The sequence below is a fragment of the Pandoraea pneumonica genome, from assembly GCF_902459645.1.
GTDB classification, from domain to species: Bacteria; Pseudomonadota; Gammaproteobacteria; order Burkholderiales; family Burkholderiaceae; genus Pandoraea; species Pandoraea pneumonica.
The window spans coordinates 170,173-226,355 of record NZ_CABPSK010000007.1 but is presented as its reverse complement, the minus strand read 5'-3'; the positions used below and the strand labels follow the sequence as shown (position 1 = coordinate 226,355).

Here is a 56,183-nt window from a genome sequence, read left to right as displayed (position 1 = left end):
GTGAAGACGTTCAGCGTGGTCAAGTTCTGGCCAAGCCGGCTTCGATCAAGCCGCACACGGACTTCACGGGTGAGGTGTACATCTTGTCGAAGGACGAAGGCGGTCGTCACACGCCGTTCTTCAACAACTACCGTCCGCAGTTCTACTTCCGTACGACGGACGTGACCGGTTCGATCAGCCTGCCGGAAGGTAAGGAAATGGTCATGCCGGGCGACAACGTGTCGATCACCGTTAAGCTGATCGCCCCGATCGCCATGACCGAAGGTCTGCGCTTCGCAATTCGCGAAGGCGGCCGTACCGTCGGCGCCGGCGTGGTCGCTACGATCATTGCCTAATAGCGGATTTTGAGGTGGCAAGTGCCGGCAGGTCCGGCGCCTGCCACCGAACGTCTGTTTGCTCTTTGTGAAGTACCCGGCACCCGAACGAGGGCTGCCACGCTCTTTGGAGAATTTCCATGCAGAACCAAAAAATCCGTATCCGCCTGAAGGCTTTCGACTACCGCCTGATCGATCAATCGGCAGCCGAAATCGTTGAAACCGCCAAGCGTACCGGCGCAATCGTCAAGGGCCCGGTGCCCCTGCCGACGCGCATCGAGCGTTTCGACATCCTGCGCTCGCCGCACGTCAACAAGACGTCGCGCGACCAGCTCGAAATCCGCACGCACCAACGCCTGATGGACATCGTCGATCCGACGGACAAGACGGTTGACGCGCTGATGAAGCTCGATCTGCCGGCTGGTGTCGACGTCGAGATCAAGCTGCAGTAAGGCTTACGGGCGACTTTGCTCTTGAAAGCCCCGCCAATGCTGGATCCGGCGGGGCTTTTGTTATGCGATTTAGCAACACTTGTCAAGCGATAAAAGCTCGTCTATAATGGCGGGCTCAAGTGTAGTTTTGAAAAGATGGCCCACATCCGTGGACCATCCTTTTGTCATTTAGCCCCGGCCAATCGCAGTCGGGAATGGAGAAAATCATGAGCCTTGGCCTTGTCGGTCGCAAGGTTGGCATGACGCGTATTTTCACGGACGACGGCGATTCGATTCCCGTTACCGTGCTCGACGTGTCTAACAACCGTGTGACGCAAATCAAGACGGATGAAACGGACGGCTACACCGCCGTTCAAGTCACTTTCGGTAAGCGCCGCGCCACGCGCGTGGTCAAAGCCGCCGCCGGTCACTTCGCGAAAGCGGGTGTCGAAGCCGGTGAAATCCTCAAGGAATTCCGCGTCGATGCTGCTAAAGCTGCTGAATTGCAGCCGGGCGCAGTCGTTGGCGTTGATCTGTTCCAAGTAGGCCAGAAGGTCGACGTGCAAGGCGTGTCGATCGGTAAGGGCTACGCCGGTACGATCAAGCGTTACAACTTCGCTTCGGGCCGTGCCTCGCACGGTAACTCGCGTTCGCACAACGTTCCGGGTTCGATCGGTATGGCGCAGGATCCGGGTCGTGTTTTCCCGGGTAAGCGCATGACGGGTCACCTGGGTGACGTCACGACGACGGTGCAGAATCTCGAAATCGCGCGCATTGACGCTGAGCGTAACCTGATCTTCGTGAAGGGTGCTGTTCCTGGCGCCAACGAAGGCAAGGTTTTCGTGACCTCGGCAGTCAAGGCCAAACTCGCGAAGGGAGCGTAACAATGGAACTGAAGCTCCTGAATGAGCAAGGTCAGGAAGGCGCTGCGGTCAACGCGTCGGACGTCGTGTTCGGTCGTGACTACAACGAAGCGCTGATCCACCAAGTGGTTGTGGCTTATCAAGCCAACGCCCGCAGCGGCAATCGTGCGCAAAAAGACCGTGAACAGGTCAAGCACACGACCAAGAAGCCGTGGCGTCAGAAGGGTACGGGCCGCGCTCGTGCCGGTATGTCGTCGAGCCCGTTGTGGCGCGGCGGTGGCCGTATCTTCCCGAATTCGCCGGAAGAGAACTTCACCCACAAAGTTAACAAGAAGATGTACCGCGCCGGTGTGTGCTCGATTCTGTCGCAGCTCGCCCGTGAAGGTCGTCTGTTGGTGGTCGAAGACATCAAGCTCGATGCTCCGAAGACCAAACTGCTCGCTGAAAAGATCAAGGCCATGGGTCTTGAGTCGGTGCTGCTGATCACGGATACCGTGGACGAGAACCTGTTCTTGGCCTCGCGCAATCTGGCTCACGTTGCCGTCACCGAGCCGCGTTTCGCCGACCCGCTGTCGCTCATCTACTTCAAGAAGGTGCTGCTGACGAAGGGCGCGATCGCCAAGATTGAGGAGATGCTGTCATGAGCGACGTGCGTAAAAACGACCATCGTCTGATGCAGGTCCTGCTCGCCCCGGTGATCTCCGAAAAGGCGACGCTGGTGGCCGACAAGAACGAGCAAGTGGTGTTCCAAGTTGCACGTGACGCGAACAAGCAAGAAGTGAAGGCTGCTGTTGAGCTTCTCTTCAAAGTGGAAGTCGAGTCGGTGCAAATCCTGAACCGCAAGGGCAAGCAAAAGCGCTTTGGCCGCTTCATGGGTCGTCGCGACCACGAGAAGAAGGCCTACGTTAGCCTGAAGCCGGGTCAGGAAATCAATTTTGAAGCGGAGGCCAAGTAATCATGGCACTCGTCAAAACGAAACCGACATCGCCGGGCCGTCGTGCCCTGGTTAAGGTCGTCAACAAGGATCTGCATAAGGGCAAGCCGTTTGCCCCGCTGCTGGATACCAAGAGCAAGACCGCTGGCCGTAACAACAACGGTCACATCACCACCCGTCACATGGGTGGCGGTCATAAGCAACATTACCGTATCGTCGATTTCCGTCGTAACAAGGACGGCATTCCGGCGAAGGTTGAGCGTCTGGAATATGACCCGAACCGCAGCGCGAACATCGCACTGCTGTGCTACGCCGACGGCGAGCGTCGTTACATCATTGCTCCGCGCGGTCTGACCGTCGGCCAGCAAGTGGTGAGCGGCTCGGAAGCGCCGATCAAGGCTGGCAACACGCTGCCGATCCGCAACATTCCGGTCGGTACCACGATCCACGGCATCGAAATTCTGCCGGGCAAGGGCGCGCAAATCGCTCGTGCTGCTGGTACTTCGGCAATGCTGCTGGCACGTGAAGGTGTCTACGCTCAGGTGCGTCTGCGTTCGGGTGAAATCCGTCGCATCCACATCGAGTGCCGTGCCACCATCGGTGAAGTCGGTAACGAAGAGCACAGCCTGCGCCAATTGGGCAAGGCCGGTGCGAAGCGTTGGCGCGGTATTCGCCCGACCGTTCGCGGTGTGGCGATGAACCCGGTGGATCACCCGCACGGTGGTGGTGAAGGTCGTACGGCTGCTGGTCGTCATCCGGTCAGCCCGTGGGGTCAGCATACCAAGGGTAAGCGTACCCGCTCGACCAAGCGCACCGACAGCATGATTGTTCAGCGTCGCAAGAAGCGTTAAGGAGCTAGCAAATGACTCGTTCTGTTAAAAAAGGTCCGTTTTGCGACGCTCATCTGCTGAAGAAAGTGGAAGCGGCTGCTGCATCGCGTGACAAGAAGCCGATCAAGACCTGGTCGCGTCGTTCGACCGTTCTGCCCGATTTCATCGGTTTGACGATCGCCGTGCACAACGGCCGTCAACACGTGCCTGTGTACGTGACGGAAAACATGGTCGGCCACAAGCTGGGTGAGTTCGCACTTACCCGTACCTTCAAGGGCCATGCGGCCGACAAGAAGGCGAAGAAATAAGGGGCCGATCATGGAAGTGAAAGCAATTCATAAAGGTGCTCGTATCTCGGCGCAGAAGACGCGTCTGGTCGCTGACCAGATTCGTGGCCTGCCGCTCGAGCGTGCACTGAATGTTCTGACCTTCTCGCCGAAGAAGGCCGCGGTCATCATCAAGAAGGTGCTCGAGTCGGCAATCGCCAACGCCGAGCACAATGAAGGTGCTGACATTGACGAACTGCGCGTTAAGGGCATCTTCGTTGACAAGGCGACCTCGCTCAAGCGTTTCACCGCGCGCGCTAAGGGCCGTGGTAATCGCATCGAGAAGCAAACCTGTCACATCACTGTGACGCTGGGCAACTAAGGGGTCACGATGGGACAGAAAATTCATCCGACTGGCTTCCGCTTGGCTGTCAGCCGTAACTGGGCTTCGCGTTGGTACGCCAACAATCAGAATTTCGCACAGATGTTGCAAGAAGACATCGGCGTTCGCGATTATCTGAAGAAGAAGCTGAAGAACGCTTCGGTTGGCCGCGTGGTCATCGAGCGTCCGGCACGTAACGCCCGCATCACGATTTTTAGCTCGCGTCCGGGTGTTGTGATCGGTAAGAAGGGCGAGGACATCGAAATCCTCAAGGCCGAGCTGCAAAAGCGCATGGGCGTGCCCGTGCACGTGAACATCGAGGAAATTCGCAAGCCGGAAACGGATGCGCAGCTTATCGCTGACTCGATCGCTCAACAGCTCGAGCGCCGTATCATGTTCCGTCGCGCAATGAAGCGCGCGATGCAGAACGCGATGCGTCTGGGTGCCCAAGGCATCAAGATCATGAGCGCTGGCCGCCTGAACGGTATCGAAATCGCCCGTACCGAGTGGTACCGCGAAGGCCGTGTGCCCCTGCACACGCTGCGCGCTGACATCGACTACGCAACCTCGGAAGCGAAGACGACGTACGGCATCATCGGTATCAAGGTGTGGGTGTACAAGGGTGACACGCTGGGCCGCAACGACGCTCCGGTGGCTGAAGAGCCGGCCGAAGAAAAGCGTCCGCGCCGCAACGCGCGTCCGGGCGACCGTCGCCCCCGTCGTGACGATGCTGGCGATAAGGCCGGCGCGAAGCGCGGTGGTGCACGCCGTCCGGCTGGCAAGCCTGAAGGCGACGCCAAGACTGGAGAATAATCATGCTGCAACCGAAACGCAGAAAGTATCGCAAAGAGCAGAAAGGCCGTAACACTGGCGTCGCCACCCGTGGCAACGAAGTGTCGTTCGGCGAATTCGGCCTGAAGGCGGTCGGTCGTGGTCGCCTGACGGCTCGTCAAATCGAAGCTGCTCGTCGTGCCATGACCCGCCACATCAAGCGCGGCGGCCGTATCTGGATTCGTATTTTCCCGGATAAGCCGATCTCGCAAAAGCCGGCCGAAGTGCGTATGGGTAACGGTAAGGGTAACCCTGAGTACTACGTCGCCGAGATTCAACCGGGCAAGATGCTGTACGAGATGGACGGTGTTGATGAAGCGCTGGCTCGCGAGGCGTTCCGCCTGGCCGCCGCTAAGCTGCCGATTCAGACGACGTTCTTCGTCCGTCGCCTTGGCGCTTGATTGGAGAGATTGAAATGAAAGCATCCGAACTTCGTGCCAAGGATGTCGACGGTTTGAACAAAGAACTGTCGGATCTGCTGAAGGCCCAATTCGGTCTTCGCATGCAAGCGGGCACCCAACAGCTGAGCAACACCAGCCAGCTGAAGAAGGTGCGCAAGGACATCGCGCGCGTGCGTACCGTGTTGACTGAGAAGGCGAGCCAGAAATGAACGATACCGCTAAGACCTCGCTGAAGCGTACCCTCGTGGGTAAAGTTGTCAGCGACAAGATGGACAAGACGGTTACCGTGCTGGTCGAGCGTCAAATGAAGCACCCGCTCTACGGCAAGTACATCGTGCGTTCGAAGAAGTACCACGCGCACGATGAAACCAACCAGATCAAGGAAGGCGATACGGTCGAGATTCAAGAAACTCGTCCGCTGTCGAAGACCAAGGCCTGGACGGTTTCCCGTCTCGTGGAAGCCGCCCGCATCATCTAAGGCGCGCCGAAGCGAAGGCTGACTTGCAAGTCCGGAATTATCGATGTATAATTCCGGACTTTCCGCTTCTTTCGCCAAAACCGGTCTTTGGTTTCGCAAGGGAGTGGATGGCTTCCGAGACTGATTCGTATCCTCTACGGGTCGTGTTGAGGTAGCAAGGTTGTCCACTTTTGAACGACTCAACCCAAACGGCACCCTTTGGTGCTGACGGGGACCAAGACTGACCGACGCGTATGTGTCGGATTAAGTTGGGAAGATAACACCATGATTCAAACTGAAACCCGGCTCGAAGTAGCCGACAACACCGGTGCGCGTGAAGTGATGTGCATCAAGGTGCTGGGCGGCTCCAAGCGTCGCTACGCCGGCATTGGCGACATCATCAAGGTCAGCGTGAAAGATGCTGCCCCGCGTGGTCGCGTCAAGAAGGGCGAAATCTACAACGCAGTGGTCGTGCGCACCGCCAAGGGCGTGCGTCGCCAGGACGGCTCGCTGGTCAAATTCGACGGCAACGCCGCCGTGCTGCTTAACACCAAGCTCGAGCCGATCGGCACCCGTATCTTCGGACCGGTTACGCGTGAACTGCGTACCGAACGTTTCATGAAGATCGTGTCGCTGGCCCCGGAAGTGCTGTAAGGAGCCGACACATGAACAAGATTCGCAAGGGTGACCAGGTCATCGTGCTGACGGGTAAGGACAAGGCCAAGCGTGGCACGGTCCTGGCCGTTGATGGCGACAAGTTGGTCGTCGAGGGCGTGAACGTTGCTAAGAAGCACGTCAAGCCGAACCCGATGAAGGGCACGCAAGGTGGCGTGGTCGACAAGACGATGCCGATCCACGTTTCGAACGTGGCGCTGGTGGATGCCAATGGCAAGCCGTCGCGCGTGGGCATCAAGGTCGAAGACGGCAAGAAGGTCCGCTTCCTCAAGACGACCGGTGCTACGGTCGTCGGTGCCTAAGTCGCAGGGAGTATAGAAAATGGCCCGTTTGCAAGAGTTCTACAAAGACAAAGTTGTTGCCGCGCTGACGACTCAGTTCGGTTACAAGTCTGTCATGGAAGTGCCGCGTATCACCAAGATCACCCTGAACATGGGTCTTGGCCAAGCGGTTGCTGACAAGAAGATCATTGAACACGCCGTTGGCGACCTGACGAAGATCGCCGGCCAAAAGCCGGTGGTGACGAAGGCTCGCAAGGCTATCGCCGGTTTCAAGATCCGCGAAGGTTACCCGATCGGTACGATGGTGACGCTGCGCGGCGAGCGTATGTTCGAATTCCTGGATCGTTTCATCACCGTGGCTCTGCCGCGCGTGCGTGACTTCCGCGGGATTTCGGGTCGTGCGTTCGACGGTCGTGGCAACTACAACATCGGTGTGAAGGAACAGATCATCTTCCCCGAAATCGAGTACGACAAAATCGACGCGCTGCGTGGGCTGAACATCAGCATCACCACCACCGCGAAGACTGACGAAGAAGCCAAGGCTCTTCTGTCGGCGTTCAAATTCCCGTTCCGTAACTGAGGTAATCGTGGCTAAACTGGCACTTATCGAACGCGAAAAGAAGCGCGCCCGTCTGGCGGCGAAGTACGCTACCAAGCGTGCTGACCTCAAAGCGATCATCGAAGACACCAGCAAGTCGGAAGACGAGCGTTATGAAGCACGTCTGGCGCTGCAACAGCTGCCGCGTAACGCCAACCCGACGCGTCAACGCAATCGTTGCGAACTGACTGGCCGTCCGCGCGGTACCTTCCGCAAATTCGGCCTGGCCCGTAACAAGATCCGTGAAATCGCCTTCCGTGGCGAAATCCCGGGCGTGACCAAAGCAAGCTGGTAATAGGAGAAGCACCATGAGCATGAGCGATCCTATCGCCGATATGCTGACCCGCATCCGCAACGCTCAGATGGTTGAGAAGGCATCCGTGAAGATGCCCTCGTCCAAGCTGAAGGTCTCGATCGCCAAAGTCCTGAAGGACGAAGGCTACATCGAAGACTTCGCGGTTGAGGCAGAAGAAACCAAGCCGGTGCTGAACATTGCACTGAAGTACTACGCTGGCCGTCCTGTGATTGAGCGCCTCGAGCGCGTGTCGCGTCCGGGTCTGCGTGTGTACAAGAGCCGCAACGACATCCCGCAGGTCATGAATGGCCTGGGCGTTGCAATCGTCTCGACCCCGAAGGGCGTGATGACCGATCGCAAAGCACGCGCCACTGGCGTGGGCGGCGAAGTCATCTGCTACGTCGCCTAACCGAGGAGAGTTGAAATGTCTCGTGTAGGTAAGAGTCCTATTGCACTGCCGAAGGGCGTTGAAGCAACGCTGGCCGGTAATGTGCTGACGGTCAAGGGCGCCCTGGGTTCGTTGACCCGCGGCATCAATTCCCTCGTGAACGTCAAGATTGAAGACGGCACCATCACCTTCGCCCCGGCCGACGAAAGCCGCGAAGCGAACGCGCTGTATGGTACGGAACGTGCACTGGTCAACAATATGGTTGCTGGTGTGAGCAAGGGTTTCGAAAAGAAGCTGCAACTCGTTGGCGTGGGTTACCGTGCCAAGGCTGAAGGTAACAACCTGAAGCTCGAGCTGGGTTTCTCGCACGATGTTGTGCACCCCATGCCGGAAGGCGTGAAGGCCGAAACCCCGACGCAAACGGAGATCATCATCAAAGGCGTTGATAAACAACGCATCGGACAAGTGGCTGCGGAAGTTCGCGGTTACCGTCCGCCCGAGCCCTACAAGGGTAAGGGTGTCCGCTATGCGGACGAAGTGGTGATCCTCAAGGAAACCAAGAAGAAGTAAGGGTGCGAAACATGGACAAGAAACAATCACGTGTGCGCCGCGCTCGCCAGACTCGTATCAAGCTGGCAGCTCAAAAGGTGCATCGCCTTTCCGTGCATCGCACCAACGTGCACATTTACGCGCAAGTTTTCTCGGAAGACGGCACGCAAGTGCTGGCCAGCGCTTCGACGCTGGAAGCCGAAGTGCGCAAGGAACTGGGCGACAAGGAAGGCAAGGGCGGCAACGCTGCTGCAGCTGCGCTGATCGGCCGTCGTATCGCCGAAAAGGCGAAGGCTGCCGGCATCGAAAGCGTCTCTTTCGACCGCTCGGGCTTCCGCTATCACGGTCGCGTCAAGGCTTTGGCCGACGCTGCCCGTGAAGCCGGCCTCAAGTTCTAAGGTAAGGATCCGTCATGGCAAAGATGCAAGCGAAAGTTCAGGCTGACGAACGCGACGACGGCCTTCGCGAGAAGATGATTGCGGTCAACCGCGTCACGAAAGTGGTGAAGGGTGGTCGTATTCTCGGTTTTGCCGCGTTGACCGTGGTTGGTGACGGCGATGGCCGCATCGGCATGGGCAAGGGCAAGGCGAAGGAAGTGCCGGTTGCTGTTCAAAAAGCAATGGAACAAGCCCGCCGCAATATGTTCAAGGTCGCCCTGAAGAACGGCACCCTGCAACATAACGTTCTCGGCCAGCATGGCGCCTCGCGCGTCCTGATGTCGCCGGCGAAGGACGGTACTGGCGTTATCGCCGGTGGCCCGATGCGCGCGGTGTTCGAGGTGATGGGCGTGACCAACGTGGTGACGAAGAGCCTTGGCTCGACGAACCCGTACAACCTGGTCCGCGCCACGCTCGACGGCCTGAAGAAACAATCGACTCCTGCTGACATCGCCGCTAAGCGTGGCAAGTCGGTGGAAGAGATCCTCGGCTAAGGGTGATCAATATGTCGCAGCAACAAACTGTGAAAGTCAAGCTGGTCAAGAGCCTGATCGGCACGCGTGAAGAACATCGCGCGACCGTGAAGGGCCTGGGCCTGCGTCGCCTCAATTCGGTCAGCGAGTTGCAGGATACGCCCGCTGTGCGGGGCATGATCAACAAGGTCTCGTACCTTGTGAAGATCGTCGACTGAGCGAGGGCAAAATGGAATTGAATTCGATTAAGCCGGCAGAAGGCGCTAAGCACGCCAAGCGCCGCGTTGGCCGTGGCATCGGTTCGGGTCTGGGTAAAACCGCCGGCCGTGGTCACAAGGGTCAGAAGTCGCGTTCGGGCGGCTTCCACAAGGTGGGCTTCGAAGGCGGTCAAATGCCGCTGCAACGTCGTCTGCCGAAGCGTGGTTTCAAGTCGCTGACGCGTCGTTTCGTGGGCGAAGTTCGCCTGTCGGACCTGAACAACCTGCCGGTCGACGAGATCGATCTGTTGGTTCTGAAGCAGGCCGGTCTGGTGAGCGAGCTGTCGCTGTCGGCCAAGATCATCGCCGCTGGCGAGATCACCCGCAAGGTCGTTGTGAAGGGTCTGGGCGTCACCAAGGGTGCGCTCACGGCAATTCAGGCGGCTGGCGGTTCGGTCGCAGAGTAAGTTAGGACACCCCGGAGCCATCATTGGCCAAGTCTCCTAATCTCGCTAAGCCTGGTACGCAGGGCCCGAAGTATGCGGATCTGCGCCGGCGGCTGGTTTTCCTGCTGCTGGCGTTGATCGTCTACCGTATTGGTGCGCATATCCCGGTGCCGGGCATCGACCCCGATCAGCTGGCGCAGCTGTTCCAGCGCCAGTCGGGCGGGATCCTGGGCATGTTCAACATGTTCTCGGGCGGTGCGTTGTCGCGTTTCACGATCTTCGCACTGGGGATCATGCCGTATATCTCGGCATCGATCATCATGCAGTTGCTGGCGATGGTTTCGCCACAATTGGAAGCCTTGCGTAAGGAAGGCCAAGCCGGCCAACGCAAGATTACGCAGTACACCCGGTATTTCACGGTGGTGCTTGCGCTCTTCCAGGCAGCTGCAATTGCGGTGACGTTGGAGAGCGAGCCGGGGCTCGTCGTCGATCCGGGCATGATGTTCCGCCTGACGACGGTGATCACGCTCGTAACCGGCACGATGTTCCTGATGTGGCTCGGTGAGCAAATCACTGAACGCGGTCTCGGTAACGGTATTTCGATCATCATCTTTGGTGGTATCGCAGCCGGTTTGCCGAATGCTGTGGGTGGCTTGTTCGAGCTTGTCAGCACCGGTTCGATCGGTCCGTTCTCGGCGATCGTGATCTGTGCGCTCGTGGTGCTCGTGACGTTCTTCGTCGTTTTCGTGGAACGGGGTCAACGCAAGATCCTCGTGAACTACGCCAAACGCCAGGTCGGCAACAAGGTGTACGGTGGTCAGGCTTCGCACCTGCCGCTCAAGCTGAACATGGCAGGCGTGATTCCGCCGATCTTTGCGTCGTCGATCATCCTGTTCCCGGCAACGATCGCGAACTGGTTCGGTGCTGGTGACAATACGCGGTGGCTCAAGGACATCGCGGCTAAGTTGTCGCCGGGTCAGCCGATCTACGTGATGCTCTACGCTTTGGCGATCGTGTTTTTCTGCTTCTTCTACACCGCACTGGTGTTTAACAGCAAAGAAACGGCCGAGAACCTGAAGAAGAGCGGTGCGTTTGTACCGGGTATCCGTCCGGGCGACCAGACGGCGCGGTACATCGACAAGATCTTGACGCGTCTGACGCTGGCTGGTGCAGCTTATGTCACCCTCGTGTGTCTGCTGCCCGAGTTCCTGGTGTTGCGCTGGAACGTCCCGTTCTACTTTGGCGGAACGTCCCTGCTGATCATTGTCGTGGTCACCATGGATTTCATGGCGCAAGTGCAGTCGTATGTGATGTCGCAACAGTATGAGTCGCTGCTCCGCAAGGCGAATTTCAAGGGCGGCAATAACATGACGCTTCGCTGATCCGGGATCATGTCGAAAGACGACGTTATTCAAATGCAGGGTGAGGTCCTTGAAAACCTCCCCAATGCCACCTTCCGGGTAAAGCTGGAAAATGGCCATGTGGTACTCGGACATATTTCCGGCAAGATGCGGATGCATTACATCCGCATTCTTCCCGGAGATAAGGTGACGGTAGAGTTGACGCCCTACGATCTGTCGCGTGCGCGGATCGTCTTCCGGGCGAAGTGATTAGAGAGAGGGAATTGTCATGAAAGTTTTGGCATCTGTTAAGTGCATCTGCCGCAATTGCAAGTTTGTGAAGCGCAAAGGCGTGCTGCGCGTGATCTGCAGCTCGGATCCGCGCCACAAGCAACGTCAGGGCTAATCGGCCTTTAACGCTATTTAGTTGGGGAATTACGAATGGCTCGTATTGCAGGGGTTAACATCCCGAACCACCAGCACACCGAAATCGGCCTGACGGCTATTTACGGTGTCGGCCGCACGCGCGCTCGCCAGATTTGCGAAGCCGCTGGTGTGCCGTTCTCGAAGAAGGTCAAGGACCTCGACGACAACGATCTCGAAAAGCTGCGTGACCAAGTCGGTCAGCTGACGGTCGAAGGCGACCTGCGTCGTGAAGTGACCATGAGCATCAAGCGCCTGATGGACTTGGGCTGCTATCGTGGTCTGCGTCACCGCAAGGGCCTGCCGGTCCGCGGCCAGCGCACCCGTACCAATGCGCGTACCCGCAAGGGCCCGCGTAAGGCCGGCGTCTCGCTGAAGAAGTAACCAGAGGATAGGAAACTCATGGCTAAGCAACAGAACAACGCCGCTTCGCAGCGCGTTCGCAAGAAGGTCAAGAAGAGCGTTGCTGAAGGCGTCGTGCACGTCCACGCTTCGTTCAACAACACCATCATCACGATCACCGATCGTCAGGGCAATGCGCTGGCATGGGCGACCTCGGGTGGCCAGGGCTTCAAGGGTTCGCGTAAGTCGACCCCGTTTGCTGCCCAGGTTGCTGCTGAGTCGGCTGGCCGCGTGGCGCTGGAATACGGCGTGAAGAACCTGGAAGTTCGCATCAAGGGCCCCGGCCCGGGTCGCGAATCCGCGGTTCGCGCACTGAATGCGCTGGGTATCAAGATCACGGCCATCTCGGACGTGACGCCGGTCCCGCACAACGGTTGCCGCCCGCCGAAGCGTCGTCGTATCTAAGACGCTTTAGGAAATCCTGCTATAATCGCGGGTTCGCGCACGGTCTCGGCCGTGCGCGAAGCAATTTCTAAGACCACCGTCCGGTACATCGGTACCGGACTTGCGTAGTGGACAAGGCGCCGCTGCGTCAAATTTTGAGATAAAGGAACAACCGTGGCACGTTATATCGGCCCGAAGGCCAAACTCTCCCGCCGTGAAGGTACTGACCTCTTCCTGAAGAGCGCACGTCGCTCGCTCGCCGACAAGTGCAAGCTGGATAGCAAGCCGGGTCAGCATGGCCGCACCTCGGGTGCTCGTACGTCGGACTACGGCAACCAACTGCGCGAAAAGCAGAAGGTTAAGCGTATTTACGGCGTGCTCGAGCGTCAGTTCCGCCGTTATTTCGCGGAAGCCGACCGTCTGAAGGGCAACACGGGTGAAAACCTGCTGCAAGTCCTCGAGTCGCGTCTGGACAACGTCGTGTACCGCATGGGTTTTGGTTCGACGCGCGCTGAAGCGCGCCAGCTGGTTGGCCACAAGGCCATCGTGCTGAACGGTGTTGTCGCCAACATCCCGTCGATCAAGGTCAAGGCCGGTGATGTGATCACCGTGCGCGAAAAGGCCAAGAAGCAAGTGCGTATTCAAGAATCGCTGACGCTGGCAGAACAAGTCGGTTTCCCGATCTGGGTTTCGGTTGACGCCAAGAAGATGGAAGGCACTTTCAAGGCACTGCCGGAACGCAGCGACATCGCAGGCGACATCAACGAAAGCCTGATCGTCGAATTGTATTCGCGTTAATCCAAACGCTGACGCGCCTCACGGCGCGTTTTCGTTCCGTGCAGGTTTGTCATCCATCAGCCTTATCGGTGTAACGAGCCGAGGGTATTGAAAAGGAAACCTATGCAAAACAGTTTATTGAAGCCCAAGATCATCGAGGTTGAAGAAGTCGGTGAGCATCACGCCAAAGTTGTGATGGAGCCGTTCGAACGTGGTTACGGCCACACCTTGGGCAATGCGCTGCGCCGCGTGCTGTTGTCGTCGATGGTTGGCTACGCGCCGACCGAAGTGACGATCGCCGGCGTAGTGCATGAATACTCCACCATCGACGGTGTTCAGGAAGACGTTGTTAACTTCCTGCTGAACCTCAAGGGTGTGGTGTTCAAGCTGCATAACCGTGATGAAGTCACGGTTACGCTGCGCAAGGATGGTGAAGGTGTGGTGCGTGCTTCGGATATCGAACTGCCGCACGACGTCGAACTGATCAACCCCGATCACGTGATTGCACATCTGGCCAAGGGCGGTAAGCTCGACGTCCAGATCAAGATTGAAAAGGGTCGTGGTTATGTCCCGGGTAACGTGCGCCGTTATGGCGATGATTCGGCCAAGGTTATTGGTCGTATCGTCCTCGACGCGTCGTTCTCGCCGGTCAAGCGTGTGAGCTATGCGGTCGAATCGGCCCGTGTGGAACAGCGTACCGACCTGGACAAGCTCGTGATGAACATCGAGACCAACGGTGTGGTGTCGCCGGAAGAAGCGATCCGTCAATCGGCTCGCATCCTCGTCGACCAACTGTCGGTGTTCGCTGCGTTGGAAGGCACGGAAGCCGCCAGCGAAGCGCCGTCGCGTGCGCCGCAGATCGATCCGATCCTGCTGCGTCCGGTGGACGATCTCGAGTTGACGGTGCGTTCGGCCAACTGCTTGAAGGCCGAAAACATCTACTACATCGGCGACCTGATTCAACGTACCGAGAACGAATTGCTCAAGACCCCGAATCTGGGTCGCAAGTCGCTCAACGAAATCAAGGAAGTGCTGGCCTCGCGTGGTCTCACGCTGGGTATGAAGCTCGAAAACTGGCCGCCGGCTGGTCTCGAGAAGTAAGTTGTGAAGACATGGCCGCCTTCGGGCGGCCGTGTTGCAACAAAAGTGCGGTGCGTCGGAGCGATCCGATACGGCCGTTTGTAACGACACCGGCCCGCGGTGATGGACACCGATAGAAGAGCTTGGTCGAAAACTTTGTTTAAAGGAAAGTTGAAATGCGTCACCGTCATGGTTTGCGTAAACTGAACCGTACCAGCAGCCACCGTCTGGCAATGCTGCGTAACATGTCGAACTCGCTGATCGAACACGAAGCGATCAAGACCACGCTGCCGAAGGCTAAGGAACTGCGTAAGGTTGTCGAGCCCCTCATCACCCTGGGCAAGAAGGACTCGCTGGCTAACCGCCGCCTGGCTTTCAACCGCCTGCGTGATCGTGATTCGGTCTCGAAGCTGTTCAACGTGCTCGGCCCGCGCTTTGCCAACCGTCCGGGTGGCTACCTGCGTATTCTGAAGATGGGTTTCCGCGTTGGCGATAACGCCCCGATGGCGTTCGTCGAACTGCTGGACCGTCCGGAAGTCGACACGGAAGCGCCGGAAGTTGCTGAGTAAGCGACTCGCGCAGCAGGCCTTTGAGGCCTGTCAGCCGTAAAAGAAAAGCCAGGTCATCGACCTGGCTTTTTTTATTTGCGGTGCTGTCCGAAGCGCCGCACAGATATCTCTGGAATAACGGGCTGCCCGCGCAACTTGCAGACGGCCGGTGTACAGTGAACAATCGCTACGTTTGACCGGTCTACTGCACACTATGGATGCCCTTCTCATCGTCATGACGACGTTTCCCGACGAGGCCAGCGCCGAAGCTGCCATCGACGGCATGCTGGCTGCTCGGCTAGCAGCCTGCGTGCAGCAAATGGCCCCCGTGCGGTCCAGTTATCGCTGGCAGGGCAAACGTGAGACGAGTGTTGAAGTGCCACTCATGATCAAGACGAGCGCTGCACGTTATACGGCGCTCGAGCAGTTCATTAAGGAACACCATCCCTACGACGTGCCGGAAATCGTGGCGTGGCCAGCAACGGCTGCGTTGCCCGCTTATGCGCGTTGGATTGAGGATGAGACTCGGGGGGAGTTGCATGTCTGAAACAGTGGTCGCGACTGGACTGGCGATGGATCGGAAAGATTTGAATGAGCGCAGCGGGATTTGGGCGCTCGTGTGGTTTTGCGTCTTCGCGCTGGTGATGATGTTCGGCACCGCGCGCGCACACGCTGCGGACGACTTCCTGGACCCGGACGTCGCGTTCAAGGTGTCGAAATCGGAACAGCCCGGCGCAGTGCTGCTGCACTTCGAGGTCGCCAAGGGCTATTACCTCTATCGGGAGCGCTTCGCGTTCGCCGCCGATAACGCCTCCATCAAGCTGGGTACCCCCGAGTTTCCGAAAGGTGAAGTGAAGCACGATGAGACCTTCGCTAAGGATATGGAGGTGTATCACGAGCCTATCGACGTGCGTATTCCCGTCGCCGACGCAGCGGGCCCCTTCACGCTGACCGTCACGATGCAGGGCTGTGCGGACAAAGGGCTGTGCTACCCGCCGATGGATAAGCCGTTCAGGATTTCGGCGGCGGTGGCAGCTGGAAGTGGTGCCAGTGGCGGTGCGGGAGCGTCGTCGATGTCATCGCAGTCCGTGGCAGGACCTGCGACGCAGGCGTTGCTGGGGACGAAACCCGCCGCAGCGAATTCTCCCGATGCCAATCAGACGGCGCCAGCGACGACGGGCGGAGGCTGGCTCTCGGCACGTGACGATTACAGCGAAGCCGAGCGCATTCTTTCCAGCGGCAGCTTCCTGTTGGCTCTCGGTATCTTCTTCGCACTGGGGGTAGCACTGGCGTTCACACCGTGCGTCTTGCCGATGGTGCCTATCTTGCTGTCGATCGTCGCAGGGCAAGAGGCAAGCCGGGGCAAGGCGGTGCGTCTCGCCATCGCCTACGTACTCGGCATGGCCATCGTGAACACGGCCATCGGCGTCGCAGCAGGGCTGCTTGGCCAAGGGCTGATCGCGTTTCTCCAAGCCCCTTGGGTGCTCGCCTCGTTTGCGCTACTGATGGTGATCCTGTCGCTGTCGATGTTCGGCATGTACGAGATTCAATTGCCGTCGGCGCTCCGTAACCGGATCGACGATGCGGCGCGCAAACAAAAGTCGGGTCAATGGATGGGGGCGGCCATGATGGGCGTCCTGTCTGGGTTGATCGTCAGCCCGTGTGTCACGGCACCGCTTGCCGCTGCACTGGCGTTTATCGCCAAAACGGGGGATGCCGTTTTCGGCGGTGCCACGCTCTTCGCGCTGTCGCTGGGGATGGGATTGCCGCTGGTCATTCTCGCGGGCGGCGGCGGGGCATTGCTGCCACGCGCTGGCGCATGGATGGACGGCGTGAAGCGGTTCTTCGGCTTTCTGCTGCTGGGTGTGGCGCTCTGGATTGTGCGGCCGCTGTTGTCCACGCAGGTGTTGCTGCTCGGCTGGGGCGTGTTGCTGCTGGTGGCGGCGACGTTCATGCGCGTGTTCGACAGCCTGCCGGATGGCGTGAGCGGCACGCGGCGGTTGTTGAAAGGGCTGGGTGTTGCCGTTGCGTTGCTGGGCGCTGTGGCGTTGGTCGGGGCTGCCGCAGGCGCTCGCGATCCGCTCGCGCCGCTGGCTGGCTTGTCGACGGCGGCGTCTGGCAGTGCCAGCGCGGGGGCACACGTCGCTGAGGAGGTGAAATTCCAGCGCGTGCGAAGCGTCGCGGAACTCGATCAGGTGGTTGCCACGGCGGGTCGTCCTGTCATGTTCGACTTCTACGCCGACTGGTGCATCAGCTGCAAAGAGATGGAGCGGTTTGTCTTCACCGACCCGCGGGTGAGGGCACGTCTGGACCAGGTGCTACTCGTGCAGGCTGACGTGACGAAGAACAATGCGGACGATCAAGCACTGCTCAAACGGTTTGCGCTGTTCGGTCCGCCCGGAATCATTTTCTTTGACGCCAAGGGCGCCGAGGTGCCGGGGTCACGCGTCATCGGTGCGCAATCGGCAGACCAGTTTCTGCGCAGTCTCGATAAGGCTTACGGTCCGGCAGCGTGAGGCGGAAAGGTGCCACATGAAGGGTGCCTCGTAGACTCCCCAGCTATCGGCGCGTCATAAACAAACAGCCAGTCCGGCACCGGACTGGCTGTTTGTTTATAGCGATACACACACGCCGCCGAAACCTGATGGGGCGTGCTGTGGCCGATTATGCTTGCGCGCGAATCAACCGGGCTGCATCGAGCGCGAAGTACGTCAGGATGCCATCGGCACCGGCGCGCTTGAACGCAAGCAGCGATTCCATCATGACCTTGTCGTGATCGAGCCACCCATTCTGTGCGGCGGCCTTCAACATCGCGTATTCGCCACTGACCTGATAGGCGTAGGTGGGGAAGCGGAACTCGTCCTTCACACGGCGCACGATATCGAGATACGGCATGCCGGGCTTGACCATGACCATGTCCGCGCCTTCTTCGATGTCGAGCGCCACTTCACGAAGCGCTTCGTCCGAATTGGCCGGGTCCATTTGGTAGGTCATCTTGTTGCCCTTACCCAGATTCGAGGCAGAGCCGACGGCATCGCGGAACGGACCGTAGAACGCCGACGCGTACTTGGCGGCATAGGCCATGATGCGCGTGTGGATGTACCCGGCGGCTTCGAGCGCTTCGCGGATGGCGCCGATGCGGCCATCCATCATGTCGGACGGTGCCACGATATCTACGCCGGCTTGCGCTTGTGTGAGCGCCTGCTTCACGAGAATTTCAGTCGTCACGTCGTTGATGACGTAGCCGTTCTCGTCGAGCACACCGTCCTGACCGTGGCTGGTGTACGGATCGAGTGCCACGTCGGTGAGCACGCCAAGGTCGGGGAAGTTGCGCTTGAGCTCGCGCACGGCGCGCGGGATCAGACCTTCGGGGTTGGTGGCCTCAATGCCGTCGGGCGTCTTGAACGACGCGTCGATATTGGGGAACAGGGCAATGACCGGCACGCCGAGCGTGACGCAGGTATCGGCGACACGCAGTAATTCGTCGACCGAGACGCGTTCGACGCCAGGCATCGAGTCGACGGCCTCGCGGCGATTCTGACCTTCGAGCACGAACACCGGGTAAATCAGGTCGTCACAGGTCAGTTGGTTTTCGCGCATCAGGCGGCGCGAGAAGTCATCGCGTCGCATGCGGCGCGGGCGAAGCAGGGGATAGGAACTCATGCGATCGGTCCTTTGGACGGGGAATAGCGCGTCTGAAAATTCCGTGAATCGTCTCGTGAAGACGTCCCGAAAACGTGTTGCCGTTGCGATCGGCTCAACGATTCCGTAAGGGGGAAAGCGCGCAAAAAAGGGCACTTGCCGGGAAACTTTCGGACGCATGGTATATCATACCAACCGGATGTTCGCACTGTGTGTGGCGTCCCCCGCTTCTCCTCCCTGAGCGGGCGCCTGTCGTTCTACGATAAGGCTCATTTAAACCCGCCGTGCCTACACGGCGGTTTTTTTATGTGCGCTCGATTTATCGCAGCTGCGTCTCGGTAACTCCGGTGTGCGCGGGCATTGCGGCCCGTTTCGACAAATCATCATGCCCCTCATCCGTTCGGTTGAGGCGACGCCACACCACCGCAATTTCATCTGAACCCACATGCCGTCTCGAGTCTTGGGCCGCGACGATATGTCGCGCCCGGCGAGATGCTGAGTCAACTACCTTTGGCGTTGTGGCGGATGTGCCATGCCGTGGCCGCGCGTTGGCTAGTCCCCACGGCGGCGACAGCGATTACTAAGACGTTACTGGGGCTTTACTGAGGCGTTACTGAGACATTTCTGAGGCGCGCTCATTTCTTCGCCGATTCGCGTGGCGGAATAGCGAGCCAGTCTTCGAGCACGCGCTGCGCGGCTTCGACGCCGGTGCGTTTGAGCGACGAGAACAGTTGTGCCGTGAACTGCGCAGGGGTATTCGGATCGTCCGAAGGGAGTCCGTCAGTCCGTGGAATGGCATTCAGCCGCTTCTGGGTATCGCGCAGCACCACCGTGGCTTCCTGACGCGTGAGTTTGTCGGCTTTCGTCAGCAGGACATGGATCGGGCGCCCGGTCGGCAGGAACCAGTCGATCAGTTCGCAATCGAGATCCGTGAACGGGCGACGCGAGTCCATCACGAGCACCAGCCCGCGCAGTTGCGGGCGTTGCACCAGATAGTCGCCGAGCAACTGCTGCCAGTGCACCTTCACGCCGCCGCCGACTTCGGCATAGCCATAGCCGGGCAGGTCGACGAGGTAACCGTAGAGATGCTCGAGGTGAGCGATCTCGAAATAATTGATGTGCTGCGTGCGGCCCGGCGTTTTACTGGAGAAGGCCAGGCGCTTCTGGTTGCACAGGATGTTCAGCGCGCTGGATTTGCCCGCGTTCGAGCGACCCGCGAAGGCGACCTCGGGCACTGCCGTGGGCGGCAGATCGCGCAGATGATTGACGGTCGTAAAGAAGCGGGCTTGATGAAGTAGGGACATGACAGGAACCGGGGAGCGCCGCAGCCTCGGCAGGCGGGCTGGCAACGCGGGCGCAGGGGCGCAGAACGGTGAGTTGGGATGTTGCCGGTGAAAGCCCGGGAAGCCCCGCTCTGCGGCCTTCTACATGGAAATCCCCTAAAGTCGGGGAAAGACTTTATTGTACAATACGAAAGTTAACCTTGGCCTTGCCGAGGCTTGTCCGAACGTCTCGCACGCCGTGAGGTTGGAGGAGAAACACGGCGCCGGACGGTGAGTTCGAACGACCGATTTCCCGACAAAACAGATATAAGGTGTGCGAATGAACCGAGGAGTGTGGAAGTCTCTCGCTGCAACACCATTGGCGCTGGCATGCTTCCTTCTGAGCGGCGCAGGACAAGCCGCCGAGCCGCAAGCGCCTGCCAAACCAGACCTGAACCGGGGACAGGCGATTGCCAGTCAGGTCTGCGCTTCCTGCCACGCGGCGGACGGTAACAGCACCGGTGGTGCGTATCCGAAAATCGCCGGGCAGCACGCTGAATACCTCTACAAGCAGCTGACCGATTTCAAGGCGCAGCCGGGCAAGACGCCCGCGCGCAACAATGCCATCATGGCCGGCATGGTCGCGGCGCTGTCCGATCAGGATATGCGCAACGTGTCCGCTTATTTCGCATCGCAGACCGAGAAACCGGGTGCGGCGCGTAACAAAGCCACCGTTCCGTTGGGTGAAAAGATTTTCCGTGGCGGTATCGCAGAGAAGGGCGTGCCCGCCTGCGCCGCTTGTCACGGACCGGCCGGTGCCGGCATGCCGTCGCAATACCCGCGCCTCGGCGGCCAGTGGGCCGATTACACCGCTGCACAACTCGTGGCCTTCCGCGACGAAACGCGTCAGAACAACGCGCCGATGCACGCTGTTGCGTCGCGACTGTCGGACAAGGAAATCAAGGCAGTCGCGGATTACATCGCCGGTTTGCGATGATCGGTAACGTTTGCCCTGACATCGTGTGAACGTCAGGGTATATTCGCTGACTTATAACGAAACCAGCGCCGTCACCGCAGAGTGGCGCGATCGAACTGGTTTAGCATACACAGGGTGGCGGGCGCGTGAAAAACGCGCTCCCGCCCTTTTTTGTTGCCGGAAACAGGATGAGCATCAGTACCTCGGGAATGCAGATCAAAGGCGCGCAGCGATGGGTGCGCGACGGTGTCGAGCTAGTCAGTTCGATGCGTTTTGCCATCAGCCTGCTCACCGTGCTCGCGATCGCCAGCATCGTCGGCACTGTGCTCAAGCAAGGCGACCCCTACCCCAACTACGTCAATCAGTTCGGCCCGTTCTGGGCCGACGTTTTCCGCTCGCTCGGCCTTTATACGGTCTATAGCTCGTGGTGGTTTCTGCTGATTCTCTTCTTCCTCATGGCGTCGACGACGCTGTGCATCGTGCGCAATGCGCCGAAGATGATCGCGGACATTCGCAGTTGGCGCGACCACGTTCGTGAGGGCAGCCTGCGCGCCTTCGGTCACCGGGGCGAATTTACCGGCCCGGCACCGCGCGCTGAACTGCTCCCGCGACTCACTGGCTTTCTCGGCCGTCGCGGCTACCGTTTCGTCGTGCGCGATCGCGACGGCGCGACGCTCGTCGCTGCTAAGGCCGGGGCGATCAATAAGATCGGCTACATCTTCGCGCACAGTGCCATCGTCATCATCTGCTTGGGCGGTCTGGTCGATAGCGACCTGCTCATTCGCGTGCAAATGGCCTTGTTCGGCAAGTCGCCGCTGCAAGGCAACGCCGTGATCGCACAAATTCCCGAGCAGCACCGCCTCTCGTCGAGCAACCCCGCATTCCGCGGCTATGCGTTTGTGCCCGAGGGCGGCAAGTCGACGACGGCCATTCTCAATTTCCAAGACGGCTCGGTCGTGCAAGATCTGCCGTTCTCCATCGAGTTGAAGAAATTCCACGTCGACTACTACTCGACGGGGATGCCGAAGCTCTTTGCCAGCGACATCGTGGTCACCGATCCGGACACCGGCAAGTCGATGGATGCGACGGTGAAGGTCAACGAGCCGTTTATCTTCAAGGGCGTGGCGATTTATCAATCGAGCTTCGAAGACGGCGGCAGCAAACTGAAACTCACCGGTTACCCGATGCGGGGCGCTTCCGATAAGACGTTTGCGTTCTCCGGCGATATCGGCGGGTCGACCCAACTGAAGGGCGGCGGCGCTGCCAAAGACCAATACACGGTCGAGTTCAGCGACTTCCGCGCGATCAACGTCGAGAACATCAGCAATGGCAGCGGGCAGCAGGACGTGCGCGGCGTGGCTCGCAAGTCGTTTCGCGACGACCTGAGCGCACAACTGGGTTCGGGTGCCAAAACCGATCTGAGCAAAGACTTGCGCAACGTCGGCCCCTCGGTGCAATACAAGGTGCGTGATCGCAGCGGGCAGGCGAAGGAATACCGCAACTACATGCTGCCGATTCTCGTGGAAGACGGTCAGCGCGTGTTCATGACGGGTGTGCGCGACACTCCGGACGGCCCGTTCCAATACCTGCGCATCCCTGCCGACGAGGACGGCTCGGTCAAGCAGTGGATGCTGCTGCGCGCCGCGCTTCAGGACGATGGCGCCCGCGCCGAAGCCGCGCGCCGTTTCGCTGCGCAATCCTTGCCGGCCCAAACCTCCGCCGAGTTGCGTGCTCAATTGCAGGAAAGCGCCAAGCGCGAAATGGATCTCTTCGCCGGCGCGATCCCGGCAAGCGCAAACGGTCATGCGACTGGCGGGCTGCAAGCCATTGCCGAATTCGTGAGCGAGAAGGTGCCGCAAGAGCAGCAATCGAGCGCGGCCGACATGTTCCGGCGTATTCTCGACGGCACGATCTGGCAACTTTGGCAGGTCGCGCGTGAACAGGCGGGCCAGCCGGCGGTCGCGTCCACGCCGGAGAACGAGCGCTTTGTGCATACTGCGACCAACGCGCTGTCGGACAACTTCCTGTACGACGCGCCGGTGTTCCTGCAACTCGACTCGTTCGATCAGATTCAGGCGAGCGTCTTCCAGCTCACGCGCTCGCCGGGTAAGAAGATCGTGTATCTTGGCAGTCTGCTGCTGGTACTCGGCATCTTCTCGATGTTCTATGTGCGCGAGCGGCGTCTCTGGCTGTGGGTGAAAGACACCCCGGACGGCGGCAGCTCGGTACTGATGGCAGCGTCGACCACGCGTCGTACGCTGGATTTCGACAAAGAATTCGCCCGCACGAAGGCGGAGATCGACGCGATCGTCACAAAACGTTGAAGGTGAGAGACATGGAGTTATCGCAAGGCTATTCAGACGTCTCGTGGCTGCGCCGTCGCAGTATCGGCGACTGGCTGTTCGCACTGGCGCTGGCGATTGGCGCGGGTTTCGCGCTCAACCGCTACGGCCACTTTATGGATTACTACGAGCACACGATTCTGGTGCTCTCGGTGCCGACCTTTGCTGTGCTCGGCTGGCACTGGCGCTCGGTGCGCTGGCTGATGGCGGGCATCGCGATCCTCGCGCTCTCGGGTATCGGGCTGTATCACCATGATTTAGCGCGTGCCGATCAAGCGTTCTTCCTGAAGTACTTCCTATCGAGTCAGTCGGCCATCCTCTGGATGAGCGCGCTGTTCTTCCTGGCGACCCTGTTCTACTGGGGCGGCTTGCTTGCTCGCTCGCCGTTTGGCGCGAGTGTCGGGTCGGCGCTGTGCTGGGCCGCCGTGCTGCTCGGGTTCACCGGCATGATGGTGCGCTGGTACGAGTCGTATCTGGTCGGGGCCGATGTCGGGCACATCCCCATCTCGAACCTGTACGAAGTCTTCGTGCTGTTCTGCCTGATCACGTCGCTGTTCTACTTGTATTACGAGCAACACTACGAGACCCGCGCGCTTGGCCCGTTCGTGCTGCTGGTGATCAGCGCCGCAGTCGGCTTCAACCTCTGGTATAGCGTGGCGCGCAGTGCCTACGAAATTCAGCCGTTGGTGCCCGCGCTGCAAAGCTGGTGGATGAAGATTCACGTGCCGGCGAACTTCATCGGCTACGGCACGTTTGCACTGGCCGCGATGGTGGCGGTGGCGTACCTGCTCAAATCGGGCGAGCAAAAGCGTAACGTCGCCGCAGGCCGGGCCATCGACAGCGGCTTCTTCTCGTCGCGTCTGCCGTCGCTCGAACTGCTCGACGACGTGATGTACAAGGCGATCGCCGTCGGTTTTGCGTTCTTCACGATTGCCACGATTCTCGGTGCGCTCTGGGCTGCCGACGCTTGGGGCGGCTACTGGAGTTGGGACCCGAAGGAAACGTGGGCGCTGATCGTCTGGCTGAACTACGCCGCGTGGCTGCACATGCGTCTGATGAAGGGACTGCGTGGTGTCGTGGCAGCGTGGTGGTCGCTGACGGGTCTGCTGATTACCACGTTCGCGTTCCTTGGCGTGAACATGTTCCTGTCGGGGCTGCATAGCTACGGGCAGCTCTGACGCGTAGTGAAAGCTTCGATACGGCCGAGCGTTGACGGCCGGTCGAGGCGATGCAAAAGACGTAAAAAAGCCGCCGCGCGATATGCGCAGGCGGCTTTTTTATTGGGTGACGCCCGATTTGCAGCCCGTGGGTGCGGGCGACGGCAAAACCAGCGGCCGGACGTTTAAGCCGGCAGCAGACGTTCGCCAGCAAACAGCGATTCGACTGTCTCGCGTTCGCGCACGAGGAAGGCGTCGACGCCGTCGACCATGACTTCGGCCGCACGCGGGCGCGTATTGTAGTTCGAGCTCATCGTGAACCCATACGCACCGGCCGAGCGGATGGCCAGCAGGTCGTCAGCGGCAATCGCCAGGGCGCGATCGCGGCCGAGCCAGTCGCCGCTTTCGCACACGGGGCCGACGACATCGTAGGTCGCCACGTCGCTGGCGCGGCGCACCACCGGGTCGATGGCGTGATAGGCCTCGTACATTGCCGGGCGGGCCAGATCGTTCATGGCCGCGTCGACGATCGCAAAGTTCTTGGTTTCACCGGGCTTGAGGAATTCCACGCGCGTGAGCAGCACGCCGGCGTTACCCACCAGCGAGCGGCCCGGTTCGAACAACACCTGGCGATGCGAGTGTCCACGCTTGGCGATATGGTCGATGACCGTGGTGGCAAAGGCGGTGATGTCCGGCGGCGCTTCGTCCGTGTACTGAATGCCGAGGCCACCGCCCACATCGATGTGGTGCAGCGAAATGCCTGCGTCATCGAGCTTTTCGACCAGATCGAGAAGCTTGTCGATCGCGTCGAGGTACGGCGAGATTTCGGTGATCTGCGAGCCGATGTGGCAATCGATACCGACGACTTCGAGGTTCGGCATCGACGCGGCGGCGCGGTAGGCATCGAACGCCTCTTCATACGCGACACCGAACTTGTTGCCGCGCAGACCGGTAGAGATATACGGGTGCGTCTTGGCATCGACGTTCGGATTCACGCGCAGCGATACGCGAGCGCGCTTGCCGACCTGCCCTGCCACTTCGTTCAATCGGTCGAGTTCGGGGCGCGATTCGACGTTGAAGCAGAACACGTCCTTTTCGAGCGCATAGCGCATCTCGTCGGCATGCTTGCCCACACCGGAGAAGACCACGCGGCGCGCATCGCCGCCTGCGGCGATCACGCGTGCGAGTTCACCGGCCGAAACGATGTCGAACCCAGCGCCAAGCTTGGCGAACACGCCGAGCACCGCCAGATTCGAGTTGGCCTTGGCCGCGTAATGGACTGCCGCGTTGCGACCCTCGCACGCTTTGGCGTAAGCCTGATAAGCCGTTGTCAGCGCTGCCTTCGAATACACGTACAAAGGCGTGCCGAAGCGTTCGGCGAGTGCGGGCAGGGCCACGCCTTCGGCATGGAGTACGTCGTCGCGGTAAGAGAAGAAGGCGTTGGACATCGCGGAAACTCGGGTGATCGGCAAGGGCGCGCACGGCGGCGCACAACAAACTACAAGCGGAAGAGGGTGCTCGGGCACGCCATCGGAAACCCAGGGGCTTCTGATACCAGTGCCGACAAGCTTACTCCGGTTTGGCGGCGGGCAACGAGGCTGCCGGCGGCACTTCGACCGACGGGCCACGCTGCGGCTCGGGAACGAGCGGCGGCGGCGGTACCGGGGCACCCGGCGGCGGGGTCGGTTTGACCGGCTTCGCGGGGAAGTAAAGGGGGCCAGCCTGACCGCAACCGGCTAATACGCTTAGCAGGGCAATCGAGGCTACAATCGCGCAGGTTCGAATAGGTGCTGTCATGGGGGTATCGCCGCGTGGTGCGGCATGCAATCGATGACGCAAACCGTGGAGTTTAGCATGACGGAAAGTGAATTCCTGGCGCTCGCCGAGGCCGTACTGGCGCGGGTCGAGGCAGCTGTCGAAGACAGCGACGTGGACATCGATTGCGAGCGTACCGGCAATGTGCTGACGCTCGAGTTTGACGATGGCAGCAAAATTATCGTCAATCTGCAAACGCCGATGAGCGAAATCTGGGTGGCGGCGCGCTCGGGCGGCTATCACTTCCGTCTGAAGGGCGACGAATGGCGCGACACCCGCGACGATTCCGAACTGTTCGAGGCGCTCTCGCGTTTCGCGTCGCAACAGGCCAATGAGACGGTGACGCTCCAGGCGAACTGACGAAGTCGCACGCGACGTGTGCTTCCGGCGATGGCCCGCTTCGTCGGGAGATCACCGGGTGCTGCATGTTCCGCTGCCGGTCAAAAAAACGGCGCAGGATCTCGTGAGAGATACCTGCGCCGTTTTCGTTTGCCTTCGTTAGCATCGGTGCGCGGCGTTAAACACGCGCCCGCTGCACCCCTTGCACGTGGCCGCCGATGTCTTGGCGGCCGCCGTCAGGGCTTGTTGTTGAACATATCCAGAATGCGCTGCCGTTCCTGCGTATCGACCGGCCCGGGCGTCGGCGCGCTGGTCGTCGAGCCGTCCGGCGCGGTCTCGGCGCTCAGACCCACCGTACTGACGGCTTTGCCCGGCGGATAGTCGTCGTAGAAGTAGTCGCCATTCGCTTGAATGATCCCTGGCGGCACAGGGCGAGTCGATTCCGGTACACCTCGCAGCGCCTTGGTCATGTAGTCGATCCAGATCGGCAACGCGAGGCCGCCCCCCGTTTCCCGATCGCCCAAGTTCCGAGGTTGATCGAACCCGATCCACGCCACGCCGACCAATTGCGATTGATAACCCGCGAACCACGCATCGTGCGAATCGTTGGTCGTGCCGGTCTTGCCGGCCAGATCGTTGCGCTTGAGCACGTTCGTTTTCGCTGCCGTACCGCGCGTCGCCACATCGTGCAACATCGAATTCATGATGAAGGCATTGCGGGCCGGAATGGCACGAATGGCTTCGTCGCCAGCCATGGCCGGCTTCTCTTCCATGATGACGTTGCCCTTCGAGTCGGTAATGCGCGCCACGATGAACGGGTTCACACGGAAGCCGCCATTGGCAAACACGGAGTAGGCGCTAGCCATTTGCAGCGGCGTGACCATGCCCGCACCCAGTGCCATCGGCAAATAGGCGGGATGCTTGTCGGCTTCGAACCCGAAGCGTGCGATGTACTTCTGCGCGTAGCCCGGGGTGATGCTCTGCAAGATCCGAATGGACACGAGGTTGCGCGAGCGCATCAGCGCAACGCGCATGGGCATCGGTCCTTCGAAGCCGCCGCCATAATTCTTCGGCTCCCACGGCTGACCGCCCGTTTGCGCAGCAGTGAAGTAGAGCGGCCCGTCGTTGATGATCGTTGCCGGGGCGAAGCCCTTTTCCAGGGCCGCCGAGTAGATGAACGGCTTGAAGCTCGACCCCGGCTGACGCCACGCCTGCGTGACGTGATTGAACTTATTTCGGTTGAAGTCGAAGCCGCCGACCAGCGAGCGGATCGCACCGTTCTGCGGATCGAGTGAAACGAACGCCGCTTCGATATCGGGCATCTGCACGATGCGCCAATTGTCCTTCGCGTCCTTCGTCACGCGGATGACCGAGCCGGGGCGAATCTTCTGCTTAGGCTGCGCTTTGGCGCTCAACCCGGCTGCGGCAAAACGCAGTCCGTCGCCGGTCACATTCACGTCGTCGCCGTTGAGCAGCACTGCCTTCACTTGCTGCGGCGACGCGGCGAGCACAACGGCCGCCACCATATCGCCGCTGTCCGGATGCTCGACCAGTGTGTCGTCGATCAACTGCTCGCGCTCGTCCTGATCGCTCGGCAAGTCGATATTGGCCTCCGGGCCGCGATAGCCGTGCCGCAGTTCGTAAGCCATCACGCCCGCGCGCAGGGCTTCGTAGGCGGCCTCCTGATCGGCCGAATTGATCGTGGTGTAGACGTTAAAGCCGCGCGTGTAGATCTCGTCCTTGAACTGCGCGTAGAGCAACTGACGCACCATTTCCGCCACGTAGCCCGCATGTACGCTGAACTCGCTGCCAAGGCCGCGCACGACCAGCTCTTGCGCAATTGCCTGATCGTATTCCGTCTTCGAGATGTAGCCGAGGTCGTACATCCGCTTGAGGATGTACTCCTGACGCACGCGAGCACGCTTGTAGTTGACGATCGGGTTGTAAGCCGAGGGCGCCTTGGGCAACCCGGCCAGCATCGCCGCTTCGGCGAGCGTGACGTCCTTGATGTCCTTGCCGAAATACACCCGCGCGGCGCTCGCGAAGCCGTACGCGCGCTCGCCGAGGTAGATCTGATTCATGTACAGCTCGAGAATCTGATCCTTCGTCAGGCGTGATTCGATCTTACAAGCCAGCAGCGCTTCGTAGATCTTGCGCGTATAGGTCTTTTCGCTCGACAGGAAGAAGTTACGCGCGACCTGCATCGTGATCGTGCTGGCGCCCTGCGACGACCCGCCTCGTGCGAAGTTCGCCACACCTGCGCGGAAGATCCCGATGAAATCGACGCCGCCGTGCTGATAGAAGCGGTCGTCCTCGATCGCGAGGACGGCTTTTTTCATCACGTCCGGAATATCGGCAAAGCGCACGAGGTTGCGGCGTTCTTCGCCGAACTCGCCGATCTGAATTTCGTCGGCGGTATAGATGCGCAGCGGAATCTTCGGCCGGTAGTCGACGATCGTGTCGAGCGACGGCAATTGCGGCGTCATCACCACCAGGATGTACCCCGCCAGCAACGCGCCACACACGAGCATCGCGGCGATCAGGCCGACGAACCACAAAACGATGCGCAGCCAGATGGAGCGGCGCGGCTTGGGTGGGCGCTTTTCGCGTGGGGTCTCTGTTTGGGGTGTGCTTGCCATGGGGGAACCGAAAAAAACAATGGGCCGATTATAACGAACGGTTAGCGATGTCCCCCCGAACGTCCCGCAACCCTTTGCCGGGAATGATCGAAATGGGATTTCGGGAACATGCGCGTTCGGACAAAGCCGAGAAAAAAGCGGCAGAGATTCCGAAAGCAAAACGAACCGCCGCCATCGCCTCCTGATTCGGATTGGTCCGATTGGACGCCGCGCCAGCGATGGCTAGGATCGATCGCATCGACATCGACCCACATGGGAGGCACGTCATGATCGAAGCGGTTCTGCGCAGCTTGCGCCACATGTCTCACCCCTTGGCCGCCGTTCTTCCGCGCCTGAATGGTGGCGGATGCGGTATTCACTTTGACGGGGGAACCCTGCAGTTTGTTCGCCTGACCCGCGTCGCGGGCCCGGCAAAGCTGCGTCTCGACGCATACGGTGCGGCGGCGCTTGAGGACGATGTACTGCGCGGCGGGCTGCTGGCAAGGCCGGAAGCCGCGGCACGGCGGCTCGGGGAACTGCTGGATCGGGTCGGCACGAGTGCGGTGGGGCTGCGCGACGATACGGTGGTGCTGGCCTTGCCAGCGCATCTGCTGAAAACCCACGTGATCGACTACCCGCCGGATATGCCGGTGCGCGCCTTGCACGCCTGGTGTGAGCGGCACGCAGCACGCCTATTGCCGGGGGACGGCGGGCCGGGCCCACGCACCCGCGTCGGCGTGACGTGGGCTGAGCCGGGGAGCCATCGTTTGCGGTTATATGCCTGCGAGGCCGAACTCGTGGACGACCGCCTTGCCGCGCTGGAAATGGCGGGCCTGCGTGTGCACGCCGTCGACGTGGCGCATGCCGCCGGGCGTCGAGCCTTTCAGTGGGCGTGGCCCGCAGCGGGCGACTCCGGTCTGCGAAATTCATGCGATCCATCTGAGGCGAGGGACAAGAGGGGCGCGTCACCGATCGCGTTGCTCCAGGTCAGCGACCACGATCTCGATCTGGCGGTATTTGACGCGCATCGCTGCGTGGCCGACGTGCGCGAGCGTTTCGATGGCGTGAACGGTAGTCCCGACGCCTTGGCGAGTGTGGTGCGCGAATGGCTTGGCCGACTGCCGGTCGTGGCAGGCTCGTTGCATGTGGCGACGCAAGGGGCAACGCCGGGGGTGTTGGCTGCGATATGCGATGCGCTCGCGTTGGCTTGCAGTATTCCTGCGCAGCCGTTTGATCCGCTCAGACGATTCGATGCCGCCGAGGGACCAGCCAATCAACAAGTGCGCTTCGCTGAGCGCACGTCACTTGCCGTGGCTTGCGGTTTGGCGTTGCGCGCCATGTCGATGCAGGGGGTCTCATGGCAGTGATGCCCAAGCTTCCCCTCGTCGATTTGCTGCCTACGCTCGCGCAGCGCCGTCAGCGGGATTTTCGCCGCCAGTGGCGGGTGTGGGCGGGACTCGCGCTAGCCGGTGTGTCGTTGACGCTGGTCCCGATCGTTTGGGATTTGCATCTGCGTCGTGGCGCGAAAACGCAGTTGTTGACCCTGCGCGAGGCGCGCCAACGTTTGGATGCGAAGGTTGTGTCGTTCGACGTCGCACAACGGGCGTTGGCGCGTATGAGGGCTCACCGTCAGGCGGCGCTTGCGCTGGTGGCCCGACGGCAAGATGTCGCTGGCCATCTACTCGACGTGATCCGCGCATGTGCGGATGGCGTACGTCTGGCGGACGTCAAACTCGATGGCCATCAGTGGCATGTCGACGGTTACGCGACAACGCAATCACGCGTGCGGGAATTGCAGAAGCGATTGCGCAGTTTGCCGTGGGTAAAGAAGGTCTCGGAGGTCGAATCAAGCCTGATACCCGAGGGCGTCGCTCACCAACTCGTGGGGGCCAATCCGCCATCGTCACTGCCAGCCATCCGACGGTTCGCCCTACGCGTCGAGGATCGGCCCGCCGCAGCCTCTGCGCTGACGGCCGACGAGATGTGGGATCAGGAGGAGCCACTCGATGACCAATGAGCGTCATTCGTCAGCCGATGTCCGCGACCTGTTGGCCGATCTGGTCGAGCGTTGGCATCGATGGACTTCGGTGTCACCGCTGGAGTGGCCTAGTTCTGTGCGCGCAGCGCTCGGCGCAGTTGCAGTGCTGATCGGCTTTACGTTGGCTTGGTCGATATGGTGGCTTGTTGGGCTGCCGGTCCGCATGTCGCTAAAACACGATACTGAGACGGCGCAAGCGGCGTTGGACCGTGCAGTGGTGCAAGCCAGCCGCTTGCCGCAGTTGAGTGCAACGCTACAAAGCGCCGAGGCTGAGACGGTCGCGTGGGAGCGCCTTCTGCCAATGGCTGCCGGGGGTGGACCAGAGGACAAGTGGCGGTCCGACTTGGAATCGCTCGTGGCCCGAGGTGGCATGGCGTTGGAGACGGCACGCCCCGGCGAGACGAGTTCGAAATCCGGTATTGAGACCGAGCGTGCAGAAATCCAAGTGAAGGGGGCTGTGGCCGATCTGATCGGCCTGCTCGCGGAGATTGATCGTGCGCCGCGTCATCTGACAATCGAGCGGATGCACTTGCAGGCGCCGGAAATGGGGGCGCCAGTGCCAAGCGGCGTGCAAGCAACGCTAAAGACGACGGTGACCGCGCATCGCTGGCAGCCCGCAGCCGTTCCAACAGTGGTAAGTGATTCGATGTCATTGCCTCGTTTGCCTGAGGCTGCGCCGCCGTGGCAAATGCCCGCGACTACGATCGATGTGTTTCGGGCATCGCTGTCGGGCCGTCCTGGGCCACCGGCCGTCGCGATGGCAGCGGCAGGTCAGCAACCGTTGGCCGTCGATCCGGCGGAGCCTATCGGCACGATGCGCGCCGGACGCCGGCGGGTCACGTTCAGGCGAACGGCCAATGCCTCGTCGATGGATTGGGATGGCCCGGCAAACCCTCCCGAGGCGCTCGCGCAAACGCCCGTTAGCGTGGCACTTCATGGCGTAGAAGCGGCCGTGGCCCTTCGGGCTTTCGCCCGTCTGACTGGGCGAAATCTGGTGGTGGGAGAACATGTTGGCGGCGCGCTTGAGGTCGAAATGGCCAACGTCTCGCCAGCGACGGCATTCGACGTACTAATACGGGCAGCCGGGTTGGGCGTGCGCTCCGTAGGGGGCGTGGATTGGGTGGCACCGAGAGCCGAGTTGCTTGCCGACGAGCAGACCCAACTGGAAGCGGCGTCCAAGCGCGAGACCCTGCTGCCGCTGGTCAGCCGGCGTTTCACGCTGAATTATCCGCGTGCGCTCGAATTGCGCGAGATCATCATCGGCGAAAAGGACAGAAAAACACAACGGCTGTTGTCATCGCGCGGCAGCCTAATCGCCGATCCCCGCACGAATCAACTGTTCGTCACTGACTTGCCGGAGCGGCTTGAGGCGCTGAGCGCGTTTATTGCACGCATCGATGTGCCGGTTCGACAGGTCTTGATCGAGGCACGTATCGTCGAAGCGGATGACAGGTTCAGCGAATCGCTGGGGGTGAGTCTCGCGGGCTACTACGCGCGCGCCAAAGGAAGCAAGGCGGCAACTGGCGCGAATGCGCATGAGGGCGGTGCGACACCCCGGCGCGGCGGCAACGCCGCGGGAGGCGAGCCGCCAGCCCCTGCCAATGCGGTGGGACGCGGTGCCGCCGACGTGATCGAGAGCGCTTTACCCGCCGCAGTCCTGGCCGGCGTGGCGCCGCCGAGTCTGGCCATCACGTTGTTTGGGCGCTCGGCAACGCGCTTTCTGCAACTGGAATTGTCGGCGCTGGAAACTAGCGGCCGAGGGCGAGTGGTGTCGCGGCCGAGGATCGTGACGGCGGACAAGGTCGAGGCGGTGATCGAGCAGGGGACCGAGTTGCCCTATCAGGCGCGTAGCAACCGCCGTAACGCATCGACGGTGCAATTTCGTAAGGCGACGCTGCGTCTGGAGGTGACGCCGCTGATTACCCCCGACGGTCAGGTCATTCTCGACGTAGATGTGCGCAAGGACAGTGTGGGACATGCCGTGGCGGATGGCTTTGCCGTGGACACCCGGCACGTTAAGACACAGGTGCAGGTCGAAAACGGCGGGACCGTGGCGATTGGGGGGATCTACCAGGAGGAGCGGCGTAATTCGCGCGCTCAGGTGCCTTGGCTAGGCGACGTGCCGTTGCTCGGGACGCTTTTCCGAAATCGGTCGGGAGAAGACCGGCGGACCGAGTTGCTGGTGTTCATCACCCCGAGCGTGGTACCGGAGACCGGCGGTGTGGACGCCGAGATGACACCCGCCAACCCTGCGCCAGCAAAGGGAAGCGCAGACGCGACGCCCATCGGCGAGGGGTTTCGGCGGCATTCGGTGCCCCCGGAGGCTAATCCTGACGTGCCGGTCAACGACCTGCCGGCAGGCCATCCGAGGCTGACGGCGGCGTCTTTGGAGGCGACGCGTTCCGCACGCCCGACGCATATCCCGGTATCATCAGGGATTGGAACCCAAATATCAGCGATTCATGCTGGAAAACGTAATACTTGTCGGATTGATGGGGGCGGGCAAGACCACGGTCGGACGCGCTGTCGCGCGACGTCTCGGACGGCAGTTCTATGACTCCGACCATGAGATCGAAGCGCGTACGGGCGTGCGCATCCCGGTTATCTTCGAGCACGAAGGCGAAGATGGCTTTCGCCAGCGCGAAGCGCATACCATCGACGAACTCACACAACGCAGCGGTATCGTTCTCGCCACCGGCGGGGGCGCGGTGCTGCGCGCGGAAAACCGCGAGCGCATCAAGTCGCGCGGCACGGTCGTTTATCTGCGCGCCACGCCGCACGACTTATGGCTGCGTACCCGTCGCGACAAGAACCGGCCGTTGCTGCAAACCGCAGACCCGCGTGCTCGTCTGGAGCAGTTGTTTCAGGAGCGCGACGCGTTGTATCGAGAGTGCGCGACATTTGTCATCGAAACCGGTCGGCCGAGCGTCAACGCGTTGGTCAACATGGTGCTCATGCAACTGGAAGTCGCCGGCATTGTGCCGAGCGGACCGCCCCACGAGCCGACCAACGACGAGGACGCTCATGCGCACGATGGCGGCGCTGGTGAGTTCGGCGCGGTGGGCACTGTTGGCGAGGACGGTGATGCGTCCGGTCACCCAGAGGGCGATGCCGAACACGGCCCAATGGGTGCGATGCAAGCCAGCGAACCCAGCGAATCCATCGAATCCAACGAATCCAACGAATCCAACGAATCTTTACCCGGCGATGCTGCGGACTCAGCCATGTCACAGACACGTGACGCGGTGACACGCTGATGTTGCCGAATACACGATAACGAGCCAATCCGCGGCATGATTACCCTCAAACTCGAACTGGGCGAACGCGCCTACCCCATCCACATCGGCACCGATCTGCTCTCGCAGGACGCCCTGTTCGCGCCGCACGTGCGCGGCACGCACGCGGTCATCGTGACGAACACGACTGTGGGGCCCTTGTACGCGGAGAAGGTCACTGCGACGCTTCAGCGCCTGGGTAAGAAGGTGGTGACGGTGGTGCTGCCGGATGGTGAGGTCTACAAAAACTGGCAGACGTTGAACCTGATTTTCGACGGCCTGCTGGGTGCGCAAGCCGACCGCAAGGCAACGCTTATCGCGCTGGGCGGTGGTGTCGTGGGTGACATGACGGGGTTTGCCGCTGCCTGCTACATGCGAGGTGTGCCGTTTGTGCAAGTGCCGACGACGCTGCTCGCGCAAGTCGATTCGTCGGTCGGCGGCAAGACGGGCATCAATCACCCGTTGGGCAAGAACATGATCGGCGCCTTCTGGCAGCCGAGCGCCGTGCTGGCCGATATCGACACCTTGTCGACGCTGCCGGAACGCGAACTCGCGGCGGGCATGGCCGAAGTCATCAAACACGGCGCCATTGCGGACGAAGCCTACTTCGACTGGATCGAAGCCAATATCGACGCACTCAATGCCCGGGATACGGCGGCGCTGACGTACGCAGTGCAACGCTCGTGCGAGATCAAGGCTGCCGTCGTGGCGAGTGACGAGCGCGAGCAAGGGCTGCGCGCCACGCTGAACTTCGGACATACCTTCGGGCATGCCATCGAAGCCGGATTGGGCTATGGCGAGTGGCTGCACGGCGAGGCCGTAGGTTGCGGCATGGTCATGGGTGCCGATCTTTCCGCGCGGTTGGGCTTCATCGACGCAGCGCTGGTGCCCCGCATCAAGGCGCTCGTGGCGGCGGCCAAGCTGCCCGTCGTTGGCCCGGATCTCGGCGACGATCGTTATATCGACCTGATGCGCGTCGATAAGAAGGCAGAAGGCGGCGATATCCGCTTCGTGCTGCTCAACCGGTTGGGCGAAGCGTTTATGACGCGTGTGCCCGAAGCTGAACTGCGCGCGACGTTGCGCGCCAACGTCTAAGCGAGGGGCTGGCGATGATCGATTACGAAGCGTCGCTTGCCCCATACGCGGCCCGTTCGTCGAATTCGCGCGGACGTCGGTTTGCCGAAACGGCATCGACGACGCGCAGCGAATTTCAGCGCGATCGTGACCGCATCATTCACTCAACGGCGTTTCGCCGGCTCGAGTACAAGACACAGGTCTTCGTGAACCACGAAGGCGACCTGTTCCGCACCCGCCTCACACACAGCCTCGAAGTCGCCCAGATCGGGCGCTCGATCGCTCGCAACCTCCGCGTCAATGAAGACCTGGTCGAAGCCATTGCGCTCGCCCATGACCTCGGGCATACGCCGTTTGGTCACGCTGGGCAGGATGCGCTTAACGCTTGCATGCGCGACTACGGTGGCTTCGAGCACAACCTGCAAAGCCTGATCGTCGTTGACGAACTCGAAGAGCACTACGGCGGATTTAATGGCCTGAACCTGTGCTTCGAGACGCGCGAAGGCATCCTCAAGCATTGCTCCCGCGCCAACGCACGAGATCTTGGCGAACTCGGTGAGCGGTTTCTTAAAGGGCGTCAGCCGGGCATCGAGGCGCAGATTGCGAATCTGGCCGACGAAATCGCGTACAACAATCACGACATCGACGATGGCGTGCGCTCGGGGCTGCTATCGCTTGAGCAACTCGACGCCGTGCCGCTCTGGAAGCGCTACTGTGCCGAGGCGTTACGCGAATGGCCCGAGATCACAGGGCGCCGGCTTGTGCATGAGACCACGCGGCGAATTATCAATGCGCTGATCGTCGATTTGATCGGCACCACGCGCCGCCGCGTAGCGGACGCCTCTCCCGCGTCGATGGACGATGTGCGCGGGGCCGGGCCGCTGGTTGCTTTCAGCGACGACATGCGAGAGCAGGCCGGCCAGCTCAAGCGTTTTCTGTTCGAGAACTTGTATCGGCACTACCTGGTGATGCGAATGGCCGCCAAGGCGCAGCGCATCGTGCAGGAGTTGTTCGAGGCGTTCCTCGCCGATCCACGGCTTCTGCCGCCGAACTATCGCCCGGAGAACGAGGCCGACCAGCCTCGCTGGATCGCACACTATGTGGCGGGCATGACAGACCGCTACGCGATCAAGGAATACCGTCGGCTCTTCACCATCGAGCCGACGCTGTAACTCCCCGTTTCCGCAGCACAAAACAACACAGCCGGTTACGCAAGACTGAAACCCATGAAGCCATGGGGTCAGTTCGCTTAACCGGCTGTTGCTTTTGGTGAGTCGTATGTCGACCCGCCGTGCTGGTTTTAATTTGCTACGGCCTTAACTACGGCCAGCGATAAAGCCGAGCACGAGGGCCACGGCGGCGACGGTCCCAAGCGTTTGCCAAGGGCGTTCGTGAACATAGCCGTCCGCTTCTTCCCAGACTTCATTGGCTCGGCGACGCAGATGGGCACGGGCGTCACCGAAGTCGCTGCGGGCTTCACGGAGCTTGTCGCCAATTTCCGCGCGCAGCGCTTCAATGTCGGAGGCTGATTTCGCGTTGGAGAGGGCGTGATCGAGATCGTCGAGCAAGTCGCGCACGCGCGCCGAGACGTCACCGCTGGCCAGACGTGCTGCTCGGGCCGTGCGGCGTCCCGCATAGCGGGCATCGTCCAGGCCGTTGTTCAGTGCAGATTCCGCTTTCGAGGCAATTCCCATTTCTGACTCCCTGATGGTGGTATTGAAATGCGACGTGTGCCATGTCCCTCGGGGACGGCTAACTTCACGCCGATGGAAACCTTGTGCGAGCGGCCATTATGGCGTGGCCGTTCGCGGGCGTACACCATGAGAGACAGCAGGGGAAAAGGGAAAGTTGCAGTAATTTCCCGGCGATGAATTGTGGTCACGATTACCAGGCTGAAAATGCGAAAACGCCGCATAAAGCGGCGTTTTCTTGAACATCTAAAGCATGTTGCGATGCGCTGAAGCGCCTCGCGGGCAAATCGATGTGACTTAGAAGCGATAGGCCAGCGACAGGAACGTGACCACCGGATTCAGCTTGACCTTGGCTTCGCTGGTCGTGGTGATCGGGCCGCGCGTCGTCGTCAGCTTGGCCGTCGTGCTCACCGGGATGTACGACACGGAGAAGGACAGGGTCCAGTGCTGATCCATGTTGTAGTTGATACCCGCGTTGAACACCGGCGCCCACGAGTTGGTCAGCTTGGCCGTGGTCGTGCCGCCCGGGCCGAGTGCCAGCGAGTTGCTGGCCAGTGCCTGGAAGCCGTCCGTCAGATCGATGTTCGAGTACCAGAAGTAGCTCGCACCGATACCCAGGAACGGACGCCACTTGTCGTCGGCTTGACCGAAGTAGTACTTCAGCAACAGCGCCGGGCTCCACTGCTTGGCCGAGGCCAGTGCGCCGTTGCCGGGCAGTTGCAGACGGCCGGTGCCGTAGAGATGGAATTTCGGCGGAACGCCGAACACACCTTCGACTGCGATGTTATCCGTGAAGAAATGCGCGAACGTGATGCCGAGCGTATCGGCGTCGGACACCTGCGCACCCGTGTTGCCGCCCAGCGCGGCGTTAAGGCCCGCGGCCAATCCCGGCACGCTCGAACCCGTCACATTCAACGGATCGCTTGAGACTTGCGGCGAGAGATGGAACCAGCCAAGGCTGACAACGTTATCACCCGCCTTCTGTGCGAATGCGGCCCCCGACGCCGTCAGCATGGCCACGGCAGCAATGGTCAAATGCTTCAACTTCATTTGATTCGTCTCCTGCTCAAGATTCTTTATTGTCGAGAATTTCGGTAAATGAAATTCAGGGCCATTATGCCGACCGTGGAAATTCACGGGTAGCAGGAGACTGGAGGTGTCGCTCTAAAGGTGTTGTTTCCACGCATCGACTCATGGAATGCCCTTAGAAAAAAGCGCTGGACGAAAGAAAAGCGTGCCTTTATACGTCAGGCACGCTTTAGGAAAAAACCTGTGGAGTCCGATATTACCGACGCAATTAGCGTCCCGCAGGTTGGGTTTAGAACTTGTAGCCGAGCGAGACGAAGGTCACAATCGGATTCAGTTTGATTTCCGCATCGGACGACGCGAGCACCGTGCCGTCTTGTGCCTTGATTTTGATGTTGGCGGTTGTCTTGAGCGGAATGTAGGAAACCGATGCGCTGGCGACCCAGTGCTTGGTGAAAGCGTATGAGAAGCCGGCGTTGAGTACCGGCTGCCACGACGCCGACGATTTGGCTTCTACACTCGTCGGACCGTTATGTCCGGAAGTAAAAGCGAGCACGCTGCCGAAGTTTTGATTCAGCGCCGATTCGAAATTCGGATTGAGGCTGACATTCGTAAAGAATGTATAGCTCACGCCGACTCCGAGAAAAGGGCGCCAGGTCGAATTGGCCTGACCGAAGTAATACTGAAACACCAGCGCCGGACTCCATTGTCGAACGCTTTGCACAATCGGGTTGTTTTGCGCCGCGCCGAGGTCGATACTCGTGAGCGCGCCAGCAAGACCCGGGGGTGCAATCACGCCCTCGCCGGTGAGCTTAAATTTGGCAGGGACGCCGGCAACGGTTTGCACCGCGATGTTGTCGGTGACGAAGTGGGTGAACACCAGCCCGAGCGTGTCGGCATTGCTGACCTTCGCGCCTGAGCCGGGCGAAGTGAAGCTTGCCGGTACGAGGGTTGGGGTGATGCCCTCTTGATTGGTGCTGGTGGTCATCGGCTTGCTAGAGTCTTGCGGCGCGATGTGGAACCACCCGAGGTTGACGACGTTGTCGCCGGCTTGTTGTGCTGTGGCGCTGGTGGACGCCAGAGATATGCCGATACCGAGCGCGCATAAGCACGCTGCGGACCGGTAGGTCCGAGTTGTCATTTGTCTATCCTCCCAAGATTATTTATTTATTTTTCGATGCATTATGCGCTAGCGGTCTCTCGGCGCAATCGTCGAATCTAGAGTTTTTGTACGAATCAAAGGGAATTGGCTAGATATCAGTATTTAAAGAGGTTTTCGGTGTCGAAACTTCCTCGCGAATCGTGATATCGAGCTTTAAAGCATTACATTTGAATTCGCATGGCCCGATTACCAAGACTCTTTATTCCCCGTCAGCCGCAGCATGTGATTCTGCGCGGCAACAACCGACAAGCCATCTTCGTGGACGACGAAGATCGGCGCGTATTTCACGACCGTCTGCGCGACGCCGCACGAGCGCATGGGTTGGCGATTCATGCGTGGTGCATGATGCCGAACCACCTGCATCTGGTCGCCACGCCCACGGACGAGCGAAGCCTGCCCGCCACGCTTCAGGCGGTGGGTCGCTACTACGTGTTGTATTTCAATCGGCGGCACCAGCGCACCGGCACCCTCTGGGAGGGTCGCTACCGTGCCACGGTGATCGAAGCCGAGCACTACCTGCTGCTCGCGAGCCGCTACGTCGAGCTCAACCCGGTACGCGCCGGGCTGGTCGACGCCCCGGGCAACTATGTGTGGTCGAGTTACAACCATCACGTGGGCCTGACCGTCGACAGCCTGGTGACCGATCATGCGTTGTACTGGGCACTGGGCAATACGCCGTTCGAGCGGCAGCGCGCCTACGCGGAGGGGTTCTCGATCCCGCTGCCGCCTTATGAAGTGGACGCATTGCGTACAGCGACACAGAAGGGCTGGCTCTTGGGTGGCCCTGAATATCAGGCGCGTATGTCGCTCGCCGCGAATCGCCGAGTGAGTCCACTCACGCGTGGCCGTCCACGTAAATCGGCATCCGACACCCTGTGAAGTCCTGCTAAACCCACCGCACGACGGACCCGCTCGGGTCCGTCAAACTTCCCCAACTGCTTGAAATTCAACAAAATTACGCCGCCCGGTATTTCAGTGAAATTAATCTGACCCCAATAAAAACAAGCCTGCTTTTGGTGCGGTTTTTAAATGGAATCTGACCCTATTAAAATATTTTGTCAATGTGAATTCCATAGCGTATATTCCAACTTCGGCCGATTGGTGCGATGCGCAAAACCGTGCGCACTGAGTCGGTATCTGTGGCGACACCCGAGAATGACCTTCGACGAGTGCGAGACCGCAGCCCTGGCCTGCCCGGCCAACCCCCACTTAACCCGGCCGACCGTGACGAGCATGCGCGCGGCGGCCTCGCCAAGAGACGGTGTAACTCGTGGAAAAGAAACAGCAACCGATTGCGACGGCAGCAGCGCTGCCGGGTGAGGCGTACGTGGCGCCGGCCGCACAGGGCATGTACGACCCGGCCAATGAGCACGATGCTTGCGGCGTCGGCTTCGTGGCCCATATCAAGGGCGTGAAGAGCCACGCTATCGTCGAGCAGGGTCTGAAGATCCTCGAGAACCTCGACCACCGGGGCGCCGTGGGTGCCGACCCGCTGATGGGCGACGGTGCCGGCATCCTGCTCCAGATTCCCGATCAGTTCTACCGCGAAGAGATGGCCCGTCAGGGCGTCACGCTGCCGCCGGCTGGCGAGTACGGCGTGGGCATGATCTTCCTGCCGAAGGAACACGCGTCGCGTCTCGCATGCGAACAAGAGCTCGAGCGCACCGTGAAGGCCGAAGGCCAGGTCGTGCTGGGCTGGCGCGATGTCGCGATCGACCGCGACATGCCGATGTCGCCGAACGTGAAGGCCACCGAGCCGGTGATCCGCCAGATCTTCATCGGGCGCGGTCAGGACATCATGGTGACCGACGCCCTCGAACGTAAGCTGTACGTCATTCGCAAGACCGCGAGCCACCGCATTCAAGCGCTCAAGCTCAAGCACGGCAAGGAATACTTCGTGCCGTCGATGTCGGCGCGCACCATCGTCTACAAGGGCCTGCTGCTGTGCGATCAGGTCGGCCGCTACTACCGCGACCTGGCCGATCCGCGCACCGTGTCCGCCCTCGCGCTCGTCCACCAACGTTTCTCGACCAACACGTTCCCGGCCTGGGAACTGGCGCACCCGTACCGCATGGTGGCGCACAACGGTGAAATCAACACCGTGAAGGGCAACGTGAACTGGATCAACGCCCGCACCGGCGCCATTTCGTCGGCCGTGCTCGGCAGCGATCTGCAAAAGCTGTGGCCGCTGATCTATCCGGGCCAGTCGGACACCGCATCGTTCGACAACTGCCTCGAAATGCTCACGATGGCCGGCTACCCGCTCGCCCACGCGATGATGATGATGATCCCGGAAGCCTGGGAACAGCACACGCTGATGGACGAGAACCGCCGCGCGTTCTACGAATACCACGCCGCAATGATGGAGCCGTGGGACGGCCCCGCCGCCATCGCGTTCACCGACGGCCGTCAGATCGGCGCGACGCTCGACCGTAACGGTCTGCGTCCGGCGCGCTATGTCATCACCGACGACGACATGGTCATTCTGGCTTCCGAGTCGGGCGTGCTGCCGATTCCCGAGTCGAAGATCGTCAAGAAGTGGCGCCTGCAACCGGGCAAGATGTTCCTGATCGACATGGAACAAGGCCGCATCATCGACGACAAGGAACTCAAGGACAACCTCGCCAACGCGAAGCCGTACAAGAGCTGGATCGATGCCGTGCGCATCAAGCTCGACGAGATCGAGCCGAAGGTGGAAGAGGCCGGTGTGCATCACGACACCGCCACGCCGCTCATCGATTTGCAGCAGGCCTTCGGTTACACGCAGGAAGAAGTGAAGCTGTTGATGACGCCGATGGCGATCAACGGTGAAGAAGCCGTGGGCTCGATGGGCAACGACAGCCCGCTCGCGGTCATGAGCAACAAGAACAAGACGCTCTATCACTACTTCCGCCAGCTGTTCGCGCAGGTGACGAACCCGCCGATCGACCCGATCCGTGAAAACATGGTGATGTCGCTGGTGTCGTTCATCGGTCCGAAGCCGAACCTGCTCGACACGAACAACATCAACCCGCCGATGCGTCTCGAAGTGTCGCAGCCGGTGCTGGACTTCAAGGAAATCTCGAAGATCCGCCACATCGACAAGTACACCGGCGGCAAATTCCGCTCGTACGAGTTGAACATTTGCTACCCGGTCGCCTGGGGCAAGGAAGGCATCGAAGCTCGCCTCGCCTCGCTGTGCGCCGAAGCCGTCGATGCGGTGAAGTCGGGCTACAACATCCTGATCGTCTCCGACCGTCTGACGAACCGCGAGCAAGTCGCTATGCCTGCGCTGCTCGCTACGTCGGCCGTGCATCAGCATCTGGTCGCACAAGGCCTGCGCACGAGCACGGGTCTGGTCGTGGAAACCGGCTCCGCGCGTGAAGTGCATCACTTCGCGCTGCTCGCCGGTTACGGTGCCGAAGCCGTGCACCCGTACCTCGCGATGGAAACCCTCGCGCAGATCGCCCGCAAGCAAGGCGGCGACCTGACGCCCGAGAAGGCCGTCAAGCACTTCGTCAAGGCTGTGGGCAAGGGCCTGCACAAGGTCATGTCGAAGATGGGCATCTCGACGTACATGTCGTACACGGGTGCGCAGATCTTCGAAGCGATCGGCCTGTCGCAAGAACTGGTCAAGAAGTACTTCCAAGGCACGGCGTCGAACGTCGGCGGTATCGGCATCTTCGAAGTGGCCGAGGAAGCGGTGCGTCTGCACCGTGAGGCGTTCGGCGACAACCCGGTGCTCTCAAACATGCTCGACGCCGGTGGCGAGTACGCGTTCCGCATTCGTGGCGAAGACCACATGTGGACGCCGGACGCGATCGCCAAGCTCCAGCACTCGACCCGTTCGAACTCGTACCAGACGTACAAGGAATACGCGAACCTCATCAACGACCAGAGCAAGCGCCACATGACGCTGCGCGGTCTGTTCGAGTTCCGCGTCGATCCGCAGCGCGCCATTCCGCTCGATCAAGTGGAATCGGCCAAGGACATCGTGAAGCGTTTCGCCACGGGCGCAATGTCGCTCGGTTCGATTTCGACCGAAGCGCACGCCACGCTGGCCGTCGCGATGAACCGTATCGGCGGCAAGTCGAACACGGGTGAGGGCGGTGAAGATCCGCGCCGTTATCGCAACGAGCTCAAGGGCATTCCGATCAAGAAGGGCGAGTCGCTCGCATCGATCGTCGGTCACGACGTCATCGAAGCCGACATCGAACTGCAAGACGGCGATTCGCTGCGCTCGCGCATCAAACAAGTGGCCTCGGGCCGCTTCGGTGTGACGGCCGACTACCTCGTCTCGGCCGATCAGATTCAGATCAAGATGGCGCAGGGCGCAAAGCCGGGTGAAGGCGGTCAATTGCCGGGTCACAAGGTGACCGAGTACATCGGCAAGCTGCGTTACTCGGTGCCGGGCGTGGGTCTGATTTCGCCGCCGCCGCACCATGACATTTACTCGATTGAAGATCTGGCGCAGCTCATTCACGATTTGAAGAACGTGAACGCCTCGTCGTCGATCTCGGTGAAGCTCGTGTCCGAAGTGGGTGTGGGCACGGTGGCTGCCGGTGTTGCCAAGGCCAAGGCCGATCACGTGGTGATCGCCGGTCATGATGGCGGCACGGGCGCTTCGCCGCTGTCGTCGGTGAAGTACGCTGGCTCGCCGTGGGAACTGGGCTTGGCCGAGACGCAGCAAACGCTGGTGCTCAACCGTCTGCGCGGCCGTATCCGCGTGCAGGCCGACGGTCAGATGAAGACCGGCCGCGACGTGGTGATCGGTGCGCTGCTCGGTGCCGATGAATTCGGCTTCGCGACGGCTCCGCTCGTCGTCGAGGGCTGCATCATGATGCGCAAGTGCCATCTGAATACGTGCCCGGTCGGTGTGGCAACGCAAGATCCGGTGCTGCGCAAGAAATTCCAAGGCAAGCCGGAACACGTCGTCAATTACTTCTTCTTCGTGGCCGAGGAAGTGCGCGAAATCATGGCGCAACTGGGCATCTCGAAGTTCGACGACCTGATTGGCCGCGCCGATCTGCTCAACACCAAGGCTGGCGTGGAGCACTGGAAGGCGAAGGGGCTCGATTTCTCGCGCATCTTCTACCTGCCGGAAGTCGAAGACACGGTGTCGCGTCTGCACGTCGAGTCGCAAGATCACGGCTTGGCACACGCCCTCGATCACGCACTGATCGAAAAAGCACTGCCGGCGCTGGACAAGGGCGAGCACGTCTCGTTCATCCAGCCGGTGCGCAACCGTAACCGCACGGTCGGCGCGATGCTCTCGGGTGAAGTCGCCAAGCGCTACGGTCACGACGGGTTGCCGGACGACACGATCCACGTGCAATTGAAGGGCACGGCAGGTCAGAGCTTCGGTGCGTTCCTCGCACGCGGTATCACGCTCGACCTCGTGGGCGACGGTAACGACTACGTGGGCAAGGGCTTGTCGGGCGGCCGCATCATCGTGCGTCCGACCAACGACTTCCGCGGCGATGCCGAGGACAACATCATCGTGGGTAACACCGTGATGATCGGCGCGATCGAAGGTGAAGCGTTCTTCAACGGCGTGGCCGGCGAGCGTTTCTGCGTGCGTAACTCGGGCGCGACGGCGGTTGTCGAAGGCACGGGCGATCACGGTTGCGAATACATGACCGGCGGCACGGTAGTCGTGCTGGGCGAGACCGGCCGCAACTTCGCGGCAGGGATGTCGGGTGGCGTGGCGTACATCTATGACGCCGACAACACCTTCGCCGCCAAGTGCAACACGGCGATGGTCGCACTCGATCCGGTGCTGCCGCACGGTGAGCAGGAGCGCACGGTGAGTCAGGGCCTGTGGCATCGCGGCCAGACCGACGAAGCGTTGTTGCGTGAGCTGATCGAGCGTCACTTCCAGTACACCGGTTCGACGCGCGCGAAGGCGTTGCTCGAAGACTGGGACAGCGCCCGCCGCAAGTTCGTGAAGGTGTTCCCGAGCGAATACAAGCGTGCCCTTGGCGAGATGGCCAAGGCAAACGACAAACAAGCACTGGCGGCCTGAAGCCGTTTGCGCGGTCACGTCACAGGGTGAGGGCCCTGTCGGCGTGCCGCGCGCGGGTGAGGCACGGTAACCACAAAACTTTCCGACTGAAGAAACATGGGCAAGGTCACAGGTTTTCTCGAATTCGAGCGCCAGAGCGAGTCGTACGAAGCACCGCTGGCACGGGTTAAGCATTACAAGGAGTTCGTGCTCGCGCTCTCCGACGATCAGGCAAAAGTTCAGGGCGCACGCTGCATGGATTGCGGCATCCCGTTCTGCAACAACGGTTGCCCGGTCAACAACATCATTCCTGACTTCAACGATCTGGTGTATCGCCAGGATTGGAAGTCGGCGATTGCTGTGTTGCACTCGACGAACAACTTCCCGGAATTCACGGGTCGTATTTGCCCGGCGCCGTGTGAAGCGGCGTGCACGCTGAACATCAACAGCGACGCCGTGGGCATCAAGTCGATCGAGCACGCGATCATCGACAAGGCATGGAGCGAAGGCTGGGTCGAGCCGCAACCGGCGAAGCACAAGACCGGTAAGACGGTCGCCGTGGTCGGTTCGGGCCCCGCAGGTTTGGCTGTGGCGCAACAACTGGCGCGCGCCGGTCACGACGTGACCGTGTTCGAAAAGAACGATCGCGTCGGTGGTCTGCTGCGTTATGGCATTCCCGACTTCAAGCTGGAGAAGTGGCTGATCGATCGCCGCATGCGTCAGATGGAAGCCGAGGGCGTGACTTTCCGCACCGGTGTGTACATCGGCAAGGATGCCCCGGACGCAACGATCAACAACTTCTCGAAAGAGACGATTTCGCCGGATCAACTGCAAGCGCAGTTCGACGCCGTGGTCATCGCCGGTGGTGCGGAGCAGCCGCGCGATTTGCCGGTGCCGGGCCGTGAGCTCGAAGGCGTGCATTACGCGATGGAGTTCCTGCCGCAGCAGAACAAGGTCAACGCGGGCGACAAGCTGGCGAACCAGATGCTGGCTACGGGCAAGAACGTGATCGTGATCGGTGGTGGCGACACGGGTTCGGATTGCGTGGGCACGTCGAACCGTCATGGCGCGAAGAGCGTGATGCAGTTCGAGCTGCTGCCGCAGCCGCCTGAGCAAGAAAACAAGCCGATGGTGTGGCCGTACTGGCCGACCAAGCTGCGCACGTCGTCGAGCCATGACGAAGGTTGCGAGCGTGACTGGTCGGTGGCGACGAAGCGCTTCGAAGGCAAGAACGGTAAGGTCGAAAAGCTGATCGCCGTGCGCCTCGAATGGAAGGACGGCAAGATGCAGGAAATCGCCGGTTCCGAGTTCGAGTTGAAGGCCGATCTGGTGTTGTTGGCGATGGGCTTCGTCTCGCCGGTGCAGACCGTGCTCGACGCGTTCGGCGTGGACAAGGATGCGCGCGGCAACGTGCGTGCCTCGACCGAAGGCGAGCGTGCTTACACGACGAATCTGCCGAAGGTGTTCGCGGCAGGTGACGTGCGTCGCGGTCAGTCGCTGGTGGTCTGGGCAATTCGCGAAGGCCGTCAGTGCGCCCGTGCAGTCGACGAGTTCCTGATGGGACATTCGGAACTGCCGCGCTAAGCGTTTTTGCCTGCCAAAACCACAAATACGGGGTGTAGTTGAGTTTGAGAGGAGGGGGCGCAGCCGTAGGCAGCTGCGTCGCTGTGGAGAAACCGTCCGGACGGCAACGTCCGGGCGGTTTTTTCTTGCCTGTTCGTCTTGCGTCGAAGCTGTCGGGTGCAACGCCCGCGGCGCGTGAAAATTCAGTAAATCTCTAAATATAAGATGTCATACAACAAGACATCTTTGCGACGCTGCAACATGTGGGAAATCCTTCCCAATATGTGCAAACTTCAATACTGGTAAGGCATATGGCTGGCCGATGCCTGCGCTGTCAAAACACTAGGGATTATCCGTAAACGCCCTAAAGAGGCATTGTCATCGTACATCGTCTCACGTAGGATGCCTCTCCATGCGAGCCATGCACTCGCAACAAAAAAATCCACAACAGAGAGACAACCATCATGGCACTGAAGATCAAAGGCCTGCGCTGGTGGATGATCGGACTGCTGACACTCGGCACGGTCATGAACTACCTCGCGCGCAGCTCGCTTGCCGTTGCCGCCCCCACGGTAATGAAGGATCTCCACATTACCACCCAGCAGTACGGCTGGATTACCGGCGCATTCCTTGTGCTGTACCCGATTGGCGCCCCGTTGACGGGCTATCTGATGGACCGCATCGGCCTGCGTCTGGGCTTCTTGTTGTGCGGTGTGGCGTGGTCGATCGTGTGCATGTTGCACGGTCTGGCAGATGGCTGGGTCGGTCTGTTCGTGCTGCGCGGTTTGCTGGGGTTGGCCGAAGCCTCGTTCATTCCGGCGGGCATGCGTGCGGCGGCGTTCTGGTTCCCGTCGAAAGAGCGCGCGTTCGCAGCGGGCATCTTCAACATCGGCACGTCCATCGGCGCGATTCTCGCGCCGCCGCTGATCGCCTGGTCCATCCTGCGTTACAACTGGGAAACCGCGTTCGTCATCGCTGGCGCGATGGGCTTGGTGTGGGGCGTGTTGTGGTTCGCGTTCTATCGTCACCCGACCGACCATCCGGCGCTCACGCAAGCCGAATCGGATTACATCAACGAAGGCAATGCCGTCGATGCCGCCGCCGATTCGCGCAAGCCGAATCTGCGCTCGATCCTGAGCCAACGCAATTTCTGGGGCATCGCACTGCCGCGTTTCTTCGCTGATCCGGTGTGGGGCACCATCGTGTTCTGGATGCCGCTGTATCTGAGTCAGGCGCGTGGTTTCGATTTGAAGACGATTGCGGCGACGGCGTGGTTGCCGTTCGTGGCGGCCGACGTCGGCTGTTTGATGGGCGGCACCATCTCCGTGTGGCTCAACAAGCATTTCAAGATCACCATCTTCAACGGCAAGCGCGTGGTGTTCACCATCGGCGCGTTCATCATGACGGCGATGTGCGGCGTGGGTTTCGTCAAAGATCCGATGATGGCGATCTTCCTGCTGTGCTTGGGCGGCTTTGCGCACCAGACGCTGTCCATCAGCGTGATTTCCATGTCGGCCGACCTGTTCCCGCGTAACGAAGTGGCGACAGTGACCGGCTTGGCAGGGCTGTCCGCCGGTATCGGCAACCTGCTGTTCACGCTGGTGATCGGCGCGTTCGTGACCGCGGTCGGTTATGCGCCGTTCTTCGTGGCATTGGGGCTGGGCGACTTGATTGGTGCAGTCATTCTGTGGACCGTGGTCAAGCCGCACATCACCGGCACGGCCACACCGGCACCGGCGCAGCGTATGGAGGTGGGGCGCACGGCAAATGCGTGAGCGGCACCGATAGTTTGATGGGCACTGCGCCGCACGCCTTGACGGGGGTGCGGCGCAGTGTCGATTTCGTTGTAGCGATGCGCCGACGAGTGAGTCGACGAAGGCATTGCGATCTACCGATGAACAAGGAGTGACATGAGCCAGACTTCCGGCAAACCCTTCCGCCGTCTGTTGCTGACCGGCGCGGCGGGCAATCTCGGCAAACAATTGCGCGGCAAGCTCGCCGAGTGGGCCGACATCGTTCGCGTGAGCGACATCGTGCCGGTGAGCGCCGACGCGCCGCATGAAGAAGCCATGCAAGTCGATCTCGCAGATCGCGCGGCGGTGCATGCGCTGCTCGAAGGCGTGGATGCGCTCGTGCATCTGGGCGGCATTTCCGTCGAAGCGCCGTTCGACGACATTCTGCAAGCCAATATTCTGGGCCTGTACAACGTGTATAGCGCGGCGCAAAAGCAGGGCGTGAAGCGCATCGTGTACGCGAGTTCCAATCATGCGGTGGGCTTTCACGAAGTCACCGAAGTGCTCGACACCGATGCGCCTCATCGTCCTGACGGCATGTATGGGTTGTCGAAATGTTTCGGTGAAGATCTGTCGCGCTACTACTACGACCGCTTCGGTCTCGAGACGGTGTGTCTGCGTATCGGCTCGTCGTTCGAGCAGCCGAAGAACCCGCGCATGATGATCACGTACCTGAGCTTTCGCGATCTGGCCGAATTGGTGCGTTGCTCGTTGTTCACCAACCGCGTGGGGCACGCCATCGTCTACGGCGTGTCGGATAACCCGACGCTGTGGGTCGACAACACGAAAGCCTCGTTCTTGGGCTACCGTCCGCAAGACAGTTCTGCCGAGTTCGCGGGCCTGTTCCCGGCGAAAGCGCCAGACCCGCAAATGGACGATTGGACGCAGCGTTATCAAGGCGGTCCGTTCGTGCTGATGGGGCCGATGGAGCCAAAGGCATGACAGTGTCGATCGAACGCATCGAGCCCAGCCAGCACGTCGAGCGGCTTGAGCCTTCGCGCGCTGCGCCGTATGCCGTTGGCGAGAGTCCGCTGTGGCGCGATGACGAGCAGGCGCTTTACTGGGTGGATATCCCGGCGAAACAGTTGCATCGGATGACGCCGGGCGATGGCGCGCATCGACAGTGGACCTTCCCCGAGCAGGTCGCGTGCTTCACGTTCGACGCCTCGGGCGCGTTGCTCGCTGGTGCTGAGACGGGCGTGTTCACGGCGCGTCTTGGGGCATCCGAAATCGTCGATGCCAGCGAGTTTCATCGCCTTGCGGCCCCGGCTTTCCCGGCATCGGGCATGCGTTTCAACGATGGACGAAGCGATCGGCAGGGCCGCTTCTGGGCGGGCACGATGGTGCAGGATATGTCGTTAGCGAGCGATGCCGGTGCGCTGTTCCGGTTCGATGCGAAGGGGCAACTCTCTGCGCCGCTGGTCGATCGGTTGGTGACGCAGAACGGTCTGGGTTTTTCGCCCGATGGCCGCACGATGTATTTGAGCGATTCGCATCCGACGCGGCGTCTCGTGTGGGCGTTCGACTTCGATATCGACAGTGGCGCGATCAGCGGGCGGCGCTTGTTCGTCGACATGAATCAGCATCCGGGGCGGCCCGATGGCGCAGCGGTCGATGCGGATGGGTGCTATTGGACGTGTGCGAACGACGGCAGCCGGTTGTTGCGTTTCACACCGGCGGGCGTGCTCGATCGGGAGATCGTTTTGCCGGTGTCCAAGCCGTCGATGTGCGCGTTTGGCGGACGGGAGTACGATACGCTTTTCGTCACGTCGATCCGCCCTGGGACGAATGCGAACGAGCATGATGGTCATGTGCTTGCCGTGCGATGCGGCGTGCAAGGATTGCCGGAAACGCCTTATGCAGGGGTATTGCAGGCGGGGCCGGTAGCGAGTGTGTAGGCGGGGGTCCAACGGTCGCGACGCCGCGCAAAAGCGGCGCGCACCGCGGTAGTGTTCCGGCGCCGCCGTCGTGGTTCAGGCGGTGGCACGGTGAGGCAACGGGATGTCGGCGGCGCGGTGGTTAGCGCTTTCGGCATCCCGTTTTGCCATTCAGGGCACAGAGCGTCGCGCCCGGCACGTGTGTTGCCGGGCGGCGCGTGATGCGTCAGTGCGTGAAGTCAGGCGTCGTGAGGGCTTTGCCGCGCGTCTCGGGCAGCAGCAGCGCGCAAACCACGACCAGCAGATAGCCGCCACCCGCCACCAGACCGATCGCCTTCACGAGCGAGCCGGTTTGGGCGAGCGTGCCCACGGCGATGGGGAAGAACGAGCCGATGCCGCGTCCGAGGTTGTAGCAAAAGCCTTGGCCCGAACCGCGAATATGGTTCGGATACAACTCCGTGAGATACGCGCCGATGCCCGCGAAAATGCCTTGCACCACAATGCCGAGCGGGAAGCCCAGCCACAGCATCGCGCTGTCGGTAATCGGCAGCATCGTGTAGACCATGCCGAGAACGAACGAGGCGATGGCGAAGAAGATGAACGCACCGCGGCGGCCGAGTTTGTCCGAGAGAATCGCGCCGACGATATATCCCACGAACGAGCCGACGATCAGCACGATCAGATAAGCGCTCGTATTGAACACCGACAGACCGCGCACCGTTTTCAGATACGTAGGCAGCCACGTCGTGATGGCGTAATAGCCACCGAGCATGCCCGAGCAAAGCAGGCTGCCGAGAATCGTCGTCTTCAAGTGTTCGGGGGAGAAGATCTGCGTGAAATTCCCTTGCAGCTTGCCCTCGGCGATCTTCTTGCGCGTTTGCGTAAAGATTTCGGGATCCGACACATTGCGGCGCACATACGTGATCCACACGGCGGGCAGAATGCCGATCCAGAAGCAGGCACGCCATGCCGTGCCTTCATCGAGCACAGCGAAGAAGAACCAGTAAAGCAGAGCGGCCGCAGCCCAGCCGACCGACCAACTGCTTTGCACTGTGCCAACCGCTTTTGCGCGGTGTTGAGGTGAGCGAATCATTTCGCCCATCATCATCGTGACCACCGTCCATTCCCCGCCGAAGCCGATGCCTTGCAACGTGCGCGTGATGAGCAGTTGCCAGAACGAGTTCGTGAAGCCCGAGAGGAACGTGAAGAGGCAGAACGTGGCGATCGTCCATTGCAGAACGCGCACGCGCCCATAGCGGTCCGCGAGAATGCCAGCGAGCCAGCCGCCGACGGCGGAGGAGATCAGCGAACTGGTCGCGATCATGCCAGCCTCGCCCTTCGTCATGCCCCATGCAGCGATGAGTGTGGGGATGAGAAACGAATAGATCATGAAGTCGAACGCGTCGACGGCGTAGCCGCCAAAGCCCGCATATAGGGCTTTGCGTTCCTTCGTGTTGAGTTCCTTGAACCAGGAAAAGAATGCCATGAAGACTCCTCGGTGAATCGTGTACTTGTCGTTATGTATGCGTGTGCTGCATGTACTGCATGTGCTACGTGAAGCGCTCACCTATGCCGTCGCATGGTGGGAATGTCGTGTTTGCTAGATCGTGAGGCCACCGTCGACGTGAATCACTTGTCCCGTGATTTGGCGTGCGTGGGGGCCGAGCAGGAAGGCGGCGAGTGCGGCGACATCGTCGGGTTCGCAGAGGCGGCCGGTGGGCGTGGCGTCGGCGGCGCGCTGCCATGCTGCGGGGTCCATGGCCGAGTGTCCGCCGTCTTTGCGGGTGTAGCCGGGCGCGACGCAGTTGATGGTGATGCCTGCGCGCGCGTATTCGGCAGCCGCACTTTTCGCGAGCGCTTCGATGGCGGCCTTCGCGGCAGCGGTTGCGGGAAACCCGGCGGCGTTCGGGGCAAAACGATGGGCGACGAACGAACTGACGGCGACGATGCTCGCGCGCGACGAGCGTTGCAAGTCGGGCAGGGCGCTGCGCAGGAGCGCTGCGAAGGTGCCGGGCATCGCGGCGAGGGTGCGGGCGAGGGCGTCGTCGTCGATATCGGCGAAGGACTGTCGCGTCGCAAAGCCTGCGTTGCTGACGATCTGATCGACGGGGCCGAAGGCATCATGTGCAGCGTCGATCAGTCGCGCGGCGGCGGATACGTCGGAGAGGTCTCCGAGCCAGACCGCGCAGCGAGCGCCGAGCGATTCGCATGTGGTGCGAACGTCGGCGAGTCGTTGTTGGCTCTCGGCGGAGGCGCCTCGCGTGTGCAGCAGGAGTTGCGTTTCGGGTGAGGCGATGTGTCGGGCGATGGCGGCCCCGATACCTGAAGCGGCACCGGTCACGACGACCGTGCGTCTGACGGGGGCGTCAGAGGGAGAAGTTGGGGTAATCACAATGGACCCGGGTAGAGCGGAGGGTGCGTGTGATTATGCCAAACGAGGAAAGGGGTGGAATAGCCGCGTCAATATTAATTAGGAAGTGAACAAAGTCGCGGTCAATACCGTTGTAGGGATGTTGAAAAAAGGGTGCCGGGTGGCACCCTTAGCAGCCCTTAAGCTGCCTTTGATCGACACCCTAAGCCGCACCAACGGCACGCGGCGGCGAAATCTCCTCGACGGGATGCAGCGTCATGGTGTGTTGATGGAAGCGGCTGAGCGTCTCGCGGTGAGCGACGCTAACCATGGTGGTGTCGGGGAGGTTGGCGTGAAGCGCGTCGTACACGGCTTCTTCCGTTTCGACATCGAGCGCGCTTGTGGCTTCGTCGAGGAAGAGGAAGTCGGGCTTTTGCAGGAGCGCGCGTGCGGCAGCGAGGCGTTGTTGTTCGCCGCCAGAGAGGCGTCGTGCCCAATGCGCGACCGTTTGCAAATCGTCGCTGTACTGCCCGAGATTGACGGCGGCGAGTGCGTCGCGGCATTGCTCGTCGGAGAAAGTCTCTGGAGGCGATGGGAACGCGAGCGCGGCTTTGAGCGTATCGATCGGCAGATAGCTTTGTTGCGAGAGAAACAGGACGCGGGCGTCGGCGGGAATGTCGATGCGTCCGCTGCCAAAGGGCCAGAGGCCTGCCAACGCGCGCAGCATCGTGCTCTTGCCGCAGCCTGAGCGTCCGCGCACCAGCCAGCGCGAACCGCGTGCGAAGGCGAACGAGCCGACATCGGCGAGCGGCGTTCCATTGGGGAGTGCGAGTTGCAGATCGGTGGCGGTGTAGGCGGGGGCGGCACCGTCATTGGCGGGGACCACCGCAATGCCGCCAGCACGCGGCGGTTCATCGATCACGCGCGTAAATTCACGCAACCGGTTGATCGTCGCTTTCCAATCGGCCAACGTCGTGAAGCTGTTCACGAACCACGAGAATCCGTCGCTCACTTGCCCGAACGTGTCGATGATTCGCATCAACACGCCGAGCGTGAAGGCCCCAGCAAAGTACCGTGGCGAGGCGGCCATGATCGGAAACACGATCGCAATCTGACCGTAAATCGAGTTCGCGAAAATCAGCCGCTTCGTGACCACCATGATCTGCCACCAGTTATCGCGCACCGCACCGAACGCCGATTTCAGACGCGAGAGTTCCGCACCTTCGCCACGATACAGCGCGACTTGCTCCGCGCTTTCGCGCAGACGCACCAGCAGAAAACGGAAGTCGGCTTCCACTTGCTGTTGCCGATAACTCAGCCCGACCAATGGGCGGCCGACTTTGAAGATAAAGAACGAGCCGACCACCGCGTACAGCGCCGCAACCCAGACCATATAGCCCGGAATCGTCACATTCATCGTGCCGAGCGCGAACGACACCGCACCCGAGAGCGTCCAGAGAATCGTCACGAACGAGAACAGCGAGACCAGCGTCGTGAGCAAATCGAGCGAGAGCGCCAGCGACGAACTCACCAGCGTGCGGATGTCCTCCGAAATACGCTGGTCGGGGTTGTCCGCCAGATGATCGCGCTCGATGCGGTAGTACGCCTGGCGCGTGAACCACTTGGTCAGATTCGTATCGGTGACCCATTGCCGCCACTTGATTTCGAGCATCTGCCGGAAGTACGTGCGAAACGTCGCGATGATGATGAAGCTGAACGCGAGCACCGCGAACTCCATCAGCGAGGACGTGAACACCGGCCAGTTGCGCTTGTCGAGTGCGTCGTAAAACCGCTGGTTCCAAGCGTTCAATCGCACGTTGATGAACACCACCGCCAGATTCAACGCCAACACCAATAGCAGCAGACGCCGCCCTTCCCAGCGTTTCTCCGATACCCAATACGGGCGGATCAACTGCCATGCGGTAGGCGATTTCGGTGGGGTGGGAGCAGGCGTTGCCGTTGCGGCAGCGCGCGAAGGCGGCAGATCCTCCGGTGGGGAGGGCGGCACAGGTGGCGTCGGCGTGTGGGCCATGATCGTCTGGCGGCGTTGCCGCGGTGGTGCAACGTGTTATGGGGAGTGCCCGGTGACGCCGTGGCGGCGCTTCACCAGTGCTCAACGGTTCGTTTGACCGCCGTCGTTATCAGTGTGTTGCACGAATCCTGGCCCGGGGCGCATGTCACGCCGAATTTCAGTTTACGCGCTGTTACAACGCCCGGAAAAAACGTCAAAAAACGAGACGCCGCGAGCGTCCACCCGCCGGGGAAGCCTGCTTGCACGGGCGTCGGCATCTATGTTGTAATGGCTCCGGGCGAAACAGGGGTGCTCCGTATCGAACGCGGGTGTGTACCATGCGTGACGAAATGCGGGGCTGAGAGAGACCCTTTGCACCCGACCCGGGTAATACCGGCGTGGGAAGTTTCCGACTCCTCCAGTGGGGTAAGGTGCCTAGCACCGTTTCGTCCTTTTGCTTTCATGAGGAAAGGACCCCATGCACCCCGCGCACTACCTTCCACAGATTCCACCGCAGTTTCCATCGAGTGTCCTCATGTGCCTGCACGCCGCCGCCGCGTGTGCAGCCCTGCGCGCATGAGCGCCGCGACCACGCGCCCTGACGTCGCCGTCCTCGGCGGCGGGCTGTCCGGCCGTCTCGTTGCATGGCAACTGATTCGCGCGGGTGCCCGCGTCGCGCTGTACGAGCGCGGCGACGCCGACGGCTCGTCCGCCGCTGGCTGGGTGGCCGCCGCCATGCTCGCGCCGCTGGCCGAAGCCGCCGTGGCGGAGCCGAGCATCGTCGAAATGGGTGCCGTCGGGCTGGAGCGCTGGCCGGGGCTGATCGACGGCCTGCCCGAGCACGTGTTCTTCCAACGCAACGGCACGCTCGTCGTGTGGCATCAGCCCGACCGCGCCGAAGCCGTCATGTTCGACCGTCGAATGCGTGCCAATGCCCCGCCCGAGTTGCTGCGCGGTGGCGTCGAGCGCATCGCTGGCCCGCAGTTGGCCGATGTCGAGCCTGCGCTCGCTGGCCGCTTTCAGGAAGGCTGGCTGCTGCCCAACGAGGGCCAGCTCGATAACCGCCAGTTGCTGCGCGCGCTGGCTGCCGGACTCGCGAAAGCCGGGGCCGAACTTCACTGGAACACCGAGATTGCCGAGGGTGCGTACCCCGATGCGGGGCTCGTCATCGACTGCCGCGGCCTCGG

58 protein-coding genes, 2 pseudogenes and 1 riboswitch (2 of these 61 only partly in view) are annotated in these 56,183 nt (G+C 60.9%); of the genes and pseudogenes, 49 read left to right on the top strand and 11 right to left on the bottom strand.

The features are described from left to right. The 32 genes from PPN31114_RS25860 to dsbD all read left to right on the top strand — a co-directional run. The coding region annotated (locus PPN31114_RS25860; protein WP_246182756.1) for an EF-Tu C-terminal domain-related protein crosses the window boundary (this coding region is incomplete at its 5' end): on the top strand, positions 1-335 show 335 of its 639 nt. The annotated region extends 304 nt beyond the left edge of the window. A gap of 119 nt (positions 336-454) precedes the next feature. Beyond that, positions 455-766 carry a 30S ribosomal protein S10 gene (rpsJ, locus tag PPN31114_RS25855; RefSeq protein ID WP_010804138.1) on the top strand — a complete coding sequence of 104 codons (312 nt, stop codon included), beginning with the start codon at positions 455-457 and terminating at the stop codon, positions 764-766. A gap of 206 nt (positions 767-972) precedes the next feature. Further along, a complete protein-coding gene (gene rplC, locus PPN31114_RS25850) occupies positions 973-1,629 on the top strand; it encodes a 50S ribosomal protein L3 (RefSeq protein ID WP_150682368.1) in 657 nt (218 codons plus the stop codon). A 2-nt stretch (positions 1,630-1,631) separates the two neighbouring features. Beyond that, the gene (gene rplD / locus PPN31114_RS25845; RefSeq protein ID WP_150682367.1) at positions 1,632-2,252 is read left to right on the top strand and encodes a 50S ribosomal protein L4; all 621 of its coding nucleotides are present in this window, start codon (positions 1,632-1,634) and stop codon (positions 2,250-2,252) included. Beyond that, positions 2,249-2,563, top strand: coding sequence for a 50S ribosomal protein L23 (gene rplW, locus PPN31114_RS25840; RefSeq protein ID WP_058376381.1), 315 nt, complete (start codon positions 2,249-2,251; stop codon positions 2,561-2,563). The genes rplD and rplW overlap by 4 nt, the downstream gene beginning before the upstream one ends. A 2-nt stretch (positions 2,564-2,565) precedes the next feature. Further along, the gene (gene rplB, locus PPN31114_RS25835; protein ID WP_150682366.1) at positions 2,566-3,393 is read left to right on the top strand and encodes a 50S ribosomal protein L2; all 828 of its coding nucleotides are present in this window, start codon (positions 2,566-2,568) and stop codon (positions 3,391-3,393) included. An 11-nt stretch (positions 3,394-3,404) separates the two neighbouring features. Continuing rightward, a complete protein-coding gene (gene rpsS / locus PPN31114_RS25830) occupies positions 3,405-3,680 on the top strand; it encodes a 30S ribosomal protein S19 (RefSeq protein ID WP_010804133.1) in 276 nt (91 codons plus the stop codon). A 10-nt stretch (positions 3,681-3,690) separates the two neighbouring features. Then, a complete protein-coding gene (gene rplV, locus PPN31114_RS25825) occupies positions 3,691-4,020 on the top strand; it encodes a 50S ribosomal protein L22 (RefSeq protein ID WP_150682365.1) in 330 nt (109 codons plus the stop codon). A gap of 9 nt (positions 4,021-4,029) precedes the next feature. Further along, positions 4,030-4,833, top strand: a complete 804-nt coding sequence (gene rpsC / locus PPN31114_RS25820; protein ID WP_150682364.1) for a 30S ribosomal protein S3 — start codon at positions 4,030-4,032, stop codon at positions 4,831-4,833. Between the two features lie 2 nt (positions 4,834-4,835). Then, positions 4,836-5,252, top strand: a complete 417-nt coding sequence (gene rplP / locus PPN31114_RS25815; RefSeq protein ID WP_010804130.1) for a 50S ribosomal protein L16 — start codon at positions 4,836-4,838, stop codon at positions 5,250-5,252. A gap of 14 nt (positions 5,253-5,266) precedes the next feature. After that, entirely contained in the window at positions 5,267-5,461 is a 195-nt protein-coding gene (gene rpmC / locus PPN31114_RS25810) for a 50S ribosomal protein L29 (RefSeq protein ID WP_010804129.1), read from the top strand. Further along, on the top strand, positions 5,458-5,730 hold the full coding sequence (gene rpsQ, locus PPN31114_RS25805; protein ID WP_039374937.1) for a 30S ribosomal protein S17: 273 nt from the start codon (positions 5,458-5,460) through the stop codon (positions 5,728-5,730). Before rpmC ends, rpsQ begins: the two co-directional genes overlap by 4 nt. A gap of 264 nt (positions 5,731-5,994) precedes the next feature. Beyond that, positions 5,995-6,363, top strand: coding sequence for a 50S ribosomal protein L14 (gene rplN / locus PPN31114_RS25800; RefSeq protein ID WP_010804127.1), 369 nt, complete (start codon positions 5,995-5,997; stop codon positions 6,361-6,363). A gap of 11 nt (positions 6,364-6,374) precedes the next feature. Continuing rightward, on the top strand, positions 6,375-6,686 hold the full coding sequence (gene rplX / locus PPN31114_RS25795; protein ID WP_010804126.1) for a 50S ribosomal protein L24: 312 nt from the start codon (positions 6,375-6,377) through the stop codon (positions 6,684-6,686). Positions 6,687-6,705: 19 nt separating this feature from the next. Then, positions 6,706-7,245: a 50S ribosomal protein L5 gene (gene rplE / locus PPN31114_RS25790; RefSeq protein ID WP_058376375.1), complete on the top strand. Its 540-nt coding sequence runs from the start codon at positions 6,706-6,708 to the stop codon at positions 7,243-7,245. 7 nt (positions 7,246-7,252) lie between these two features. After that, positions 7,253-7,558 carry a 30S ribosomal protein S14 gene (gene rpsN / locus PPN31114_RS25785; protein ID WP_069342363.1) on the top strand — a complete coding sequence of 102 codons (306 nt, stop codon included), beginning with the start codon at positions 7,253-7,255 and terminating at the stop codon, positions 7,556-7,558. Between the two features lie 13 nt (positions 7,559-7,571). After that, positions 7,572-7,967, top strand: a complete 396-nt coding sequence (rpsH, locus tag PPN31114_RS25780) for a 30S ribosomal protein S8 (RefSeq protein ID WP_010804123.1) — start codon at positions 7,572-7,574, stop codon at positions 7,965-7,967. A 15-nt stretch (positions 7,968-7,982) separates the two neighbouring features. Next, complete coding sequence (rplF, locus tag PPN31114_RS25775) at positions 7,983-8,516, top strand: 50S ribosomal protein L6 (protein ID WP_150682363.1); 534 nt, start codon at positions 7,983-7,985, stop codon at positions 8,514-8,516. 11 nt (positions 8,517-8,527) lie between these two features. Next, a complete protein-coding gene (gene rplR, locus PPN31114_RS25770; protein ID WP_039393713.1) occupies positions 8,528-8,893 on the top strand; it encodes a 50S ribosomal protein L18 in 366 nt (121 codons plus the stop codon). 14 nt (positions 8,894-8,907) lie between these two features. Beyond that, a complete protein-coding gene (gene rpsE, locus PPN31114_RS25765) occupies positions 8,908-9,426 on the top strand; it encodes a 30S ribosomal protein S5 (protein ID WP_039393711.1) in 519 nt (172 codons plus the stop codon). 11 nt (positions 9,427-9,437) lie between these two features. Continuing rightward, positions 9,438-9,623, top strand: coding sequence for a 50S ribosomal protein L30 (gene rpmD / locus PPN31114_RS25760; RefSeq protein ID WP_150682362.1), 186 nt, complete (start codon positions 9,438-9,440; stop codon positions 9,621-9,623). An 11-nt stretch (positions 9,624-9,634) separates the two neighbouring features. Next, the gene (gene rplO / locus PPN31114_RS25755; protein ID WP_039393709.1) at positions 9,635-10,069 is read left to right on the top strand and encodes a 50S ribosomal protein L15; all 435 of its coding nucleotides are present in this window, start codon (positions 9,635-9,637) and stop codon (positions 10,067-10,069) included. Positions 10,070-10,092: 23 nt separating this feature from the next. Then, entirely contained in the window at positions 10,093-11,430 is a 1,338-nt protein-coding gene (gene secY / locus PPN31114_RS25750; protein WP_150682361.1) for a preprotein translocase subunit SecY, read from the top strand. Positions 11,431-11,439: 9 nt separating this feature from the next. Next, positions 11,440-11,658 carry a translation initiation factor IF-1 gene (infA, locus tag PPN31114_RS25745; RefSeq protein WP_010804116.1) on the top strand — a complete coding sequence of 73 codons (219 nt, stop codon included), beginning with the start codon at positions 11,440-11,442 and terminating at the stop codon, positions 11,656-11,658. A 19-nt stretch (positions 11,659-11,677) separates the two neighbouring features. Next, positions 11,678-11,794, top strand: a complete 117-nt coding sequence (gene rpmJ / locus PPN31114_RS25740) for a 50S ribosomal protein L36 (RefSeq protein ID WP_010804115.1) — start codon at positions 11,678-11,680, stop codon at positions 11,792-11,794. Between the two features lie 35 nt (positions 11,795-11,829). Further along, positions 11,830-12,195 (top strand): 30S ribosomal protein S13, encoded by a 366-nt coding sequence (gene rpsM, locus PPN31114_RS25735; protein WP_058376370.1) that lies wholly within the window; start codon positions 11,830-11,832, stop codon positions 12,193-12,195. Positions 12,196-12,213: 18 nt separating this feature from the next. Beyond that, positions 12,214-12,618 carry a 30S ribosomal protein S11 gene (gene rpsK / locus PPN31114_RS25730; RefSeq protein ID WP_010804113.1) on the top strand — a complete coding sequence of 135 codons (405 nt, stop codon included), beginning with the start codon at positions 12,214-12,216 and terminating at the stop codon, positions 12,616-12,618. Positions 12,619-12,771: 153 nt separating this feature from the next. Continuing rightward, positions 12,772-13,395 (top strand): 30S ribosomal protein S4, encoded by a 624-nt coding sequence (gene rpsD, locus PPN31114_RS25725; protein WP_150682360.1) that lies wholly within the window; start codon positions 12,772-12,774, stop codon positions 13,393-13,395. A gap of 102 nt (positions 13,396-13,497) precedes the next feature. Continuing rightward, positions 13,498-14,475, top strand: a complete 978-nt coding sequence (locus tag PPN31114_RS25720; protein ID WP_150682359.1) for a DNA-directed RNA polymerase subunit alpha — start codon at positions 13,498-13,500, stop codon at positions 14,473-14,475. A 155-nt stretch (positions 14,476-14,630) separates the two neighbouring features. Further along, positions 14,631-15,023 carry a 50S ribosomal protein L17 gene (gene rplQ, locus PPN31114_RS25715; protein WP_150682358.1) on the top strand — a complete coding sequence of 131 codons (393 nt, stop codon included), beginning with the start codon at positions 14,631-14,633 and terminating at the stop codon, positions 15,021-15,023. A 193-nt stretch (positions 15,024-15,216) separates the two neighbouring features. Beyond that, complete coding sequence (gene cutA / locus PPN31114_RS25710; RefSeq protein ID WP_150682357.1) at positions 15,217-15,549, top strand: divalent-cation tolerance protein CutA; 333 nt, start codon at positions 15,217-15,219, stop codon at positions 15,547-15,549. Continuing rightward, entirely contained in the window at positions 15,542-17,518 is a 1,977-nt protein-coding gene (gene dsbD, locus PPN31114_RS25705; RefSeq protein WP_246182755.1) for a protein-disulfide reductase DsbD, read from the top strand. Before cutA ends, dsbD begins: the two co-directional genes overlap by 8 nt. Before the next feature lie 148 nt (positions 17,519-17,666). Here the strand turns inward: dsbD and hemB are convergent, their stop codons facing one another. Both hemB and yihA read right to left on the bottom strand, forming a co-directional pair. Further along, a complete protein-coding gene (gene hemB / locus PPN31114_RS25700) occupies positions 17,667-18,665 on the bottom strand; it encodes a porphobilinogen synthase (RefSeq protein WP_150682355.1) in 999 nt (332 codons plus the stop codon). 614 nt (positions 18,666-19,279) lie between these two features. Then, positions 19,280-19,948 (bottom strand): ribosome biogenesis GTP-binding protein YihA/YsxC, encoded by a 669-nt coding sequence (gene yihA, locus PPN31114_RS25695; protein ID WP_150682354.1) that lies wholly within the window; start codon positions 19,946-19,948, stop codon positions 19,280-19,282. 298 nt (positions 19,949-20,246) lie between these two features. Between yihA and PPN31114_RS25690 the strand changes: the two genes are divergently transcribed. The 3 genes from PPN31114_RS25690 to ccsB all read left to right on the top strand — a co-directional run bounded on the left by PPN31114_RS25690 (position 20,247) and on the right by ccsB (position 24,402). Continuing rightward, entirely contained in the window at positions 20,247-20,903 is a 657-nt protein-coding gene (locus PPN31114_RS25690; protein WP_150682353.1) for a c-type cytochrome, read from the top strand. Positions 20,904-21,070: 167 nt separating this feature from the next. Beyond that, a complete protein-coding gene (locus PPN31114_RS25685) occupies positions 21,071-23,206 on the top strand; it encodes a cytochrome c biogenesis protein ResB (protein ID WP_246182754.1) in 2,136 nt (711 codons plus the stop codon). Between the two features lie 11 nt (positions 23,207-23,217). Continuing rightward, positions 23,218-24,402 carry a c-type cytochrome biogenesis protein CcsB gene (ccsB, locus tag PPN31114_RS25680; protein ID WP_150682352.1) on the top strand — a complete coding sequence of 395 codons (1,185 nt, stop codon included), beginning with the start codon at positions 23,218-23,220 and terminating at the stop codon, positions 24,400-24,402. A gap of 164 nt (positions 24,403-24,566) precedes the next feature. On the opposite strand, the gene lysA is transcribed toward ccsB, so the two are convergent. Together lysA and lptM are read right to left on the bottom strand one after the other, a co-directional pair. After that, positions 24,567-25,829 (bottom strand): diaminopimelate decarboxylase, encoded by a 1,263-nt coding sequence (lysA, locus tag PPN31114_RS25675; RefSeq protein ID WP_150682351.1) that lies wholly within the window; start codon positions 25,827-25,829, stop codon positions 24,567-24,569. A 121-nt stretch (positions 25,830-25,950) separates the two neighbouring features. Next, positions 25,951-26,178 carry an LPS translocon maturation chaperone LptM gene (lptM, locus tag PPN31114_RS25670; protein ID WP_150682350.1) on the bottom strand — a complete coding sequence of 76 codons (228 nt, stop codon included), beginning with the start codon at positions 26,176-26,178 and terminating at the stop codon, positions 25,951-25,953. A 57-nt stretch (positions 26,179-26,235) separates the two neighbouring features. Between lptM and cyaY the strand changes: the two genes are divergently transcribed. After that, a complete protein-coding gene (cyaY, locus tag PPN31114_RS25665; protein ID WP_150682349.1) occupies positions 26,236-26,556 on the top strand; it encodes an iron donor protein CyaY in 321 nt (106 codons plus the stop codon). 215 nt (positions 26,557-26,771) lie between these two features. On the opposite strand, the gene PPN31114_RS25660 is transcribed toward cyaY, so the two are convergent. Beyond that, the gene (locus PPN31114_RS25660; protein ID WP_150682348.1) at positions 26,772-29,174 is read right to left on the bottom strand and encodes a penicillin-binding protein 1A; all 2,403 of its coding nucleotides are present in this window, start codon (positions 29,172-29,174) and stop codon (positions 26,772-26,774) included. A gap of 266 nt (positions 29,175-29,440) precedes the next feature. Here PPN31114_RS25660 and PPN31114_RS25655 point away from each other — a divergent pair, with 266 nt between their 5' ends. The 6 genes and pseudogenes from PPN31114_RS25655 to PPN31114_RS25630 form a co-directional block, all read left to right on the top strand. Next, positions 29,441-30,520 carry a type IV pilus biogenesis protein PilM gene (locus tag PPN31114_RS25655; RefSeq protein ID WP_174988485.1) on the top strand — a complete coding sequence of 360 codons (1,080 nt, stop codon included), beginning with the start codon at positions 29,441-29,443 and terminating at the stop codon, positions 30,518-30,520. After that, positions 30,511-31,170 (top strand): PilN domain-containing protein, encoded by a 660-nt coding sequence (locus tag PPN31114_RS25650; protein WP_150682346.1) that lies wholly within the window; start codon positions 30,511-30,513, stop codon positions 31,168-31,170. Before PPN31114_RS25655 ends, PPN31114_RS25650 begins: the two co-directional genes overlap by 10 nt. Continuing rightward, entirely contained in the window at positions 31,160-33,748 is a 2,589-nt protein-coding gene (gene pilQ, locus PPN31114_RS25645; protein WP_150682345.1) for a type IV pilus secretin PilQ, read from the top strand. The genes PPN31114_RS25650 and pilQ overlap by 11 nt, the downstream gene beginning before the upstream one ends. Further along, a pseudogene (locus tag PPN31114_RS25640) lies at positions 33,654-34,172 on the top strand (shikimate kinase); the annotation flags it as partial. The gene pilQ and the pseudogene PPN31114_RS25640, both read left to right, overlap by 95 nt. Before the next feature lie 312 nt (positions 34,173-34,484). Continuing rightward, positions 34,485-35,561: a 3-dehydroquinate synthase gene (aroB, locus tag PPN31114_RS25635; RefSeq protein WP_150682344.1), complete on the top strand. Its 1,077-nt coding sequence runs from the start codon at positions 34,485-34,487 to the stop codon at positions 35,559-35,561. A gap of 26 nt (positions 35,562-35,587) precedes the next feature. Further along, a pseudogene (locus PPN31114_RS25630) lies at positions 35,588-36,712 on the top strand (deoxyguanosinetriphosphate triphosphohydrolase); the annotation flags it as partial. Positions 36,713-36,856: 144 nt separating this feature from the next. On the opposite strand, the gene PPN31114_RS25625 reads toward PPN31114_RS25630, so the two are convergent. From PPN31114_RS25625 to PPN31114_RS25615, 3 genes are all read right to left on the bottom strand, one after another. Further along, positions 36,857-37,234, bottom strand: a complete 378-nt coding sequence (locus PPN31114_RS25625; protein ID WP_150682342.1) for an ElaB/YgaM/YqjD family protein — start codon at positions 37,232-37,234, stop codon at positions 36,857-36,859. A gap of 294 nt (positions 37,235-37,528) precedes the next feature. Further along, positions 37,529-38,281 (bottom strand): OmpW/AlkL family protein, encoded by a 753-nt coding sequence (locus PPN31114_RS25620; protein ID WP_150682341.1) that lies wholly within the window; start codon positions 38,279-38,281, stop codon positions 37,529-37,531. A gap of 268 nt (positions 38,282-38,549) precedes the next feature. Further along, positions 38,550-39,398, bottom strand: coding sequence for an OmpW/AlkL family protein (locus PPN31114_RS25615; protein ID WP_150682340.1), 849 nt, complete (start codon positions 39,396-39,398; stop codon positions 38,550-38,552). Positions 39,399-39,596: 198 nt separating this feature from the next. Here PPN31114_RS25615 and PPN31114_RS25610 point away from each other — a divergent pair, with 198 nt between their 5' ends. The 6 genes from PPN31114_RS25610 to PPN31114_RS25585 all read left to right on the top strand — a co-directional run bounded on the left by PPN31114_RS25610 (position 39,597) and on the right by PPN31114_RS25585 (position 50,656). Beyond that, positions 39,597-40,298 (top strand): transposase, encoded by a 702-nt coding sequence (locus tag PPN31114_RS25610; protein WP_150682339.1) that lies wholly within the window; start codon positions 39,597-39,599, stop codon positions 40,296-40,298. A gap of 391 nt (positions 40,299-40,689) precedes the next feature. After that, positions 40,690-45,423: a glutamate synthase-related protein gene (locus PPN31114_RS25605; RefSeq protein ID WP_370865921.1), complete on the top strand. Its 4,734-nt coding sequence runs from the start codon at positions 40,690-40,692 to the stop codon at positions 45,421-45,423. Between the two features lie 96 nt (positions 45,424-45,519). Next, a complete protein-coding gene (locus PPN31114_RS25600) occupies positions 45,520-46,986 on the top strand; it encodes a glutamate synthase subunit beta (RefSeq protein ID WP_150682338.1) in 1,467 nt (488 codons plus the stop codon). A gap of 443 nt (positions 46,987-47,429) precedes the next feature. Further along, positions 47,430-48,740, top strand: coding sequence for an MFS transporter (locus PPN31114_RS25595; protein ID WP_150682337.1), 1,311 nt, complete (start codon positions 47,430-47,432; stop codon positions 48,738-48,740). Between the two features lie 135 nt (positions 48,741-48,875). Continuing rightward, the gene (locus PPN31114_RS25590; protein WP_150682336.1) at positions 48,876-49,700 is read left to right on the top strand and encodes an NAD-dependent epimerase/dehydratase family protein; all 825 of its coding nucleotides are present in this window, start codon (positions 48,876-48,878) and stop codon (positions 49,698-49,700) included. After that, on the top strand, positions 49,697-50,656 hold the full coding sequence (locus PPN31114_RS25585) for an SMP-30/gluconolactonase/LRE family protein (protein ID WP_150682335.1): 960 nt from the start codon (positions 49,697-49,699) through the stop codon (positions 50,654-50,656). The genes PPN31114_RS25590 and PPN31114_RS25585 overlap by 4 nt, the downstream gene beginning before the upstream one ends. 205 nt (positions 50,657-50,861) lie before the next feature. Here PPN31114_RS25585 and PPN31114_RS25580 read toward each other — a convergent pair whose 3' ends face one another. The 3 genes from PPN31114_RS25580 to PPN31114_RS25570 form a co-directional block, all read right to left on the bottom strand. Beyond that, entirely contained in the window at positions 50,862-52,121 is a 1,260-nt protein-coding gene (locus PPN31114_RS25580) for an MFS transporter (protein WP_150682334.1), read from the bottom strand. Between the two features lie 114 nt (positions 52,122-52,235). Continuing rightward, complete coding sequence (locus PPN31114_RS25575) at positions 52,236-52,976, bottom strand: SDR family NAD(P)-dependent oxidoreductase (protein WP_246182753.1); 741 nt, start codon at positions 52,974-52,976, stop codon at positions 52,236-52,238. A 232-nt stretch (positions 52,977-53,208) separates the two neighbouring features. Continuing rightward, a complete protein-coding gene (locus PPN31114_RS25570) occupies positions 53,209-55,017 on the bottom strand; it encodes an ABC transporter ATP-binding protein/permease (RefSeq protein WP_150682333.1) in 1,809 nt (602 codons plus the stop codon). A gap of 274 nt (positions 55,018-55,291) precedes the next feature. Continuing rightward, a riboswitch (TPP riboswitch) is annotated at positions 55,292-55,418 on the top strand. Positions 55,419-55,572: 154 nt separating this feature from the next. On the opposite strand from PPN31114_RS25570, the gene PPN31114_RS25565 reads away from it, so the two are divergent. Next, positions 55,573-56,183, top strand: partial view of an FAD-dependent oxidoreductase gene (locus tag PPN31114_RS25565; RefSeq protein WP_150682332.1) — the 5' portion only. The gene runs 520 nt beyond the window's last position; 611 of the gene's 1,131 nt are visible here — the first part of the coding sequence; it begins with the start codon at positions 55,573-55,575; the stop codon falls past the right edge of the window.

Coding starts and splice junctions, on each gene's coding strand:
- rpsJ (WP_010804138.1), top strand. CDS start 455: ATGCAGAACCAAAAAATCCGTATCCGCCTGAAGGCTTTCGACTACCGC.
- rplC (WP_150682368.1), top strand. CDS start 973: ATGAGCCTTGGCCTTGTCGGTCGCAAGGTTGGCATGACGCGTATTTTC.
- rplD (WP_150682367.1), top strand. CDS start 1,632: ATGGAACTGAAGCTCCTGAATGAGCAAGGTCAGGAAGGCGCTGCGGTC.
- rplW (WP_058376381.1), top strand. CDS start 2,249: ATGAGCGACGTGCGTAAAAACGACCATCGTCTGATGCAGGTCCTGCTC.
- rplB (WP_150682366.1), top strand. CDS start 2,566: ATGGCACTCGTCAAAACGAAACCGACATCGCCGGGCCGTCGTGCCCTG.
- rpsS (WP_010804133.1), top strand. CDS start 3,405: ATGACTCGTTCTGTTAAAAAAGGTCCGTTTTGCGACGCTCATCTGCTG.
- rplV (WP_150682365.1), top strand. CDS start 3,691: ATGGAAGTGAAAGCAATTCATAAAGGTGCTCGTATCTCGGCGCAGAAG.
- rpsC (WP_150682364.1), top strand. CDS start 4,030: ATGGGACAGAAAATTCATCCGACTGGCTTCCGCTTGGCTGTCAGCCGT.
- rplP (WP_010804130.1), top strand. CDS start 4,836: ATGCTGCAACCGAAACGCAGAAAGTATCGCAAAGAGCAGAAAGGCCGT.
- rpmC (WP_010804129.1), top strand. CDS start 5,267: ATGAAAGCATCCGAACTTCGTGCCAAGGATGTCGACGGTTTGAACAAA.
- rpsQ (WP_039374937.1), top strand. CDS start 5,458: ATGAACGATACCGCTAAGACCTCGCTGAAGCGTACCCTCGTGGGTAAA.
- rplN (WP_010804127.1), top strand. CDS start 5,995: ATGATTCAAACTGAAACCCGGCTCGAAGTAGCCGACAACACCGGTGCG.
- rplX (WP_010804126.1), top strand. CDS start 6,375: ATGAACAAGATTCGCAAGGGTGACCAGGTCATCGTGCTGACGGGTAAG.
- rplE (WP_058376375.1), top strand. CDS start 6,706: ATGGCCCGTTTGCAAGAGTTCTACAAAGACAAAGTTGTTGCCGCGCTG.
- rpsH (WP_010804123.1), top strand. CDS start 7,572: ATGAGCATGAGCGATCCTATCGCCGATATGCTGACCCGCATCCGCAAC.
- rplF (WP_150682363.1), top strand. CDS start 7,983: ATGTCTCGTGTAGGTAAGAGTCCTATTGCACTGCCGAAGGGCGTTGAA.
- rplR (WP_039393713.1), top strand. CDS start 8,528: ATGGACAAGAAACAATCACGTGTGCGCCGCGCTCGCCAGACTCGTATC.
- rpsE (WP_039393711.1), top strand. CDS start 8,908: ATGGCAAAGATGCAAGCGAAAGTTCAGGCTGACGAACGCGACGACGGC.
- rpmD (WP_150682362.1), top strand. CDS start 9,438: ATGTCGCAGCAACAAACTGTGAAAGTCAAGCTGGTCAAGAGCCTGATC.
- rplO (WP_039393709.1), top strand. CDS start 9,635: ATGGAATTGAATTCGATTAAGCCGGCAGAAGGCGCTAAGCACGCCAAG.
- infA (WP_010804116.1), top strand. CDS start 11,440: ATGTCGAAAGACGACGTTATTCAAATGCAGGGTGAGGTCCTTGAAAAC.
- rpmJ (WP_010804115.1), top strand. CDS start 11,678: ATGAAAGTTTTGGCATCTGTTAAGTGCATCTGCCGCAATTGCAAGTTT.
- rpsM (WP_058376370.1), top strand. CDS start 11,830: ATGGCTCGTATTGCAGGGGTTAACATCCCGAACCACCAGCACACCGAA.
- rpsK (WP_010804113.1), top strand. CDS start 12,214: ATGGCTAAGCAACAGAACAACGCCGCTTCGCAGCGCGTTCGCAAGAAG.
- PPN31114_RS25720 (WP_150682359.1), top strand. CDS start 13,498: ATGCAAAACAGTTTATTGAAGCCCAAGATCATCGAGGTTGAAGAAGTC.
- rplQ (WP_150682358.1), top strand. CDS start 14,631: ATGCGTCACCGTCATGGTTTGCGTAAACTGAACCGTACCAGCAGCCAC.
- cutA (WP_150682357.1), top strand. CDS start 15,217: ATGGATGCCCTTCTCATCGTCATGACGACGTTTCCCGACGAGGCCAGC.
- dsbD (WP_246182755.1), top strand. CDS start 15,542: ATGTCTGAAACAGTGGTCGCGACTGGACTGGCGATGGATCGGAAAGAT.
- hemB (WP_150682355.1), bottom strand. CDS start 18,665: ATGAGTTCCTATCCCCTGCTTCGCCCGCGCCGCATGCGACGCGATGAC.
- yihA (WP_150682354.1), bottom strand. CDS start 19,948: ATGTCCCTACTTCATCAAGCCCGCTTCTTTACGACCGTCAATCATCTG.
- PPN31114_RS25690 (WP_150682353.1), top strand. CDS start 20,247: ATGAACCGAGGAGTGTGGAAGTCTCTCGCTGCAACACCATTGGCGCTG.
- PPN31114_RS25685 (WP_246182754.1), top strand. CDS start 21,071: ATGAGCATCAGTACCTCGGGAATGCAGATCAAAGGCGCGCAGCGATGG.
- ccsB (WP_150682352.1), top strand. CDS start 23,218: ATGGAGTTATCGCAAGGCTATTCAGACGTCTCGTGGCTGCGCCGTCGC.
- lysA (WP_150682351.1), bottom strand. CDS start 25,829: ATGTCCAACGCCTTCTTCTCTTACCGCGACGACGTACTCCATGCCGAA.
- lptM (WP_150682350.1), bottom strand. CDS start 26,178: ATGACAGCACCTATTCGAACCTGCGCGATTGTAGCCTCGATTGCCCTG.
- cyaY (WP_150682349.1), top strand. CDS start 26,236: ATGACGGAAAGTGAATTCCTGGCGCTCGCCGAGGCCGTACTGGCGCGG.
- PPN31114_RS25660 (WP_150682348.1), bottom strand. CDS start 29,174: ATGGCAAGCACACCCCAAACAGAGACCCCACGCGAAAAGCGCCCACCC.
- PPN31114_RS25655 (WP_174988485.1), top strand. CDS start 29,441: ATGATCGAAGCGGTTCTGCGCAGCTTGCGCCACATGTCTCACCCCTTG.
- PPN31114_RS25650 (WP_150682346.1), top strand. CDS start 30,511: ATGGCAGTGATGCCCAAGCTTCCCCTCGTCGATTTGCTGCCTACGCTC.
- pilQ (WP_150682345.1), top strand. CDS start 31,160: ATGACCAATGAGCGTCATTCGTCAGCCGATGTCCGCGACCTGTTGGCC.
- aroB (WP_150682344.1), top strand. CDS start 34,485: ATGATTACCCTCAAACTCGAACTGGGCGAACGCGCCTACCCCATCCAC.
- PPN31114_RS25625 (WP_150682342.1), bottom strand. CDS start 37,234: ATGGGAATTGCCTCGAAAGCGGAATCTGCACTGAACAACGGCCTGGAC.
- PPN31114_RS25620 (WP_150682341.1), bottom strand. CDS start 38,281: ATGAAGTTGAAGCATTTGACCATTGCTGCCGTGGCCATGCTGACGGCG.
- PPN31114_RS25615 (WP_150682340.1), bottom strand. CDS start 39,398: ATGACAACTCGGACCTACCGGTCCGCAGCGTGCTTATGCGCGCTCGGT.
- PPN31114_RS25610 (WP_150682339.1), top strand. CDS start 39,597: ATGGCCCGATTACCAAGACTCTTTATTCCCCGTCAGCCGCAGCATGTG.
- PPN31114_RS25600 (WP_150682338.1), top strand. CDS start 45,520: ATGGGCAAGGTCACAGGTTTTCTCGAATTCGAGCGCCAGAGCGAGTCG.
- PPN31114_RS25595 (WP_150682337.1), top strand. CDS start 47,430: ATGGCACTGAAGATCAAAGGCCTGCGCTGGTGGATGATCGGACTGCTG.
- PPN31114_RS25590 (WP_150682336.1), top strand. CDS start 48,876: ATGAGCCAGACTTCCGGCAAACCCTTCCGCCGTCTGTTGCTGACCGGC.
- PPN31114_RS25585 (WP_150682335.1), top strand. CDS start 49,697: ATGACAGTGTCGATCGAACGCATCGAGCCCAGCCAGCACGTCGAGCGG.
- PPN31114_RS25580 (WP_150682334.1), bottom strand. CDS start 52,121: ATGGCATTCTTTTCCTGGTTCAAGGAACTCAACACGAAGGAACGCAAA.
- PPN31114_RS25570 (WP_150682333.1), bottom strand. CDS start 55,017: ATGGCCCACACGCCGACGCCACCTGTGCCGCCCTCCCCACCGGAGGAT.